The following is a 56,379-nucleotide window of genomic DNA, read 5'->3' on the forward strand; positions in this document are numbered from 1 at the left end:
CTCCGCCGTGGCCCCGCAGCCGGACACCGGCTCCCCAGCCCCCCCGCCGCCCCCGGCCGACCGTTCCGGGGCGACGGCCGGCCCCAGGCTTCCGGGCCAGGCCCCCGCGACTCCCGGCGCGCGCTCCACGGGCGCCGCGCCCCCCGAGGACCCCCGGGCCGCCTTCCCCCACCAGGGGCCGGGGCCCTCGCCGTGGGCGACCTCGCGCCCGTACGCCGCAGGACCGCAGGCACCGCAGGTGTCCGCGGCCCACGACCTGCCCGGCAGCGCCGGACCCTGGGCAGGGGCCCCGCCTGAGGCGGCCACCGAGACGACCACGCCGCTGCGGGCCGTCCCCGCCCGCTCCACCGGCCGCACCGTCGCGGCCGTCACCTGCCTGCTGCTCGGCCTGGGGCTGGTCGCCGGTGCCGCCGCCGGGGCGTGGCTCACCCGGGACCCGGATGCCCGAGCCGTCCGCACGCCCTACACCGAGACCCCGGCGCTCTGGCACAGCACACCCGTCGACACCCTCTTCCCCACCACCCTCGAAGGTGACGGCGCGGGCCCCGGGGGCGCCGACCGGACCTGGACCAGGATCACCGTGGCCCCGGACGCCCCCTGCGCCGCCGCCCTGCAACCCCGCCTCGCCGAGGCCGTGGGGCCCGCCGGATGCCTGCGGGTCCTGCGCGCCACCTACGTCGACGCCACGGCGTCCAGCGTGACCACCGTCGGCCTGGTCTTCATGGACGCCGACACCACCAGGATGACCGCGCTCCACGACCGCTTCACCACGGGCGGCCTGGAACGGCGCCCCGAACTCATACCGGCGACCCTCCCCGCCCCGGGGACCGCCGCAGCCGACTTCGGCGACGCCCAGCGGGCCAGCTGGCACGTCGACGTCCTCACCGAGATCCCCGTGATCGTCTACGCGGTGTCCGGCTTCGCCGACGGCCGTCCCGTCACCGACCCGCGCCCCGCCCGCGAAGCCACGGCCAAGGGCCAGACCAGCGTGGCCGCCCAGGCGGGCCTCGGCCATGACGCGGCCGGTGTCGCGGCCCGCGTCGAGGACGGGCTGCGCCGCGCCGTCACCGAGGCCGTCGACGGACCGCAGGCGACCCCCTCTGCGACGAAGGAGGCCCGCTGATGCGCCCCGCCGCCCGTACGACGGCCGCGCACCCGCCCCGCGCGGCGGCCGGTCCCGCAGCCGCCGCCCCCGCCGCCCGCACAGCCGCCCCCTCCGCCGCTCGTCCAGCGGTCGACCCCGGCCCGCGCCCCCGTGGCGGCCGTGCACGCTCCGGCGCCCTGCGCCGCACACGTGCCGCCCGCACCGTGCTCGCCGCCCTCACCGCCACCGTCTTCGCCGTCCTCCCGGCCGCCCCCGCCCACGCCGACGGCATCCGCGCCCAGCAGTGGGGCGTCGAGGCCCTCAACACCGACCGGGCCTGGCAGACCACCCGCGGGGAAGGCGTGACCGTCGCCGTCCTCGACACCGGCGTCGACGACACCCACCCCGACCTCGCCGGGAACGTCCTCCCCGGCAAGGACCTCATCGGCTTCGGCGCCGAGCGCGGCGACCGCTCGTGGGCCCGCCACGGCACCGCCATGGCCGGCATCATCGCCGCCCACGGCCACGGCTACGCCAACGGGGACGGGGTCGTCGGGGTCGCTCCCGAAGCCAGGATCCTGCCCGTCCGCGTCATCCTCGAAGGCAGCGACAAGGCCCGCTCCCGCGCCCGCCACACCCGCGGCAACGCCCTGGCGGACGGCATCCGCTGGGCCGCCGACGAGGGTGCCGACGTGATCAACCTCTCCCTCGGCGACGACAGCGAGTCCGCCCACCCCGAACCCGCCGAGGACGCGGCCGTCCAGTACGCCCTGTCCAAGGGAGCCGTCGTCGTCGCCTCCGCGGGCAACGGCGGGGAGAAGGGCGACCGCGTGTCGTACCCCGCCGCCTATCCCGGAGTGATCGCCGTCACCGCGGTCGACCGGCACGGCGCCCGCGCCTCCTTCTCCACCCGCCGCTGGTACGCCACCGTGAGCGCCCCCGGCAAGGAAGTGGTCATCGCGGACCCGGACCGCAAGTACTACGAGGGGTGGGGCACCAGCGCCGCCGCCGCCTTCGTCTCCGGAGCCGTCGCCCTCGTACGCTCCGCCCACCCCGACCTCAGTCCCGCGCAGGTCAAGCAGCTCCTCATCGACACGGCCCGCGACCGCCCCGACGGCGGCCGCAGCGACGCCAAGGGGTACGGGATGGTCGACCCGGCCGCAGCGATCGCCGCCGCCTCCGAGGACCGCCCCGCCGACCCCGAGGCGCCCGCCGCCGGTTACCGGGGCCTCTACTTCGGCGCGGGGCCCCGACCGGAGCCCGCCGAGGAGGAGACCGCCGGGGACCTGCTCCCGCTGTCCGTGGGCGGTGTCGGACTGCTGCTCGTCGCCGTCGCCGCCGTCCTCTGGAGCGTCGGCCGCCGCCCCCGCTGACCTCTCGGACACCGCCGTCCCGCGCGCGCTCGGGACGGCGGGCCGCCTCGCCCCCGCCGGGCCGCTGCCGCCCCCTGCCACCCCACCACACGAGCCCCGCCGGACCCTCGTCCGCCGCCGGACCGGCCCGCGCTCCCCGCCCCACCACCGGCGTGCGGGACGCCGGACCGTCCCGGATAGGCTCGGCACGTGGCGCTCAAGAACATCCCGGACCCCGGTTTCTCCGACGACGACGGCTCCGCCGACCCACAGCTCAGCGAGGCCCTCGCGGCCTGGGCCGCGGACCGCACCGTCGAACCCCGCGTGCTGGAGGCCCTCCAGGGGGCCCGGCTGCTCGTCCCCGTCGTCGCCGTCCTCGGTGAGGTCGAGGTGGACGAGAACGGCCTGCGCCGCGAGAAGACCAGCGACATGGCCGTGCCCACGCTCGTCGCCGGGAACCGCCGGGCGCTGCCCGCGTTCACCTCCACCGACGCCCTGACCCGCTGGGACCCGGCCGCCCGTCCCGTCGCCGTACCGCTGCACCAGGCACTTCAGGCGGTCGCCCACGAGAAGGCCGACACGCTCGTGCTCGACATGGCGGGGCCCGTCCCGTTCGAGATCACCGGGCGCGCGCTGCTGGCCCTCGCCGAGGGGCGCACCAGCACCGACCCGCTCGCCGACCCGGCCGTCGCCGAGGCCGTCCGGGCCGTGGTGGCCGCCGAGCCGGCCGTGCTGCGCGCCTGCCTCGTCCGCGGCGGCGGGGCGGACGGCACGCTGGCCCTCGTCCTGGACCCCGGTGTCCCGCCGGCGCCCGCCGCCCGCCGCGTCGCCGAGGCGCTGGCGGCCGACGACACGTTGAGGGCCCGCCTGGTGCGGGGCCTGGACCTGGCACTGCTGCCGTCCGAGGCCGCCGTTCCGGGCGAGCCCGTGTACGTCAGGGACGAGGGACAGAAGGGGGAGTAGGGGGAGGGGATGACCGGGGCGGGCGCGAGCACCGCGCCCGCGGTTCAGCCGTAGACCGGCCCCGTGTACTTCTCGCCCGGCCCCTGCCCCGGCTCGTCCGGCACGATCGACGCCTCGCGGAACGCCAGCTGCAGCGACTTCAGGCCGTCCCGCAGCGGGGCCGCGTGGAACGAGCTGATCTCCGTGGTGCTCGCGTCGAGCAGCCCCGCCAGGGCGTGCACGAGCTTGCGGGCCTCGTCGAGGTCCTTGTACTTGTCGCCGTCCTCGGTGAGCCCCAGCTTCACCGCGGCCGCGCTCATCAGGTTGACCGCGACCGTGACGATCACCTCGACCGCCGGGACCTCCGCGATGTCGCGGGTCATGTCGTGGAAGTCGGGGGAGGCCGGGCTCGGCGTGGCGTCACTCATACCCCCACGATATGCGGTCCCCGCAGGCCGGGCCGCGCCCGCCCGATTGGGCCCGCCCCGGAGAAGCTGCTAGCCTGGAGTGACGACCGGCCGGAACCACTGCGCTCCGGCCCACAAGTGGAGGCTCCGATCTCCCACCTGACCGCCCCGAGGGGCGGCGGGTCACCGGTCAGGCGGCGCCCATCGTTCCGTACGGACGATGGAGTCGCCCGAAGACAGCGCCCCGCGGTTGGCCCGTGGCGGTGTTCCGGTAATCCCAGGAGCCCCGCCTGTGTCCCGTCCGGGGCATTTTTCATGCGCCGGCGCGGTTGGTCTGACGAAACAGACGTTACGCGTCCGTCCGCCAGGCGGTCGCGTGGTGCTACCGAGGAGGATCCATCAGCGCCGAGCCCCGCATCAACGAGCGGATTCGTGTCCCCGAGGTGCGACTTGTCGGTCCCAGCGGCGAGCAGGTCGGGATTGTCCCGCTTGCCAAGGCCCTGGAGCTTGCCCAGGAGTACGACCTGGACCTGGTCGAGGTCGCGGCGAACGCCCGTCCGCCGGTGTGCAAGCTCATGGACTACGGGAAGTTCAAGTACGAGTCGGCCATGAAGGCCCGTGAGGCGCGCAAGAACCAGGCGCACACGGTCATCAAGGAGATGAAGCTCCGGCCGAAGATCGACCCGCACGACTACGACACCAAGAAGGGTCACGTCGTCCGGTTCCTCAAGCAGGGCGACAAGGTCAAGATCACGATCATGTTCCGTGGTCGTGAGCAGTCCCGCCCCGAGCTGGGGTACCGACTGCTCCAGCGGCTCGCCGAGGACGTCCAGGAGCTCGGCTTCGTGGAGTCGAACCCGAAGCAGGACGGCCGCAACATGATCATGGTCCTCGGTCCGCACAAGAAGAAGACCGAGGCGATGGCCGAGGCCCGCGAGGCGCAGGCCGCCCGCAAGGCGGAGCGCCAGGGCCAGTCCGCCCAGGCGGAGCAGCCCGCCGAGGCGGAGCAGCCCGCACAGGCGGAGCAGTCCGCCGAATAGCCGCAAGGCGGCGTCCCGGGCACCCCGCCCAGGACGCGAAACCGATCCACCTGACGCTCCCGCGTGCCGGTCCCCGGACCGGCTGGGAGCGCCACTGACGAGGAGATAACGGCGCTATGCCGAAGAACAAGACGCACAGCGGTGCCAAGAAGCGCTTCAAGATCACCGGCTCCGGCAAGGTGCTCCGTGAGCGTGCCGGCAAGCGCCACCTGCTCGAGCACAAGTCGTCCAAGCTGACGCGCCGCCTCACTGGCAACGCCGAGATGGCCCCGGGTGACAGCGCCAAGATCAAGAAGATGCTGGGCATCTGAGCCCCGCCTCGTCTGATCCCCACCCGCGAAAGCCGGGACCCAATCGTTTCCGGGCCGTGTGAGCACCCCCACGGCCCCGCTACAAGGAGTTAACAAGTGGCACGCGTCAAGCGCGCAGTGAACGCCCACAAGAAGCGCCGTGCGATCCTGGAGCAGGCCAGCGGCTACCGGGGCCAGCGCTCCCGCCTGTACCGCAAGGCCAAGGAGCAGGTCACCCACTCGCTGGTCTACAACTACAACGACCGCAAGAAGCGCAAGGGCGACTTCCGTCAGCTGTGGATCCAGCGCATCAACGCCGCTGCCCGCGCCAACGGCATCACCTACAACCGCTTCATCCAGGGTCTGAAGGCCGCGAACATCGAGGTCGACCGCAAGATCCTGGCCGAGCTCGCGGTCAACGACGCCAACGCGTTCGCCGCCCTCGTCGAGGTCGCCCAGAAGGCCCTCCCGAGCGACGTCAACGCCCCGAAGGCCGCTGCCTGATCCCCCAGGCCACCGTTCCTTCCGACCGGACCCGCAGGCCGCGCGCCTGCGGGTCCGGCGCGTTGTCCCGCACACACCGCGCCGCCCACCGCACGGTGGCACCGCACGACGTGTCCGTACGAGAAGAGAGCCGCCGAGCATCATGGGCACCCCCGAGCTGATCTCCCCGCGTTCCCCGCGCGTCGTCGCCGCGCGGCGGCTCGCCAAGCGCGCCTTCCGGGGCAAGGAGCGGCGCTTCCTCGCCGAGGGCCCGCAGGCCGTCCGGGAGGCCGTCGCCCACCGCGGCCCCGACGGCGCGCCGACGCTGCTCGAACTCTTCACCACCACCGAGGCCGCCGCCCGGTACGCCGACATCGTCGACGCGGCCCGCGCCACCGGCGCCCGCGTCCACCACGCCTCGGACGAGGTCATCGCCGACCTGTCGCAGACCGTCACCCCGCAGGGCCTCATCGGGGTCTGCCGGTTCCTCGACTCGCCGTTCGCCGACATCCTCGCCGCCCGGCCCCGGCTCGTCGCCGTCCTCGCCCACGTGCGCGACCCCGGCAACGCCGGCACCGTGCTCCGCTGCGCCGACGCGGCGGGTGCCGACGCCGTCGTCCTCACCGACGCCTCCGTCGACCTCTACAACCCGAAGTCCGTACGTGCCTCCGTCGGGTCCCTCTTCCACCTGCCCGTCGCCGTGGGTGTGCCCGTCCAGCAAGCCGTGACGGGACTCAAGGACGCCGGTGCACGGGTGCTGGCCGCCGACGGTGCCGGACACGACGACCTGGACGCCGAACTCGATGCGGGCAGCATGGGAGGGCCCACCGCGTGGATCTTCGGCAACGAGGCGTGGGGCCTCCCCGAGGAGACCCGGGCCCTCGCCGACGCGGTCGTCCGCGTCCCGATCCACGGGAAGGCCGAGAGCCTGAACCTCGCGACGGCCGCAGCCGTATGTCTCTACGCATCCGCCCGTGCGCAGCGCGCTGCCGGAGGGTGCCGCTCCGTCACCTCCACCTAGTAGGGTGGCGGGCTCGGGGGCCCGTCGCGCAGCACTGAGGGGTGGGGTACGGGGATGACGCTCGGTACGGGCAGGCACGCGGAGCGCCGGGCCGCTTTAGAGGACGCCGACGCGCCGCACGCGCCCCGCGCCCGGGACGCCGGACCCGGCACGCCGCACTGCGACCCCGACGACCTGCCGGACGGGCTGGTCGTCGCCGACGACCGCGGCCGGATCGTCTGCTTCAACCGCCAGGCGTCCCGTATCACCTCCCTGCCCGGCCCCCGGGCCCTCGGCGCGGCCCTGGAGGAGGCGCTGCCGCTGGAGGACCTGAAGGGCCGCCGCTGGTGGGCGCTCACCGACCCGTACGGCGGCCTCGCCATCCGTACCGGTCAGCCCGAGCGGAACCTGTTGCTGCCGGGCGGCCGGGAGGTCCTCGTGGCCGCCCGCTACGTGCGGGCCCGGCCCCTCGGCCCGGTCAGCCGCGTCGTCGTCACCCTGCGCGGCACGGAGGCCCGGCGCCGCACCGAGCGCAGTCACGCCGAGCTGATCGCCACCGTGGCGCACGAACTCCGCTCCCCGCTCACCTCCGTCAAGGGCTTCACGGCCACGCTGCTGGCCAAGTGGGACCGGTTCACCGACGACCAGAAGCGGCTGATGCTGGAGACCGTCGACGCCGACGCCAACCGGGTCACCCGGCTGATCACCGAACTGCTCGACATCTCCCGCATCGACTCCGGCCGTCTGGAGGTGCGCCGCCAGCCCGTGGACCTCGCCGCCGCCGTCGGCCGCCACATCCAGGGGCACACGGCGCGCGGCCAGTCCCCGGACCGCTTCTTCGTCCGCGTCCGCCGCCCGCTGCCCGACCTGTGGGCCGACCCGGACAAGGTCGACCAGGTCCTCGGCAACCTCCTCGAAAACGCGGTGCGCCACGGCGAGGGAACCGTCACCATCGAGGTGGCCCCCACCGGCCCCGACGACGACGAGAAGGGAACGGCGGTCACCGTGAGCGACGAAGGTCCCGGCATCCCCGAGGAGTCGATGGGTCGCGTCTTCACCCGCTTCTGGCGCGGCAGCACGCGCGGCGGCACCGGCCTCGGCCTGTACATCGTCAAGGGCATCGTCGAGGCGCACGGCGGCACGATCACCGTGGGCCGCGGCCCGTCCGGCGGGGCGGAGTTCCGATTCACCCTGCCCGTGGGGGCGCCGGCGTACGGGACCCAGGGCTTCTGAGCCCCGCCGTACACCGTCCACACTGCGGGACGACCACCGCCCCGCCCCCCACGGGCTCAGCCAGGTCCGCAGCGCCCCGTTAGACTCGACCTTTGGCACCTTTGCGTCCTCGGTCGTCGAGCGGGGGCTTCAGCCAGCCCATTCGGAAGCACGGGAAGAGATGTCGGCACCCAACAAGTCGTACGACCCAGTCGAGGTCGAGGCACTGAAACCGGAAGAGATCGAGCGCATGCGGGACGAGGCGCTCGCCGCGTTCGCCGCCGCAGGCGACCTCGACGCGCTCGCCCAGGCGAAGGTGGCCCACACGGGCGGCACCTCGCCGCTCGCGCTCGCCAACCGTGAGATCGGCGCGCTGCCGCCGCACGCCAAGGCCGAGGCCGGCAAGCGCGTCGGTCAGGCCCGCGGCGCCGTCTCCAAGGCGCTGGCAGCCCGCCAGGCCGAACTGGAGGCGGAGCGGGACGCCCGCGTGCTGGTCGAGGAGGCCGTGGACGTCACCCTCCCCTACGACCGCACCCCGGCCGGCGCACGCCACCCGCTGACCACCCTCATGGAGCGCGTCGCGGACGTCTTCGTCTCGATGGGCTACGAGGTCGCGGAGGGCCCCGAGGTCGAGGCGGAGTGGTTCAACTTCGACGCCCTCAACTTCGTCCCCGACCACCCCGCGCGCCAGATGCAGGACACGTTCTTCGTCCAGGGGCCCGAGGGCACGCGCGGCGACGAGTCCGGCATCGTGCTGCGCACCCACACCTCGCCGGTGCAGGCACGCACCCTCGTGGACCGCGAGCCGCCCGTCTACGTGGTGTGCCCCGGCCGCGTCTACCGCACCGACGAGCTCGACGCCACGCACACCCCGGTCTTCCACCAGATCGAGCTGCTCGCCGTCGACGAGGGCCTCACCATGGCCGACCTCAAGGGCACCCTCGACCACATGGTCCAGGCGCTCTTCGGACCGGACATGAAGACCCGGCTGCGCCCGAACTTCTTCCCCTTCACCGAGCCGTCCGCCGAGATGGACATGCTCTGCTACGTGTGCCGCGGCGCGTCGGTCGGCAACCCGGAGCGGCCCTGCCGCACGTGCGGCAGCGAGGGCTGGATCGAGCTCGGCGGTTGCGGCATGGTCAACCCCAAGGTGCTCGTCGCCTGCGGTGTCGACCCGGAGAAGTACAGCGGCTTCGCCTTCGGGTTCGGCATCGAGCGGATGCTGATGTTCCGCCACAACGTCGAAGACATGCGAGACATGGTCGAGGGTGACGTCCGGTTCACCCGGCCGTTCGGGATGGAGATCTGATGCGGGTCCCGCTTTCGTGGCTGCGGGAGTACGTCGACCTGCCGGCGACGGAGACCGGCCGCGACGTACAGGCCAAACTGGTGTCGGCGGGTCTGGAGGTCGAGACCGTCGAGCAGCTCGGCGCCGGCCTGACCGGCCCCCTCGTCGTGGGCCGGGTGCTCACCATCGAGGAACTCACCGAGTTCAAGAAGCCGATCCGCTTCTGCACCGTCGACGTCGGCCAGGCCAACGGCACCGGCGAACCGCAGGAGATCATCTGCGGCGCCCGCAACTTCGCGGAGGGCGACAAGGTCGTCGTCGCCCTCCCCGGCGCCGTGCTGCCCGGCGACTTCCGCATCGCCGAGCGCAAGACCTACGGCCGGGTCTCCCGCGGCATGATCTGCTCCAGCGACGAGCTGGACATGGGCGACGACGGCACCAAGGGCATCATCGTCCTGCCGCCGGAGCACGAGGTCGGCACCGACGCGACCGTGCTGCTGGAGCTGTACGACGAGGTACTCGACATCGCCGTCACCCCCGACCGCGGCTACTGCCTGTCGGTGCGCGGCGTCGCCCGCGAGACCGCCACCGCGTACGGGCTGCCGCTGCGCGACCCGGCGCTGCTCGACGTGCCCGCGCCCAACTCGTACGGCTACCCGGTCCGGGTCGCCGACCCGGTCGGCTGCTCCCGGTTCACCGCGCGCACCGTCGTCGGCCTCGACCCCGAGGCACGCTCCCCGATCTGGCTGCAGCGCCGCCTCCAGAAGGCCGGCATGCGTCCGATCTCGCTCGCCGTCGACGTCACGAACTACGTGATGCTGGAGCTGGGCCAGCCGCTGCACGCCTACGACCGCAGCCGTCTCGACGGCCCGATCGGGGTGCGCCGCGCCGAGCCCGGCGAGAAGATCACCACCCTCGACGGCACGGCCCGGGTCCTGGACCCGGCCGACCTGGTCATCACCGACAACCGCGGGCCCATCGGCATCGCGGGCGTCATGGGCGGCGCCAACACCGAGATCGCCGACGCCGCCGCCGACCCCGAGACCGGCCAGGTCCAGGGAACCACCGAGGTGGTCGTCGAGGCGGCGCACTTCGACGCCATCTCCATCGCCCGCACGGCCCGCCGCCACAAGCTGTCCTCCGAGGCGTCCCGCCGCTTCGAGCGCGGCGTCGACCCGCAGGCCGCCGCCGCTGCCGCGCAGCGCACCGTCGACCTGCTGGTCCTCCTCGCGGGCGGCACCGCCGAGGCAGGCGTGACCGAGGTCATCGCGCCGAGCGCCCCGCGCACGATCGCCATGCACGCCGACCACCCCGACCGGGTCGCCGGTGTCCACTACGGCCGCGAGACCGTCGTCCGCCGCCTCCAGGAAGTCGGCTGCGACGTCTACGGGCAGGACGAGCTCGTCGTCACCGTCCCGTCGTGGCGGCCCGACCTGAACGAGCCGAACGACCTCGCGGAGGAGGTCATCAGGCTGGAGGGCTACGAGAACCTGCCCTCCACGCTGCCGAAGCCCCCGGCGGGCCGCGGCCTCACCGAGCGCCAGCGCACCCACCGCCGGGTGGGCCGCGCCCTGGCCGGCGCCGGCTACGTCGAGGCGCTGAACTACCCGTTCATCGGCGAACAGGCCCTCGACCAGCTCGACATCCCCGCGGACGACCCGTCCCGCCGTCTCGTCACGCTCGTCAACCCGCTCTCCGACGAGGAGCCGGCGCTGCGCTCCACGCTGCTGCCGGGCCTCCTCGGCGCCCTGCGCCGCAACGACGGCCGCGGCAGCCACGACCTGGCGCTCTTCGAGACCGGCCTGGTCTTCCGCACCCCGGCGGAGCCGGGTGTCGCGGTGCGGCTCACCGTGGAGCGCCGCCCGTCCGACGCGGAGCTCGAGGGCCTGAACGCGGTACTGCCGCAGCAGCCGCGGCACGTCGCCGTCGTCCTCGCCGGGGCGCGCGAACAGGCCGGCTGGTGGGGCAAGGGCCGCCCCGCCGACTGGGCCGACGCGGTCGAGGCCGCCCGGCTCGTGGCCCGCGAGGCCGGCGCCGAGCTGCTCGTCCGCCAGGGCCAGTACGGGCCGTGGCACCCGGGCCGGTGCGCCGAGCTCGCCGTCGTGGCCGACGGTACCGAGCGCGTCGTGGGCCACGCGGGCGAGCTGCACCCGCGCGTCGTCAAGGCGCTCGGCCTGCCGGCCCGCACCTGCGCGATGGAGATGGACCTCGACCTCGTCGAGCGGGCCTCCGCGGGGGCCGTCAAGGCGCCGCGGATCTCCTCCTTCCCGGTCGCCACGCAGGACGTCGCCCTGGTCGTCGACACCGCGGTGCCGGCCGCCGAGGTGGAGCGCGTGCTCCGCGAGGGCGCGGGCGAACTGCTGGAGTCCATCCGCCTGTTCGACACCTTCACCGGTGAGCAGATCGGCGCGGGCAAGAAGTCCCTCGCGTACGCCCTGCGGTTCCGCGCCGCGGACCGCACGCTGACCGTCGAGGAGGCCACGGCCGCACGCGACGCCGCGGTGGCGCTTGCCGCCGAGCGCACCGGCGCGGTACTGCGCGGCGCCTGACGCCCACGACGGAAGGGGCGCGCCCGGAGCCACCGGGCGCGCCCCTTCCGCATACCCCTCCCCCAGGACCCGCCCCGCCTGCGCGGGCGGCCCCCGGGCCTGAGGCCTGCCCCCTCGTGCGCGGGAGCGCTTCGGCCGGTCTCGCCATCGCCCTCGGTACCGGAGGCTTGCCTCCTCGTGCGCGGGAGCGCCCCTCACCGCACGGCCGGCGGCCGGCAGCAACGGGGCGCCTGGGCGACCGCACCCGGTGGCCCTGACCCTCTGACGGACATATCACTCATCCGGGTGAGATGTCCGGTGAATGTTCCCGCGTGTCCCGGGAGGCTCGGCAGAATCGTCCCCGACCGCGACCATGGGGCCTGAAGGAGGGCGGTCCGCATGATCCGTAGAAGGCCCCGGTGGCCCCGGGCGCGCAGACTCGCCCCGCTCGCCCTGCCCATGCTGTGGGGGCTCACCGCCATCGCCTGGAAGCTGACCTGCCCCCTGGCGCAGCGCGTCGACCTCGCCACCCGGGCCGCGACCAGCGCCGTCTTCTTCGCCGTCGGCACCGTGCTGGTCCTCGGCGCCTGTCGCAGCCTTTACCGGGAGCTGAGCCAGCTGCAGGCCGTCGCGCAGGCCGCCCAGCAGGTCCTGCTGCGTCCTCTCCCGCCCTGTCTCGACGGGCTGTCGGTCGCCGCCGCACAGATCGCCGCCGTGCGGGGCGCGTCCGTGGGCGGCGACCTCTACGAGGCGGTGACCACGCCGCACGGGGTGCGGGTCATCATCGGGGACGTGCGCGGCCACGGCCTCTCCGCCCTCGGCGCGGTCGCGGCCGTCCTCGGCAGTTTCCGGGAGGCCGCCCACGAGGAGCCAGGGCTCGGGGGAGTGCTGCGGCGCCTCGACCGGGCGCTGCAGCGGTACGTGGGCGAGCGGGCGGACGAGGGCGGCACCGAGGCGCCCGAGGAGTTCGTGACGGTCCTGCTGCTCGACATCCGCCGCAGCGGCGAACTCCTGGTGCTCAACTGCGGCCACCCGGGGCCCTTCCGGCTCGGCTGCCAGAGCGTGGAGCCGCTGGGGGTCGGTGATCCGCTGCCCCCGCTGGGCGCGTTCCCGCTGCCGGACACCCTGCCCGTGCGGCGCTGCGCTCGCCTGCTGGCGGGCGAATCGCTGTTCCTGTACACCGACGGGGCCGCGGAGGCCCGCGACACCACGGGGAGGTTCTTCCCCCTGGAAGACGTCCTGGCCGCGGCGGTACGGGCGGTGCCGCAGACACCCTCCGCGCTCGTCGAGCACGTGCGCCGTGCGCTCCTCGCCCACGGCGGGGGACGCCTCGAAGACGACGCGGCCCTCGTCGCCGTGAGCAACGACCGGCTGCGTTCCCCGTGCACGCGGGTGCCGGCGCAGTCCACCGAGTCGGGACTGCGCCGCCGACGGCCCGCACCCTCCTCTCGATAGCGGCTGGACCGGACGGTGCGGCCGGTGCCGCCCGTCCCACCTCGGTGTGTCGGGCAGGTCGGTGGGACGGACGGCGCTCCGGCGGGCCGCCGTACTGTACGAGGGGAGCCGGCGACCCTGCCGCCTCCTGAGAGGCCACCAGTCAACCGCGCCCCACCATGCGGCGGTAGCGCGCACGCGGTGCCCGTACGGGTGCTGCCTTCACACCCCGTGCGAAACGCCGGCCTTCCCCGTCCCCCGGGTTGTCCACAGGCCGTTTCCGTCCGCGCCCGCTCCACTACGCTGGGCGCTCCGAGGCACGGCACCGGAGGGCATTCATGCAGCCCAACACCCTGCTCGACGCACTGCTGGACGAGGCGGGCATGTCGCACGCGGGCCTGGCCGCGCGGGTGAACCAGGCCGGCAGGTCCAGGGGTCTTGCCCTGCGGTACGAACACACCGCCGTGGCGCGCTGGTTGAAGGGCCAGCGACCCCGGGGCCAGGTGCCGGACCTGATCTGCGAGGTGCTCGGTGCACGGCTGCGCCGCCCGGTCACACTGGACGACACCGGGTTCGGTGTGGCGGGCGACTGCGCCGTGGCGCACGGCACGCCGCTGGCCGGGTTCGTGGAGCGCGCCACCGCCCTGTGGCGGTCCGACGAGCAGCAGCGTCCGCACCTGCTGGGTGCGCCCGCCGTGACCGGAACTCCGGCCGTCGTGCCCGTCTGGGAGTGGGAGAACCCGCCGGAGGACGCCGACGTGTCCCGGGACGGCCGCACGCGGGTCACCCCGGACGACATGGAGATGCTGCGCGCGGCCCGGGCCCACTACGAGCAGATGTACCGAAAGGCCGGCGGGGTCGCCACGCGCAGCCGGGTCGTCGGGTTCCTCACCCGGGAGGCCGCGCCGCTGCTGCGGGGTGCCTACAACGACGCGCTGGGGCGGCAGTTGCACCGTGCCGCCGGCGGGCTGGTGGCGGTCGCCGGCATCTGCGCGTACGACTCCGACGCACACGGCCTGGCCCAGCGGTACTTCCACCAGGCTCTGCGGTTGGCGAAGGCCAGCGGGGACCGCGGGCTCGGTGCCTACGTGATCGCCCTCCTGGTCAACCAGTCGCTGTTCACGGGGGAGTTCCGGCAGGCCGTGGCGTTCGCGGAGGCCGCGCTGCGGGCGGCGGACCGGCAGATCACCCCTGCCCTCGCCGCCGACCTGCACGCCATGCAGGCGAAGGCGTACGCGCACCTCGGGGACGGCGCCGCGGCCGTGCGCTGCATCCGGCGTGCGGAGGCGGCGGCCGAGCGGATCCGGCCGGGCCGCGAGCCGGACGAGACCGGCTACGTGCAGCCGGGACTCGTCAACGTCCAGGTGGCCGAGGCCCTGCTCAGTCTGGGTGATCTCGCCGGAGCCCGGGAGAACGCCACCGCCGCGGTGCGTACCCCGGCACACGACCGGGGCAGGGTGCACCGGCTGGCCATCCTCAGCCAGATCCAGCTCCGCCAGGGCGAGGCGGACCTGGCCGCGTGCACCGCGGCCGAGATGGCGGAGCGGGCGCGGGGAATGGAATCGCGGCGGCTCCGCGACCGCCTGCGGGAGGTGCGGGAGCGCCTGGCGGCGAGCGGCTGCGGTGAGGCGGGGAGGGCCGCAGAACTCATCGACGCGGCGCTGCGCGTTCCTCTGTGAGAAGCCACCTGCTGCGATATTGCCACCTACAAGCCGGAAGGTGGCAGAACAGTGCAGTGGACGAACATCAGCGAAGAAACGGTGTATGAGAACCGCTGGTTCAAGGTAAACCTGGCGGACGTGGCCCTTCCCGACGGCCGCCGGCTCGACCACTTCCTCATCCGGCTCCGCCCCGTGGCCGTCGCCACCGCCGTCAACGACGCCGACGAGGTCCTGCTGCTCTGGCGGCACCGCTTCATCACGGACACCTGGGGGTGGGAGCTCGCCGCAGGCGTCGTCGAGGACGGCGAGACACCCGAGGCCGCAGCGGCGCGGGAGATGGAGGAGGAGACGGGCTGGCGCCCCGGCCCGCTGCACCACCTGCTCACCGTCGAGCCGTCCAACGGCCTCACCGACGCGCGCCACCACCTCTACTGGACCGAGGAGGCCACCTGCGTCGGTGAGCCCCGGGACGCCTTCGAGTCCACCCGCCGCGCCTGGATACCGCTCAAGCTCGTCCCCGACATGATCGCCCGGGGCGACGTCCCCGCAGCCAACATGGCGGCGGGACTGCTGATGCTGCACCACCTGCGGCTCGGCTGAGCACGACGGAGGGGGGCGGGCCCGCGGCCCGCCCCCCTCCTGCGCCCGCCACCCGACCACGGGACCGGCCGGCCGACCGGCGCCGCGCCCACCGCTCACGCGGGCGGCCCGCGGACCACACGGCCCGCCGCCCGGGCGCGCCGGAGTCCGCGGCCCGTCGGTCACCCGGGGCCGGACGCCGGTTCAGTCGCCCTGTACCGCCCCGTCCGGGCGCGCCGCGCCGTCGCCCCGGGACAGCAGCGGGGCCGTCTTCGGCAGCAGCTGCGCCGTCAGCAGCGTCGACAGCGCCGACGTGTCCCCGCCGCCCGGCCCGTCGGTGCGGACCACCACCGGCTGCGGCGCGTTCGTCGCGAGCTCCGCGCCCACCTCCAGCCGGCGCAGTGCCAACTCGTACTGGAGCACCGCCCGGTTGTCCCGGTACGCCTGCGCCAGCGCCCGCTGCGCCCGCGCCTCGTTCTCCGCGGAGATCAGGCCGCTGCGCCCGCGCGTCTCGATCTCGAAGCGCACCTTCTGCGCGTCGGTCTCCTGCTCCTCCAGCAGCTGCGCCACGGCCTCCCGCGCCCGGTTCAGCGCCGCCTTCACCTCGACGATGCGCGCGTCCCGCACCTTCTTCGCCCGCTCGATGTCCATCTGCAGGCTGTCGATCCGGCGCTTGCGGGTCAGCCCCCACTCCTGGTCGTACGCCGTGCGCTCCTTCGCGACCCGCTCCCGGGTCGCCAGGTGCTGCTGGTACTGGGTGGGCAGCTGGACGTCCGGGATGTTGCAGCCGGTGATCCGCACCCCGTAGCGGGACAGCTGGCGGTTCAGCAGGTCCTGCATGTCCGCGACGTCCGAGCCCCGCAGGTCGTACGCCCGCTCGGTGCGCATCCTGCGGGCCCGCTGCCGGATGGCGTCCTGCACGGCGGCCGACAGCACCAGGTCGAAGTTGCCCGCGCCGATGGTCCGCACGAACAGCAGCGCGTCCGTGATGCGGAACTTCAGGAAGAACTCGATCGACCGCAGCGGCACGTTCTCCTGCGTCGGGCAGGCCATGACGGGCGCCGAGTACGGGATCTCCGTCGCCGTGTCCACCACGAACTCGACCCGCGCCCACGGGTGCCACAGATAGTGGCGCCCGGCCTCCAACGTGCGGGTGTAGGCGCCGTAGTGGGTCAGGATGCCGTGCGTGCCCTGCTCGATCTCCACGATCGACGAACGCCACCACCACAGCCCGCCGACCACCAGCAGCAGCACCCCCACGGTGTACGCGACCGCGGCCAGCGCCCCGTACGCCAGCTCGCCCACCGTCCCGGAGCCGCCGGCCTCCACCGACAGCATCACCCCGCTGAGCAGGGCGAAGACGCCGACCCACAGCGGCAGCATCCACCACAGGCGGCGGCGCGAGCGCGGGATGATGACGGGAACCAGCGTGCCCGCCTCACCGCCCCGCAGCAGCTGCGCGATGTCGCTCCACGGGGCGACGGCCTCCGCGATGACCGACCGGTTGCTCGTGCGTGCCGCGCTCACAGCCCCGCCTCCTCGTCCTGCTCCTGCGCCTCTCCCGACGGGGTGCCGTCCCCGTCCCCGGACTGGGCCCCGCCGCCCGCGGACACCACACCCTCACCCTGCACGGCGGGGACCGTCGGCCGCTCCGCCTCCAGCAGGGCGTGGATCTGCGGGCTGCGCTCCGCGATCCGCTCCGCCACCTTGGCGAGCCGGGCCCGCATGGCCGCCATGTCGTCCGGGGTGAACAGCTCCGCGCCGCGCTCCCCGATCAGCTCGCGGGCCAGCAGCAGGAAGTCCACGCCCGCCGCCTCCGACGGATCGCCGGACCCGCCGATGCGCACGAGCTGCGGCAGGTGGTCCGCCACCTGCTCCAGGGTGTCCAGCACCCGCTGCTGGTAGCGGTACTCCAGGATCTCCGGCGCTTCGGCGGCCGTCATCGCCCGGATGTCCAGCGCCTGCGCCTCCAGCAGCGCCGCGTTCGCCTTCGCCTCGGACTCCGCCTGCACATAGCGCTGGCGGGCGAGTGCCTGCGCCCGGTTGGTCTCCCGCTCCACGGCCGTGTCCATCTGGGCCTGGTAGCTGGCGATGTCCGCCTGGATCGCCGACAGCGTCTCCTGCCGGCTCGCGAGCTCCTTGGCGAGGTCGCCCTCGTCCTGCTCCTTGCGCAGCTGGAGCGCGTACTCGTGGGTGTACGCCTCCTTCGCCACCCGCACCATCTCGGGGGACGCCAGGTCCATCCGGTAGCCCTGGTCCGACGGCTCGGCGTGGATGATGTTGGCGTTGGTCAGCTCCACCGCGGGCTGGAACTGCTGGTTCAGCGCCTCCAGCAGCCGGCCGGTGTCCTCACCGACCATGTCGTAGATCCCGGCGGCCTCCTGCTCGTAGATCAGCGCCCGGATCGTCTCGCTGACGGCGTTGGCGAGCTTCTCCTCGAAGCCGCGCACCGCGCCCAGCGTGTAGACGAACTCGGTCGGGTCGTTGATCCGGAACTGGATGAACAGGTCGATGGACGCCTTCACCCCGCCCTTCGTCGGCGCCTCCCGCACCGGGGCGTTGAAGGGGTACTCCCGGGTGGTGTTGAGGATGTACGACACCCGCTTCCACGGGCTGATGAGGATCACCCGGCCGGGTCCCACGACCTTCTCCAGCTTGCCGAAGCGGGTGATCAGGGCCTGGCAGCCGTCCGGCACCATCACCATGCCCTGCCGCGCCCACACGAAGCACACGGCGAGCACGGCGATCAGCCAGTAGTGCCAGCCGAACAGCGGGTGCCCGAGCACCCCGCCGCCCGTCGCCGCCACGACGGAGCCGCCGACCACGCCGACCACCAGCAGCAGCCCCACGGGCAGCATGCTCAGGAAGGACCGGCCCTTCGGCATCACCATGGGGCAGATGACGTGCGTGGGCTGGCCGTCCGCCCGCTGCTGCTCGCTGCGGTTGAGGGCCTGACCGGCCTCGTCGAGCGGCACGGTCTTCTGCGTCATCATCGTGGCGGTGCTGCCGCCCTGCTCCCGGGCCGCCGGGAAGTCCGCCGGGTCCATACCCTCGTCCTGCGGCTCCTGGCGCTCCCCGGACGGCGACCCGGCGCCGGAGGCAGCCGCCCCCGCGCCGCCGCTCCCGGTCGCGCCGAGGCGCCTGCGCGCCTCCGCCTCCGCGACCGACCGCGGGTCGCCGCCCTCGGCCAGTGCCTGCGCGATCCTGCGTACGTTCTGGGTCCGCGACACCCTGCCCCCTCACCTTGCTCGGTTGTGCTGTTCCCCTGACGGGCTCCTCCACCCTGTCACGTGCGGCGGGCGGGCACACTGCCGGGTGACGGCAGTCTTCCCCTCCCCACGCCGCCGATCGGCGCGGGTGGGGGGCGTCCATCGGGTACGGAAGTGCCCCCGGCGGTCGCCGGGGGCGGCTCGTCCGCCGGGTGACGGGACAGGGCGCGGTGCCCGGGGTGCCCGAGGGCCCGGAACCGCCGGCGGGGGCGTCCGGCGGCGCGGTCCTCGGGGGAGGGGCTGCTCAGGAGTAGGTGTAGAAGCCCGACCCGGTCTTGCGGCCCAGGCGGCCCGCGTCCACCATGCGCTGCAGCAGCGGGGGAGCGGCGTACAGCGGCTCCTTGTACTCGCCGTACATGGAGTCGGCGATGGAGGCGATCGTGTCCAGGCCGATCAGGTCGGACAGCTTCAGCGGGCCCATCGGGTGGGCGCAGCCGAACTCCATGCCGTTGTCGATGTCCTCGCGGCTCGCGATGCCGGACTCGAACATGCGGATGGCGGAGAGGAGGTACGGGACCAGCAGCGCGTTCACGACGAAGCCCGAGCGGTCCTGCGCGCGGATGGCGTGCTTGCCGAGCATCTTCTCGGCGAACACCTGGGCCCGCTCCAGGGTGGTCTCGGACGTCGTCAGCGCCGGGATCAGCTCGACGAGCCGCTGCACGGGCGCCGGGTTGAAGAAGTGGATGCCGATGACCTGGTCGGGCCGGGAGGTCGCCACGGCCAGCTTGACCAGCGGGATGGAGGAGGTGTTCGACGCCAGGATCGCGTCCTGCCGGGTCACCACCTGGTCGAGGACCTGGAAGATCTCCGTCTTGACCTGCTCGTTCTCGACGACCGCCTCGATGACCAGGTCGCGGTCGGCGAACTCGCCGAGGTCGGTCGTGAAGCTCAGGCGGTCGAGGGTGGCGTCCCGCTCCTCGTCGCTGATCTTGCCGCGCTGCGCGGCCTTGACGAGCGAGTTCTGCAGCCGGGTACGGCCGATCTCCAGCGCCTCCCCCGTGGTCTCGGCCACCATGACATCGAGGCCGCTGCGGGCGCACACCTCCGCGATGCCTGCGCCCATCTGACCGCAGCCCACCACTCCGACGCGTGCAATGTCGGCCATTGAGTCCGTCACCTCGTGCCTTTCGCTGAATCCGGCGGTGGCGGGCCCTCGTATGGTTCCGACGCGCCCGCCTCGACCCCCTGACGTTACTCCGTTCGTACGGACCGAGGAGGGGCGGGCGGCAGGGCGCGACACACGCCACATGCCGCAGAGCATCACAAACCCGGCGCGACCCGCGACACTGGCAGACGGCACGACGGCAGCCATGACGGCAGGAACCACGGCAGGGACGGCAACGGCATGACGAACGGGCACAGCACCCACCCGCACTTCAGGCGGCGCGGGCTGATCGCGGGCGCGGCGGGGCTGGCCGCCACCCTCCTGGTCGGCGGTGGCCTGGCGGGCGCGGTCGGAGAGGGGCGGGGCGTGCGGGACGGCGGCGACGGGGACGGCGGGCACCGGCGGGACGGCAAGGGCGGCGGCAAGCGCTCGCACGAGTTCCGCGGCATGTGGCTCGCCACGGTCGCCAACCGGGACTGGCCGTCGCGCCCCGGTCTGTCGGCCACCGCCCAGCGGGACGAGCTGCGGACCCTCCTCGACGAGGCCGTCGCCTGCCGTCTCAACGCGGTGATGCTCCAGGTCCGGCCCTGCGCCGACGCCCTGTGGCCGTCACCGTACGAGCCGTGGGCGGAGTGCCTGACCGGCACCCAGGGCAGGGACCCGGGCTGGGACCCCCTGGGCGCCGCGGTGGCGGAGGCCCACGAGCGGGGACTGGAGCTGCACGCCTGGTTCAACCCGTACCGGGTCGCCATGCACGCCGACCGGTCGCGGCTGGCCGCCGCGCACCCGGTGCGCCGGAACCCGGACTGGGCGGTGCCGTACGGCGGGAAGCTGTACTACAACCCTGGGCTGCCGGAGGTCCGCCGGTTCGTCGAGGACGCGATGCTGGACGCGGTGCGTGCGTACGACATCGACGCCGTCCACTTCGACGACTACTTCTACCCGTATCCGCTGGCCGGGCAGGGCTTCGACGACGACGCGGCGTACGCGGCGCACGGCGGGGGCTTCCCCGACCGGGCGGCCTGGCGGCGGGACAACATCGACCGGCTGGTCCGGGAGATGTCCGAAGGCATCAGGGAGCTCAAGCCGGACGTCCGTTTCGGCATCAGCCCCTTCGGCGTCTGGCGCAACAGGTCGACCGACCCGCGCGGCTCCGACACCCGGGCCCTGCAGACGTACGACGACCTGCACGCCGACACCTACACATGGATCAAGAAGCGCTGGATCGACTACGTCGTGCCGCAGCTGTACTGGCACATCGGCAACGGCGCCGCCGACTACGCCGCCCTCGTCCCCTGGTGGAGCGAGGCCGTCCGCGGCACGGGCGTGCAGCTGTACGTGGGGGAGGCGCTCTACCGCGCCGGCGACCCCGCGCAGGGCGCGGCCTGGCAGGACCCTGCCGAGCTGTCCCGGCACCTCACCCTGGCCCGCGAGCACGAGGAGGTCCTCGGGCATGTCTTCTTCGGCGCCCGCGACGTCGTGAGGGACCGGATCGGAGCGATGGCCCAGGTCGTCGCCGACCACTACGCGGCACCGGTCCGTGCGCCGCGCGGGGGTGCATCCTGAGGCACGTGGGGCACACGGGACCGCCCCTGTGCCCCGGCAGCGCCGCGTCGGGTCCGACGCCCTGCTAGAACTGCCCCTTGTGCCGCACGACGGCGTCGGGGCCCGGGGACATCACGGCCTCGTGCCCGTCGTCATCGAAGCGCACCCGGTAGGGCGGATGGCCGTTCTCGCCGAGCACCTCCACGATCTCGGCCGTGCGGTCGTGTTGACCGACCACCCTGCCGTGCACCAGCAGCCTGTCGCCTTTGGACGCTTCCATCAGGAGTGACCTCCTCGCGCTGGATTCCCCCTTTGGGGGCTATGGGGAGTCTACGTCCCGAAGTGTGCTCCATGTCACCTGAGGGCTGCCGTGCGGGTGCCCCCGCGGGCGGCCCGGACTCAGACGCCCGGCACCGAGCCGCACAGGAAGTCCGCCACGTCCAGCAGCTCCGGTGTCAGCCGGACGCCCGTCATCCGCTCGGCCAGGGCGAACGCGGCCTCGGTCGTGGCGCTCAGGCTCATGCCCTCCCGCTCCAGGTCGAAGCCCACCTCCCGCATCAGCGCGACCGCCGTCTCCGCCTCCGCGCCGCCCCCGGCACACGGGAAGAGCGGCTCGAAGCGCAGTCGCAGCCTCCCGTCCGAGTAGCGGCTGAACTGGTCCACCGCGGTCACGTTGCGGAAGTGCGTGACCAGTTCGGTGCCCCGAGAGAGGGGCGCCGCCATCTCCTCCAGGCTGCCGAGGAAGCCGTTCGGCTCGACCATCACCGTCCAGCCGTCCACCGCGCGCAGCCCCACGAAATGCCGGTCGTCCCCGTGCGCCCGCCACGCCTCCTTCGACGCTGCCACCAGCGCGGATATGCCCGTCACCCGCCCCTCGGGGCGGGCCCGCAGACGCTCCAGCACCTGCTCGGGCGTGACCGCGTGCACGAACGTCACGCAGCACGCCCGGACCAGCTCCGGGCAGTGGTGGTCGAGCCAGCGGTAGTCGGCAGCAGTCGCGTTCATGTCCCGATCGTGTCACCCACCACTGACAGGAAGCCCTTCCCGTGCGAGCGTTCGATCATGAAGGAGACAACTGCTTTCGGACCGTTCGAGATCTCGACCGACCCTGCCCGGCTGGATCGCGAACGCGTCCACCACTGGCTGTCCACCGACGCCTACTGGGCGCTCGGCCGGACCCGCGCCACACAGGACCTGGCCATCGACGGCTCGCTCAACTTCGGCGCCTACGACACCGCGACCGGCAGCATGGCGGCCTACGCCCGGGTCGTCACCGACGGCGCCACGTTCGCCTGGCTCTGCGACGTCTACGTCGCCCCCGAAGCCCGCGGCGGGGGCCTGGGCACCGCCCTCGTCGAGGCGGTCCGCGACCACCTCGCGCCCCGCGGGCTCAAACGGATCGTGCTCGCCACGGAGGACGCCCACGGGCTCTACGAGAAGTTCGGCTTCCGCCCCCTGGAGGCCCCCGACCGCTGGATGGCCCTCGGAGCGCGGTAACGGGGAGCTCCGCCGCACCGGCTAGCCTGACAGCACGATGAACGGTCTGACCACGCCCTGGGGCACGTACGCGCTCACCCGCCACCCCGAGCACCCCCGCGACCCACTGCGCGCCTGGGACGCGGCCGACGCGTACCTGCTGGGCAGGTTCGCCGAGCCGGGCGCCCCCGAGCTCACCGGAACCGTGGCCGTGGCCGGGGACCGCTGGGGCGCCCTCACCACGGCGCTGGCGGGCCGCCGGGCCGGGGCGGCGGGGCCGGGCGGGGCCCCCGCGGCGCGCCTTGTCCAGATCACCGACTCCCACCTGGGCCGGGAGGCCACCCGCGCCAACCTCGCCCGTGCGGGGCTCGCCGACGCCCCCGCCCTCGACCTGCTCACCACCCGCGACACCCCGCCGGACCGCGTCGACGTCCTCCTGGTCCGGGTCCCCAAGAGCCTCGCGCTCCTGGAGGACCAGCTCCACCGGCTCGCGCCCGCCCTCCACGAGGGCAGCACCGTCATCGGCACCGGCATGGTGAAGGAGATCCACACCTCCACCCTGGACCTCTTCGAGCGCCTCGTCGGCCCCACCCGCACCTCCCTCGCCGTCCGCAAGGCCCGGCTCGTCTTCAGCACCCCCGACCCCGCCCTGCCGCGCCCCGCCAACCCGTGGCCCCTCACGTACGCGCTGCCCGAGGACGCCCCCGGCGTCGGCGGCCGGACCGTGGTCACCCACGCGGGCGTCTTCTGCGCCGACCGGCTCGACATCGGCACCCGCCTGTTCCTCCGGCACCTCCCGCAGGGACTCGGCGCGGCCCGGGTGGTGGACCTGGGCTGCGGCAACGGCGTCGTCGGCCTCGCCGTGGCCGTCGCCGACCCGGACGCCGAGGTGGTCTTCACCGACGAGTCGTACCAGGCGGTCGCCTCCGCGGAGGAGACCTTCCGGGCGAGCGCCCCGCCCGCCGCGAAAGCCCGCTTCACCGTCGGCGACGGCATGGCGGAGCTCCCGGACGACTCCGTCGACGTGGTCCTGTGCAACCCGCCGTTCCACAGCCACCAGGCCCTCACCGACGCCACCGCCCGCCGCATGTTCATGGGTGCCCGCAGGGCCCTGAAAGCGGGCGGTGAGCTCCGCGTCGTCGGCAACCGCCACCTCGGCTACCACGTCACCCTCAAGCGCATCTTCGGGAACTGTGACGTGGTCGCCGGCGACCCGAAGTTCGTGGTGCTGCGCGCCGTCAAGAGCCCGCCGGGCAAGCAAGCCCGGGCCGGCACCGCCCCGCCCCGGCGGCAGGGCCGCCCCCGCCGACCCGCAGGGCGCAACCACCCCGGGGCCTGACCGGCGCGTCCCGCGCTGCCGGCCTCGCACACCCGGGCGGGCGCCACGGCGGTGACCGGTGGAGGCCGCCGCCCGCCCCCGGGACGGTACGCCGTGCCGTGAGCGCCGCCGCACCGGCCGTCGTCGGTACCGGCCGGGTCAGTCCCGGGACAGGCGGCTTCCGCAGTACCCGCAGAACCGGATGCCTGGCGTGTCCGGCGCCAGGCGGCCGCAGTCCGGGCACACCCGGTCCAGCAGGCACGCCGCCTCGCCGCCCGCCCGCTCAGGCCCCGGTGCCACGGCGGCTTCGGCCGCTCCCGGTCCGCGGCCGACGGCCATCCCCGGGCGGCGGCGGTGCACCGTGACGTAGTCCATGCCGTGCGGACCCGCGGCCAGGGAGCGGCGTGACCCGCTCGGCAGCCACACCACGCAGCCGCCCTCCAGGGCGGAAGAGCCGTCCGGCAGGTCCAGCCGCCCGTTGCCGTTCACCACGTACACCAGGACGTCGAGGTCCGGCTCGACATGCGACGCCACCTCCGCCCCCGGGGCCAGCCGCACCACGTTCGCGTCCAACTGCCTGCCCCCGGCGGCCAGCTTCCACAGGACGCCGCCCCGTTCGGGTGCCATAGCACGGACCAGCTCCGGCATGCGGGCGAGGACCCCGGGAGCCGACGCGGGGCCGGACGGCGGGGACGGGGACGGGGGCGGTGCCACGGTTCCTCCCGTAGGGGTGCGGGCGAGGGCGGACAGCAGGCGGAAAGCCGGATCCTAGCGGCTCACCGGCGCCCCGCCGTGACCCGCCGTCATGCGCGTCGGCACGTCAGCCGCAGCGACGGCCGGCCCCCGGACGCGAGGCTGCCGCACCACCGCTACCGGACGGGAGGCCGCCGCGCCACCCGGACGGGCGGCTGCCGGTGTGGCTGCGCGGGGGCGGCGGAGCCGCGGCCCGGGTCCGGTTCCCGAGCCCCTCACCGCCCCGGCACCGGCCCGGCGGGGGCCTGCGGCATCGTGGAGGGCGGCGCGGACCGTCCACCCCGAGGGGCCGTGAACCTTTCCGCCGGGACCGCCGACTGTCCCGGTGACACGCGGCACGGCGAAGGAGGTGTGGTGACCGGAGACAGGCGGCGGGACGAGCTGCTGGTGGTGCGCTGCCAGCTCGGTGAGCGGGAGGCACTGCGCGAGCTGGTGCGCGTCTGGCACGCCCCTCTGTGGCGGTACGTGCGGGGCATGACCGGCTCACCGCACCTCGCGGACGATCTGGCCCAGGAGGCGTGGGTCGCCGTGGTGCGGGGCCTGCCGCGGCTGCGGCAGCCGGACCGGTTCGCCCCCTGGCTGTTCACCATCGCCCGGCGCACGGTCACCGACCAGCTGCGGCAGGCGTACCGGACCCCGGAGACGAGCGTGGACGAGGCCCCCGTCGTCGTCGACGGCGACGACCGGATCGGCGGCGTGCTCACCGCGATGGAGAGCGAGGCCGGGCTCGGCGAGCGGCCACCCGCGGAGCGCGAGGTGCTGATCCTCTTTCACCTCCAGGACCTGCCGCTGGACGGCTGCGCCGAGGTGCTCGGCGTCCCGACCGGCACGGTCAAGAGCAGGCTGCACCGGGCGCGCCGCATGCTGCGCAGCGTCCTCACGGACAGGGGGTACGAGGGATGAACGCACCCGACGACACGGCCGCCGGGCGGGTCCCGCCCGAGCTGGAGCGCGTCCTGGCCGCGGAAGTCTCGCTGCGCTCCCGTATGCGGCACGTCGCCGTGGGACTCGCGGGCGGCGCGGGGGCGGCCCTGCTGGCGGTGCTGTGGGCCACCGAGCCCCGCCCGTTGCCCCCGCGCACCCAGGTCGCGTTCGCCGGACTGATCGCCGTCGGGCTCGCCTGGGCGGCCTTCGCGGGATGGGTGCTCGCCAGGCGCCGCCCCCTGTTCGCCCGGGACCGCGTGATCGGAGCCCGCCTCGCTCTCGCCGTGGCCGTGCTGACGTGCGTCGCCGGTACGGTGCTCGCCGCGGCCCGCGCCGGCGCGGCGGAGGCGTCGGCCGCGGGACTGGCCGGTGCCTGCATCGTCGTCGGGGCGGGGGTGGCCCTGCGGCGGGCGCGGTCACGCCGCCGTGCACTCCTGCGCCTGCGGGAGGCCCTGCGGGACGGAACCGACCGACACACGGCCGGCACGCGTCGGCGCCCCGGCACCCACGACAAGGAGGCATGACAGCCGTACCCGGAACCCCAGGCCCCACCGATCTCACGCATCACCGGTGCGCACCCACATCAAGAAGGCAGGACGACATGACCGACATGGACCGCCGCAAGCCCGCTCCCTTCGGCCCGCTGGCCCTCGCCCTCCGCCTGCGCGGCGCCGGCAGACGCACCGTCGTCCTGCTGGCGGTCCTGGCGGGGACGGCCCTGACCGCGGGCCTGGCCCTGCTGCTGACCTGATCCCTCGGCCCGGAGGGACCTTCACCGGCCGTTTCGTGCGACGGCAGCCACAGCTCGCAGGTCACGGTGGCGAAGCCGGCCGCGCGCTCCCGGGCGGCGACGATGGAGGGCCCGGGCGCAGCCGTCACGGCTGCGAGGGGAACCACTCCCTTTGGCTTGAGCCATGCCTCCCGGAAGGGCTTGAGGTCGCGGTGGGGAACACGCAGCCCGTGTCCCTCGACGAAGTGACGAGCCCGCCGGCTCAAGCCTTCGGGCGCCTGAGGAACCAGGGGCACCCGGGGGTCTGCCGTCACGGTTGCCGCCTCTCGTACGGAAAGGCCGGTGCGGCCGGGTGCGGCTGCGGAGCCCTGGACCAACGGACGGGGTCGTCGTCAGGGCCGCCGGTGAGCCAGGAACCGTCGCCCAGGGGCACCAGCTCGTACGGGTCGCTCGCCTCGACGATGAACTCGCCCCTGAGGGTGCCCGTGCGTACGTCGACCAGGTGGTGGCGGAACCACTCCTCCTCATCCTGACTCTCGCCGCCCAGGGTGACGATGGCCGTGTCCTCGGTCAGGTAGCCGCCGCTCCATTCCACGAAGGACTCCTCCGGGTCGTACCCGAAGGCTTCGACAGGGAAGGTGAAGAGCACGTCCCCGTCGGGGTGGTCATGGAAGGCGACGTCCGCCTGCTCGTGGTCCACGGTCATGAACTGGCGTCCGGACGGAGCCAGGTCGATCAGACAGCGGGCCTGCCACGGGTACGTCACGAACTCCGGTTCGCCGCCCGCCCCGACCGTGCCGCGGAGAATGACAGAGCCGTCCTGTCCCTCACCGATGTCGAGGTAGATGCTGATACACGACCCGCTCCAGATCCTGCCGGAGCACCGACGCTACGGCCTCCTCGCCATCCCGCGGCTGGAAGACCGCTGTGGGCTCCAGCCTCCCGAAGACGCCGGTGCCCACGACGTAGGCGTGAATCTCACCGCCGCGGAGACGCGTGATGACCTTCGGTGGCGGCTCGGGGATCATCCGCCGAGGCTAATGCCCGGCTCAGGAAGCTCAAGAGCCGGGGCGGTGTGTGCCCAGGCTGGCGAGGCACGGGCCGGCTGCAACGCTCAAGAGCCATCGAGAGCACGATGTCTCGACAACACAGCGTTACGGAAGCAAGATCCGCCAAGTACTGCGCTCATCCGCCAACTAAGAGCCTGCGCAGATAGGCGGGTGGAGCACCCGGCCAGCGAGGTGGGCACAGGTCTCCGTGATCATGGAGTTGCGACGCTCTGTGATCACTGGGGAGACCTGTGCCCGTCCTTCCAGCATGGCTGACCGACCCTCTGTGGGACCAATTCGCGGCCCTGCTGCCCGAGCGTCCCGCGGTCGATCCGGCCCACCCGCTGGGGTGCCACCGGCCCCGCATCGGCGACCGGATCGTGTTCGACAAGCTACTGCAACTGCTGCGGTTCGGCTGCTCGGACCAGGCGATCGCCGACACCACCTGCTCAGCGACCACCATCCGCAACCGCCGCGATGAGTGGATCTCCCTCGGCGTCTTCGCCCGGCTCAAACAGATCGCGCTGGAGTCCTACGACCGGATCGTCGGGCTGGAGCTCGATCAGATCGCCGTCGACGGCTCGATCACCAAGGCCCCCGGCGGCGGCGAGGTCGCCGGGCGCTCACCGGTCGACCGCGGCAAGCAAGGCCTCAAACGCTCGGGCATGACGGATGGTTATGGAATTCCGCTCGGCAGGGTCCTCGCAGGAGCGAACCGCCACGACTCCCCGCTGCTCGCCCCGACCTTGGACCTGCTGGAGCACCTGGGACCGCTGCCCGACGACATCATCGTGCACCTGGACGCCGGCTACGACTCGGACAAGACGCGCATCGAACTGGCCGCCCGCAACCTGCACGGCCGCATCGCGCACAAGGGCGAGGCAGCGCCGATCCAGGCCAGCGAGCGGTGGCACGTCGAGCGCACGCACGCGTGGCAGAACGCCTTCCAGCGACTTGCCCGTTGCTACGAGCGTCGTGCGACTGTCGCCAACGCCTTCTTCGACCTCGCGGACACCATCATCACCGTTCGTAGCCTGATCCGCCAGGCCTGGACCACCCACCGCTGGGACCACCGCCCCAAACGACGCCCGTGACCACCCGCCCATCTGCCCGGCCTCTTACACGCAGACTGTTCCCGCTGATCAGCAACCCAGGCGTGGATCAGACGCCGCGGGTGTCGTAGGTCTCGCGGTTGGCCAGCACGTCGTCCATGTGCACCTCGGCCCATGCCTTGAGGCCGCGCATCATCTCGTACAGCGACAAGCCGAGATCGGTCAGCTCGTAGGACACCGTGACCGGCACGGTCGGCACCACGGTGCGGGACACCAGGCCGTCGCGCTCCAGGGAGCGCAGCGTCTGGGTGAGCATCTTCTGGCTGACGCCGGCCAAGAGGCGCTGCAGTTCTGAGTAGCGCATCACCCGGGGCCCGCCGGCGCAGTTGGCGCCGGGCTGATGCGCGCTGTCGCTGCCGAGCGCGGCCAGGATCAGCGTGACCCACTTGTTCGAGATCCGGTCGAGCAGCTTGCGGCTGGGGCAGGCCGCCACGAAGGCGTCGTACTCCGCCTTGGCCTGTGCCCTTTGCTGGGCTGCCGTCATCGTCGCCATGGACCACTCCTCTCACCCGTGGGTGCCCTACGCACTTCGAAGTGCCTGCTTCCCCATAAGAAGCTACGCACCAATAGTGATGCAAGGCTCCGCTAGGCACCATCCCCTGGCTCAACACGAAAGGCACACCATGAGCACCCCCTCCGCCTCGCTTCCCGGCGGCACCTGGACCCTGGGCGACCTGACCGTCACCCGGTTCGGCTACGGCGCCATGCAGCTCGCCGGCCCCTGGGTCATGGGTCCGCCCGCCGACCGCGAGGGCGCACTCACCGTTCTCCGCGAGGCCGTCGGCCTCGGCATCACCCACATCGACACCGCCGACGCCTACGGGCCGCACGTCACCAACCAGCTGATCCGCAAAGCGCTGCACCCGTACTCCGACTCGCTGCACATCGTGACCAAGGTCGGCGCAACCCGCGACTTGGAGGGAGGCTGGCCCCCGGCACGCAAGCCTGAAGAGCTGCACCGGGCCATCACTGAGAACCTGGAGAACCTTGGCCTCGACACGCTGGACGTGGTCAACCTTCGGCTCGGCGACGCCCAGGGCCCCGTGCCCGGTTCGCTCGCGGAGGCGTTCGGGGCGCTCGTCGACCTCCAGCGGCAGGGCCTCATCCGGCACCTCGGCGTGAGCAACGCGACGTCGGAACAGGTCGCCGAGGCACGCTCGATCGCGCCGATCGTGTGCGTGCAGAACATGTACAACCTCGCCCACCGCCACGACGACGACCTGATCGACGAGCTCGCAGAGCAGGGTATCGCCTACGTGCCCTTCTTCCCCCTCGGCGGCTTCAGCCCGCTGCAGTCCTCGGCACTCACGGCCGTAGCCGCTCGGTTGGACGCGACGCCCATGTCGGTCGCCCTGGCCTGGCTGCTGCAGCGGTCGCCGAACATCCTGCTGATCCCCGGCACCTCATCGGTGGCACATCTGCGCGAGAACGCCGTCGGCGCGGGACTCCCGCTGTCCAACGACGATCTCGCCGAGCTCAACAAGATCGGCCGCTAACCCTACGGCGCTCACCAGCGGCTGGGGCCGGATCGACCGCGGGACGCTCGGGCAGCAGCGCCGCGAATAGATCCGCAGGTCGGTCAGCTTGCTGGAAGAACGGGCACAAGTCCAGTGAACACAGAGCGTCGCAACTCCATGATCACGAACACCAGTGCTCGCCTCACTGCCTGGACGCCCCACCCGCCTATCTGCGCGAGCTCTGAAACTCTCGGTCGCAAACCACGATCGCGGACCGTTGACTCCTCATTGCATAAAACTGCGATGCTGCGTATAGTCATGCCATCGAATGGGAGGTCCGATGACGGTGCGCGTGGCAGTGGCAGGAGCGAGTGGGTACGCGGGCGGAGAGGTGCTCCGGCTGCTGCTCGCCCACCCCGGTGTCGAGGTCGGCGCGCTCACCGGCAACTCCAACGCCGGGCAGAAGCTGGGCTCGCTCCAGCCGCACCTGGTTCCGCTGGCCGACCGGGTGCTGGAGCCGACCACCGTCGAGGTCCTCGCCGGGCACGACGTGGTCTTCCTCGCCCTGCCGCACGGCCAGTCCGCGGCCGTCGCCGAGCAGCTCGGCGACGATGTCCTGGTCATCGACATGGGCGCCGACTTCCGGCTCCGGGACGCGGTCGCCTGGGAGCGGTTCTACGGTTCCCCGCACGCCGGGACGTGGCCCTACGGCCTCCCCGAGCTGCCGGGTGCCCGCGGCGCGCTGGAGGGGGCCAAGCGCGTCGCGGTGCCCGGGTGCTACCCCACCGCCGTGTCCCTCGCCCTGTTCCCTGCGTACGCGCACGGGCTCGTCGAGCCGGAGGCTGTGATCGTCGCCGCCAGCGGCACCTCCGGCGCGGGCAAGGCCCCGAAGCCGCACCTGCTCGGCTCCGAGGTCATGGGCTCCATGTCCCCGTACGGCGTCGGCGGCGGCCACCGGCACACCCCGGAGATGGCCCAGAACCTGGGCGACGCGGCCGGCGAGCCGGTCACCGTCTCCTTCACGCCGGTCCTCGCCCCCATGCCCCGCGGCATCCTCGCCACGTGCAGCGCGAAGGCGAGGCCGGGCGTCGGTGCGGCGGACGTGCGGGCCGCGTACGAGAAGGCGTACGGCGACGAGGTCTTCGTGCACCTCCTGCCGGAGGGGCAGTGGCCCGCGACCGCCTCGGTGTACGGCTCCAACGCCGTCCACGTGCAGGTCGCGTACGACGGGGCCGCCGGGCGCGTGATCGCGGTCAGCGCCCTCGACAACCTCACCAAGGGCACGGCCGGCGGCGCCGTGCAGAGCATGAACATCGCCCTCGGGCTCCCCGAGGACACGGGACTTTCCGCCGTCGGAGTGGCCCCGTGAGCGACGGGCGCGCAGCCGCCGGCCCGGGGGCGAGGGCGATGGCCGCACCGGCGCTCCCCCTGACAAGGGCTGGGGGTGCCCCCCGCGGGGGCGGAGAAGCGAACGGGCGGGCACGGTGAGCGACGCGCGCGCGGGCACCGGCCCGTGGACGACGAGGACGGCCGCACCGGCACGCTGTGCGGGCGGAGAAGCGAACGGAGAAGAGCAGTGAGCGTCACGGCAGCCAAGGGGTTCACGGCGGCGGGTATCGCCGCCGGGATCAAGGAGAACGGCAACCCGGACCTGGCCCTCGTGGTCAACACCGGTCCGCGCCGCGCCGCCGCGGGCGTCTTCACCTCCAACCGTGTGAAGGCCGCCCCCGTCCAGTGGTCCGAGCAGGTCCTGAAGAGCGGCGAGTTGTCCGCCGTCGTCCTCAACTCCGGCGGCGCCAACGCCTGCACCGGCCCGCAGGGCTTCCAGGACACGCACGCCACCGCGGAGAAGGCCGCCGAGGTGCTGGACATCGGCGCCGGCGAGGTGGCCGTCTGCTCCACCGGCCTGATCGGCGTGCTCCTCCCCATGGACAAGCTGCTCCCCGGCGTGGAGAAGGCCGCCGCCGAACTGTCCGAGCACGGCGGTGAGAAGGCCGCCATCGCCATCAAGACCACCGACACCGTCCACAAGACGGCCGTCGCCACCCGGGACGGCTGGACCGTCGGCGGCATGGCGAAGGGCGCCGGCATGCTCGCCCCCGGCCTCGCCACCATGCTGGTCGTCCTCACCACCGACGCCGACGTCGCCGCGCCCGACCTCGACAGGGCGCTGCGCGGCGCCACCCGCGTCACCTTCGACCGGGTGGACTCCGACGGCTGCATGTCCACCAACGACACGGTGCTGCTGCTCGCCTCCGGCGCCTCCGGCACCGCTCCCGCGTACGACGACTTCGCCGAGGCGGTCCGCGAGGTGTGCGACGACCTCGGCCGCCAGCTGATCGGCGACGCCGAGGGCGCCAGCAAGGAGATCAAGGTCGAGGTGGTCAACGCCGCGAGCGAGGACGACGCCGTCGAGGTCGGCCGGTCCATCGCCCGCAACAACCTCCTGAAGTGCGCCATCCACGGCGAGGACCCCAACTGGGGCCGGGTGCTCTCCGCGATCGGCACCACCTCCGCCGCCTTCGAGCCCGACCGGCTGAACGTCGCCATCAACGGCGTCTGGGTCTGCCGGAACGGCTCGGTCGGTGAGGACCGCGACCTCGTCGACATGCGCTACCGCGAGGTGCGCATCACCGCCGACCTCGCCGCGGGGGACGCCTCCGCCGTCATCTGGACCAACGACCTGACCGCCGACTACGTCCACGAGAACAGCGCCTACTCGTCATGACCCACACCACGCGGAAGCACACCGCGCTCCCCAAGGCGCAGATCCTCATCGAGGCGCTGCCCTGGCTCACCCGCCACCACGGCAAGACCGTCGTCATCAAGTTCGGCGGCAACGCCATGATCGACGACGAGCTGAAGGCCGCCTTCGCGCAGGACGTCGTCTTCCTGCGGCACGCCGGCCTCAGGCCCGTGGTCGTCCACGGCGGCGGCCCGCAGATCAGCGCCGCCCTCGACCGGCACGGCATCGTCAGCGAGTTCAAGGCGGGCCTCCGGGTCACCACCGAGGACGCGATGGACGTCGTGCGGATGGTCCTCGCGGGGCAGGTGCAGCGCGAACTCGTCGGTCTGCTGAACCAGCACGGCCCGCTGGCCGTCGGCATCACCGGTGAGGACGCCCACACGATCACCGCCACCCGGCACCGGCCGCGCATCGACGGCGAGCACGTCGACATCGGCCGGGTCGGCGAGATCACCGCGCTCGACACCGGCGCGATCGAGGCGCTCCTCGCGGACGGCCGCATCCCGGTCGTCTCGTCGATCGCCCGCTCCCAGGACGACGGTCACGTCTACAACGTGAACGCCGACACGGCGGCCGCGGCGCTCGCCGCGGCGCTGGGCGCCGAGACACTCATGGTCCTCACCGACGTCGAGGGCCTCTACGAGGACTGGCCGAACAGCGACGAGGTCATCAGCCGCCTCACCGCCACCGAACTCGAAAAGCTCCTCCCCGAGCTGTCCAGCGGCATGGTGCCCAAGATGGAGGGCTGCCTGCACGCCGTGCGCAACGGCGTCCACACCGCCCGCGTCATCGACGGCCGCGTCCAGCACTCCATCCTGCTGGAGATCTTCACCGACGAGGGCATCGGCACGATGGTCGTGCCCGACACCGAAGGGGGCACCCCGTGAGCGCGAACGAGGAACTCACCCGGCGCTGGCGGTCCGCCATGACGGACAACTACGGCACACCCCGCTTGCCCCTGGTCCGCGGTGCCGGAACGTACGTGTGGGACGCCGAAGGCAAGCGGTACCTGGACTTCGTCGGCGGCATCGCCGTGAACGCCCTGGGTCACGCCCATCCCGCGGTGGTGCAGGCGGTCTCCGAGCAGATCGCGTCCCTCTCCCACGTCTCCAACCTGTTCGTCGCCGAGCCCCCCGTCGCCCTCGCCGAGCGGCTCCTGCAGCTCGCGGGCCGCCCCGGCCGGGTCTTCTTCTGCAACTCGGGCGCCGAAGCCAACGAGGCCGCCTTCAAGCTCGGCCGGCTGACGGGCCGCACGCACATGGTCGCCACCACCGGCGGCTTCCACGGCCGCACGATGGGCGCGCTGGCCCTGACCGGGCAGCCCGCCAAGCAGCAGCCGTTCCTGCCGCTGCCCGGGGACGTCACCCACGTCCCGTACGGGGACGCCGAGGCCGTGCGCGCCGCCGTCACCACCGACACCGCCTTCGTCATCGTCGAACCCGTCCAGGGCGAGAACGGCGTGGTCGTGCCGCACTCCGAGGGCTACCTGCGGGCCGTCAGGGACATCACCAGGGCCACCGGCACCCTCCTCGTGCTCGACGAGGTCCAGACCGGCGTCGGCCGCTGCGGCCACTGGTTCGCACACCAGGCCGAAGGGGTCGAGCCGGACGTCGTCACCCTCGCCAAGGGCCTGGGCGGCGGCCTCCCGCTCGGCGCGCTCCTCGCCTTCGGGGAGGCGGCCGAGCTGCTGAAGCCCGGCCACCACGGCACCACCTTCGGCGGCAACCCCGTGGCGTGCGCCGCCGGACTGGCCGTCCTGGACACCCTGGCCGCGGACGGCGCCCTCGACCGGGTCAAGCGTCTCGGCGAGCGGCTCCGTGAGGGCGTCGAGGCGCTCGGCCACCCTCTGGTCTCCCACGTCCGCGGCGCCGGACTGCTGCTGGGTATCGTGCTCACGGAGCCGCTCGCCGCCCAGGTGCAGCAGGCGGCTCAGGACGCCGGCCTCCTGGTGAACGCACCGGCCCCCGACGTCGTCCGGATCATGCCCCCGCTGATCATCGGTGACGACGACGTGGACGCCTTCCTCCAGGCACTGCCGGGCGCCCTGGACCACGCCCACGGGGAGACACGAGCCGGAGAATGACACAGCGATGACCGAGGCGCACGACAACGGGCAGGGCGGGTCCAACGGGCAGGGCGGACCTGCCGTGCCCCACACCCGCACGGCACGCCACCGCCGGATCGTGGACATCCTCAACCGGCAGCCGGTGCGCTCGCAGAGCCAGCTGGCGAAGCTCCTCGCGGACGACGGACTGAGCGTCACCCAGGCGACGCTCTCCCGCGACCTCGACGAGCTCGGCGCGGTGAAGATCCGCAACACCGGCGGCGAACTCATCTACGCGGTGCCCAGCGAGGGCGGTTTCCGCACCCCGCAGGCACCGCTCGGGGAGTCCGCCAAGGAGGAGCGCATGCGGCGCCTCTCCGGTGAACTCCTCATCTCCGCCGAGGCGTCGGCGAACCTGGTGGTCCTGCGCACGCCGCCGGGCGCCGCCCAGTTCCTGGCCTCGGCCATCGACCAGGCCGAGCTGCACGCGATCCTCGGCACGATCGCCGGCGACGACACCCTGCTGCTCATCTCCCGCGAGCCCGAAGGAGGCCAGGCCCTGGCCGACCACCTCCTGCGCCTCGCCGAACGGGACCGCTGAGGCACCCCCTGGGGGGAGCCGCAGGAGCGGCGCGGTGACGCGGAAGGGGCGTCAGGCGGCGGCGTGACGCGGACGGGGCGGGCTGCCCACGGGTCGTGGTGCCGTGCCTGCCGCCTCGTCACCGGGCCGGGCTCACCGCCCGTCGCCGCGTCGGCCGCTGTGCCCGCCGTCCCGTCACCGCGCCTGCCGCGTCGTGCCGATCCGGATGAGGGGGCGCGCGTCCTTCCGTACCCACCGCAGGATCCGCACCATCGCCTCCCGGGACACCGACACGCAGCCCGCCGTCGCACCCTTGCCGTGGACGTGCAGGAAGATGCCGGCCCCCCGCCCCCGCACCGGGCGGTCGTAGTTGAAGGCGACGACCAGACCGTAGGCGTACTGCTGCGCGTAGGTGACGAGGTGTTCGGCCTCGTCCGCCCGGCAGTCGGCGGGCAGCGGCTCCGCCCAGCGGTTGTACGACGCAGACGCGTTGTCCTGGCACCACCACGAGTCCTCGCGCACCCGGCGGTACGGGTAGGACGTGCCGCGCGGGGGCGGCTCGATGCCGAAGGCGTACGGGAGCCCGTACACGCCGGCCGGCGTCGTCGACGTGCCCTGCTCGCGCTGCTCGCCCGCCACCAGGCCGCCCGCACCGAACCGGGCCGGGGCCGAGCCGACGCGGACCCACCGGCCCCGCCCGCCGCGCCGCTCCCACCAGCTCACCGTGCCGCTGGTCGCCCCGGCGTGCGGGGCCTCGGCGGTGATCAGTTGCCCGCCCGGGGGCGCGGCGTGGGCGGGGGAGAGGGCCGCGGCGGGAAGGAGGAGCAGGGCTGTGGTGGCGAGGGCGAGGCGGCGCATGCGCCCGACCGTATGCGCCGCGGCGCCTCAGCGCGCCCCGGGCAGGTCCGTCCGGGGCGGCACCGGCAGCGGTAGCGCCGGCAGCCCGTCCAGGCTGCGGCCCACGTGCTCCTTCTTCTCGCAGTACGCCCGGAACTCCTCGTCGGTCTTGCGCCCGAAGTGCTCGGCGTGCTGGGTGCGTTCCTCCCGGTAGTCGAGGAACGGCACGGCGAAGCCGCAGGTGTCGCTGATCCGGTGGGCGCGGACCACCACGATCGCCCGGGCGCTGGGGCCGTCGGCCTCCCCGAAGTGCCGGACGAGGCCGGGCCAGCGCGGGTCGTCGCGGAAGACCGGCTCCCCGGTGCCGTGCACGCGCAGGATCTTCGGCGGGCCGTCGAAGGCGCACCACATCAGGGTGATCCGGCCGTTGCCCTCCTCCCGCAGGTGGGCGATGGTCTCGGCGCCGCTGCCGCCGAAGTCGAGGTACGCGACGGTCCGCCCGTCCAGGACGGCGAGGGTGCCCTTGCGGCCCTTGGGGGAGAGGTTGACGTGCCCGTCGCCCGAGAGCGGGGCGGTCGCCGTGAAGAACACGGGCTGCTGCTCGATGAACGTCCGTATCCGGCCGTCGATGGTGTCGTATTGCTGTCCCATGCCGTTGATTCTGCTGGCCGCGGGATGCGCGGCGCACAGGTTTCCGCCTGTCGGACGTGGGCCCGGCGACCCGGGCACGCGTTGACAAAGCATACGGACCTCTGCATAGTTATGCCTACTGGCGGTGTACCGAAGGAGACCCCGTGACCGAGCGCTCCGCTCTCGCCCACCCGGGCTGTCGGGCCGCCTGCACCGCGGTGGCGGACACCGCCGTCCCGGGTCCGCCGGCCGGGGGTACCGCGCGGCGCGGCCGGGGGCCCACGGCCACGACCGGTCGCGCGCCCGCTCCCGGTCGCCCGGCACGCACCTGACTCCGCACCACCCATCCGAGCCTCCGCCTCCCCGCCCCCTTCCGCGGTGGGGAGGCGGCCGCACCTCCAGAGGAGCTTCCCGCAGTGAGCAGCAACAACGGTGACGTCCGGCTCTGGGGCGGCCGGTTCGCCGACGGCCCGGCCGACGCGCTGGCGAAACTCTCCGCCTCCGTCCACTTCGACTGGCGGCTCGCGCCGTACGACATCGCCGGCTCCCGCGCCCACGCCCGCGTGCTGCACAAGGCGGGGCTCCTCACCGAGGACGAACTGACCGGCATGCTGGCCGGGCTCGACGCGCTGGAGGCCGACGTGGCGTCCGGCGCCTTCGCCGGCACGGTCGCGGACGAGGACGTGCACACCGCCCTGGAGCGGGGCCTGCTGGAGCGCCTGGGCGCCGACCTGGGCGGCAAGCTGCGCGCCGGCCGGTCCCGCAACGACCAGGTCGCGACGCTCTTCCGTATGTACCTGCGGGACCACGCCCGCATCCTCGGCGGACTGCTCGCCGACCTCCAGGACGCCCTCGTCGGGCTCGCGGAGGCGCACCCCGACGTCGCCATGCCGGGCCGCACCCACCTCCAGCACGCCCAGCCGGTGCTCTTCGCCCACCACGTGCTCGCCCACGTCCAGTCGCTGTCCCGGGACGCCGAGCGGCTGCGCCAGTGGGACAAGCGCACCGCGGTCTCCCCGTACGGCTCCGGCGCCCTGGCCGGGTCCTCGCTCGGGCTCGACCCGGAGGCGGTCGCCCAGGACCTGGGCTTCGAGAACGGCAGCGCGGGCAACTCCATCGACGGCACGGCGTCCCGCGACTTCGTCGCCGAGTTCGCCTTCATCACCGCGATGATCGGCGTGAACCTGTCGCGGATCGCCGAGGAGGTCATCATCTGGAACACGAAGGAGTTCTCCTTCGTGACCCTCCACGACGCCTTCTCGACCGGCTCCTCGATCATGCCGCAGAAGAAGAACCCGGACATCGCGGAGCTCGCCCGCGGCAAGTCGGGCCGGCTGATCGGCAACCTCACCGGCCTGCTCGCCACCCTGAAGGCGCTCCCGCTCGCGTACAACCGCGACCTCCAGGAGGACAAGGAGCCGGTCTTCGACTCCTGCGACCAGCTGGAGGTCCTGCTGCCCGCCTTCACCGGCATGATGGCGACCCTCACGGTGAACCGCGCACGCATGGAGGAACTGGCCCCCGCCGGCTTCTCTCTGGCCACCGACATCGCCGAGTGGCTGGTCAAGCAGGGTGTGCCGTTCCGCGTCGCGCACGAGGTCGCCGGCGAGTGCGTCAAGGAGTGCGAGGCGCAGGGCATCGAACTGGACCAGCTCAGCGACGAGCAGTTGGCCAAGATCTCCGAACACCTGACGCCCGAGGTGCGCACCGTCCTCAACGTGCCCGGCGCCCTCGCCGCGCGCAGCGGCCGCGGCGGCACGGCCCCCTCCGCCGTCGCCGTGCAGCTCGCCGAGGTCAAGGCCGACCTGGTGATCCAGCGGGCCTGGGCCGACGCCCGGAAGAAGTAGCGCCTCCCGCGCGGACGAAGGCGGTGGTGCCCGAGGTGCAGCAGCACCTCGGGCACCACCGCCTTCCCGGTGCCGCCACCCGGCCGCCCCCGGTCGTCCCGCTGCGCCGGTCCCCCTCGGCCGGCTCCCTGCCCTCGCGTGCGAACCGGCGGGTCCGTGGCTCGGCGCCGGCCCCGAGCGGGCCCGCCGCTCACCCGCGCACGGGCGGACCCAGGAGGACCCCGCCTGTACGGGGCGGGTTCCCCCGCCCCCTCGCGCGCTCGAGCGGCCCGTACGTCCGAGGCGGAGGTTCCCGCTCCGCGCCGGCTCCCCCCGCGCGCGCTCGGGCATGCCCCCCGGGCACGGCCCGGATGCGGCCTCATGCGCCTCCCGCGCGGAAGCCCCCGGTCCCTACAGCTCCGCCGCCCACGCGTGCAGCGCGTCGAAGTCCTGGCGCACCAGCCCTCTTCGGGGATCGACGTACATGAGCAGCGCACCGGCCAGGTGCCGCTGCTCGACGTACTCCCTGTCGTACGACGTGATGTCGTCGTCCACCCAGGCGAAGGGCCGCCCGGCCGCGTACTCCAGCAGGTACTGCGTCTTCCAGAAGGTGCCTGCGGGCGCCCGCCCGTGCATCGTCGGCCAGTCGACGAACGGCAGCTCGGGCAACCCGAGCCGCGGGCCTATCCACGTGTTGGCCTCGCCCTTCCACGTGGTCGCCCACACCAGTTCGTACGCCTCAGCCAGGGCCCGCAGCTCCGTGCCGTGCTCCGGGCTCAGCCACACCCGCAGCGGCCGTCCGGCGCTCCAGCCCTCCGGTCGCATGCGATGCGTCCCGTACCCCGCGGGACGGCGCTGCGCCTGCGCCGCGTAGGGGTTCAGGGGTCCGTCGACGTCCAGCAGCAGCAAGGGTCTCTCCGGCATGCCACATGATCCTTTCCGGCCCGGCAGTGAGTCGAACAGTTTTCGCGTGAGACACGCATGTCTCATTCGGGGTATCGTTGTCTCATGAGTGTTGACCGTGACCGGGTGCTCCGCACCGCCGCCGCCCTGCTCTCCCGCAAGTCGACCGCCACCATGGACGAGGTCGCGCGCGCCGCGGGCATCGGGCGCGCCACCCTGCACCGGCACTTCGCCGGGCGGGACGCCCTGGTCAGGGCGCTGGAGGAGCTCGGCATCCAGGAGTTCGAAGCGGCGCTGGACGCGGCCGCGCTGGACGAGGGGAGCGCCGAGGACGCGCTGCGGCGGCTGGTCACCGGGGTGGAGCCCGTCGCCGGACTGCTGTCGTTCCTCGTCACCGAGAACCAGCTCTTCGAGGGCGACCAGGTGAACGAGGGCTGGGGGCGGCTCGACGCGCGCGTCTCCGCGCTGTTCCGGCGCGGCCAGGAGCGCGGTGAGTTCCGGATCGACCTCACGCCCGCCTGGCTCACCGAGGCGCTCTACGGCCTCGTCGGCACCTGCGCCTGGGCCGTGCAGGACGGCCGGGTCGCCGCCAAGGACTTCCAGTACATGATCGTCGAGCTGCTGCTCGGCGGAGCACGACGCAGGAGTGTGGACCAGTGACCGGCACCGAAACCGTACAGCAGGCCAGGGGCGGCGAGGAGACCGCCCGTCGGCCCGGGCGGTGGCTCGCGCTCGCCGTCCTCGTCTTCGCCGTCCTCCTCGTCGCCGTCGACGCTACCGTCCTCGGCCTCGCCACCCCGTTCCTCAGCGAGGACCTCAAGCCGTCGGGCACCCAGCTGCTGTGGATCGGCGACGTCTACTCCTTCGTGATCGCCGGTCTGCTCGTCTCCATGGGAAGCCTGGGCGACCGGATCGGGCGCAAGAAGCTGCTCCTGGTCGGCGCCACCGCGTTCGGCGCGGTGTCCGTGCTGAACGCGTACGCCACCAGCCCCGAGATGATGATCGTCGCCCGGGCGCTGCTCGGCGTCGCGGGCGCGACCCTCATGCCCTCGACCCTGGCCCTCATCCGCAACCTCTTCCACGACCCGCGCGAGCGCAGCCTCGCCATCGGCATCTGGGGTGCCACGGCGTCGGCGGGCGCCGCCGTCGGCCCGGTCGTCGGCGGCGCCCTCCTGGAGCACTTCTGGTGGGGCTCGGTGTTCCTCATCAACCTGCCGGTGATGGCCGTCCTCGTCGTGGTCGGCTTCCGGCTGATCCCCGAGTCGAAGAACCCCGCGCCCGGCCCCTGGGACCTGCCGAGCGTCGCCGGCTCCCTCGTCGGCATGATCGGCGTCGTCTACGCGGTGAAGGAGACGGCCGCGCACGGCCTCCACCTGGACGCCGCGGCGGCCGCGGCCGTCGGCGCGGCGGGGCTGACCTGGTTCGTCCGCAGGCAGTTGAGGCTCGACGCACCGCTGCTGGACATGCGGCTCTTCCAGAACCGCGGCTTCTCCGCCGCCGTCCTCGCCGACCTGCTGACGATCCTGGGCCTCGCGGGACTGATCTTCTTCCTGTCCCAGTTCCTGCAGCTAGTCCAGGGCCGCAGCCCCCTGCAGGCGGGCCTCGCGGAGCTGCCCGCCGCGCTCGGCGCGATCGGCGCCGGTCTCGTCGCGGGCCTCGTGGCGCGGCGGTTCTCCGTACGGTCCGCCGTGGCCGGCGGTCTCGCCGCGGTCGGCCTCGCGCTGGCCGCCCTGACGGCCCTGGGCCGCGAGACGGGCTACCCCCTGCTCGGCGCCTCGCTGCTCGTCGTGGGCGTCGGCGCGGGGCTCGCCTTCACCGTGACCGCCGACGTCATCCTGTCCAGCGTCCCCAAGGAGCAGGCCGGCGCCGCCTCCGCCGTGTCGGAGACCGCCTACGAGCTGGGTGCGGCACTCGGCATCGCCGTGCTGGGCTCCATCGTGACCGGCGTCTACCGCGGCTTCCCCACCCCACACGGAGTGCCCGAGCCGGTCGCGGCGGCGGCGCACGAGTCGCTGGGCGGCGCGGTGGAGGCGGCCGCCGCCCTGCCGGAACGTTCCGCCGAGGCGCTGGTGACGGCCGCCCAGGACGCCTTCGTGTCGGGCCTGCACATCGCGGCCGGCGTGGGCGCCGCCGTCCTGCTGGCCACGGCCGCGGCGGCCTGGTTCCTGCTGCGCGGCCAGCGACTGGAGGACGGGGCCGCCGAGCACCCCTGACCCGGGGCGACCCGTTGGCGCCCCTCACGGGGCCGTCCCCCTCGCCGGCCGACCCGTGTACGCCCCCGGCCGGCCCCCACGGCGGGCCGCCGGCGCTCCGGCCGAGGCGGAGAGCGTTCCTCCCGGGGCCGGCCGTCCGCCGCGCGGGGACGCACCCGGCGCTTCCCGGCCGGACCGTACGCGCGGAGAGGGCCGCACCCCCACGGGGTGCGGCCCTCTCCGCACCACGGCGGCCGTGCGGCTACGCGGCCTTCGCCTTGGTCGCGTACATGTCCACGTACTCCTGCCCGGACAACTGCATGACCTCGGTCATCACGGAGTCCGTCACCGCCCGCAGCACGTAGCGGTCGCGGTCCATGCCGTCGTAGCGGGAGAACTCCATCGGCTCGCCGAAGCGCACCGTCACCCGGCCCGGGCGCGGCAGCCCCGCGCCGCCCGGCTGCAGCTTGTCCGTACCGATGAGCGCGAACGGCACCACGGGCGCCCCCGTCATCAGCGTCAGGCGGGCGATGCCCGTGCGGCCGCGGTAGAGGCGGCCGTCGGGGGAGCGGGTGCCCTCCGGGTAGATGCCGAAGACGCGGCCCTCCTCCAGGATCCTGCGGCCCGTGTGCAGCGCGGCCACCGCCGCCCCGGCGCCGTCCCGGTCCACCGGGATCATGCCGACGCCGGTGAAGAACCACGCCATGAGGCGTCCCTTGATGCCCTTGCCCGTGACGTACTCGTCCTTGCCGATGAAGCACACCTGGCGGTCCACGACGAGCGGGAGGATCATCGAGTCGATGAAGGTGAGGTGGTTGCCCGCCAGGATCACCGGCCCCGACGCGGGGATGTTCTCGGCGCCCTCGACCTGTGGCCGGAACATCAGTCGCATGACCGGGCCGAGCACTGCCTTGATGAGCGCGAAGCGGGACAACGAGTCCTCCGGTGTTCCGGTTGTGGTCTTGGGTCCGTGCAGGTGAGGACGATACTCGCGAGTCATGTCCGCGCGCACGTCGGGTTCATCGAGTCGATACGCAGTGTTGACCTGTGTTTTCCACGCGTTCGTCCAGGGTCTCCCGTACGGAAGGCGTAGCCGCCTAGCATCGGCCGCGCTCAGCCGATCGACAGCCGAACAGCGGAACGGGCGGTGCGCCGACCAGGTGAACCGGCGTGCCGCCGCCGACACGCTCACGCAGGGAGCCTTCATGACAACGGGTGCGCGCAGGAGTTGGGGCCGCCGGAACGTCCTCGGAGCAGCGGTGCTGGGGACGGCCGCGCTCTCGGCGGGCGGGGTGGCGGCCGGTACGGCGGCCGCGGCCGCCCGCACCGACGGGTCCGCGAACGCCGCCGGACGCGGAGCCTCCGCCGGACGGCACCCGGCCTACCGGAGGCTGCCCGTCCCCACGGTCATCGCCCACCGCGGCGCCAGCGGCTACCGCCCGGAGCACACCCTGGGCTCCTACCAGCTGGCCCTCGACACGGGCGCCCACGTCATCGAGCAGGACCTCGTGCCCACGAAGGACGGCCACCTGGTGTGCCGCCACGAGAACGACATCACGGGCACCACGGACGTCGCGGACCACCCGGAGTTCGCCTCCCGCCGCACGACCAAGACCGTCGACGGGCAGTCCCTCACCGGCTGGTTCACGGAGGACTTCACGCTCGCCGAGCTGAAGACGCTCCGCGCAAAGGAGCGCATCCCGGGCACGCGCCCGGACAACACCCTGTACGACGGGCGGTGGACCGTGCCGACGTTCGACGAGGTGCTGCGCTGGGCCGAGAAGGAGGGCCGCCGCCGGGGCCGTCCGGTGTGGCTGCACGTCGAGACCAAGCACCCCACCTACTTCCGCGGGCTCGGCCTCGGCCTGGAGGAGCGCCTGGCCCGGCTGCTGCGCCGGTACGGCCGCCACCGCGCCGACTCCCCGACGTTCCTGCAGTCGTTCGAGCCCAGCAGCATGGAGCGCATGGCGCGGCTGGTCCGCACGCCCCGCGTGGTGCTGCTCTGGACGCCCGACGACCGCCCCTGGGACTTCGTGGAGGCCGGCGACCCGCGCACCGTCGCCGACCTCGTCACGCCCGAGGGCCTGGACTGGATCGCCTCGTACGCCCAGGGCATCGGCCCCCTCCTCGACCTGGTCGTGCCCCGCAACGCCGACGGCGGGCTGGGGGAACCCACGACCCTCGTCCGCGACGCCCACGCCCGGGGGCTGGTCCTCCACCCGTACACCCTGCGCAACGAGAACCGCTTCCTGCCCGCCGACTTCCGGCGCGGCACGGACCCGGACGCGTACGGCGACGTCTTCGGCGCCTACCAGGCGTACTTCGCCACCGGCATCGACGGCATCTTCACCGACCAGCCCGACACCGCGCTGCTCGCCGCCGCCGACCACCGGGACCGCCGCGGATAGCGCATGACACGCACCGGGACCGCGCGCACCTCAGGTGACGCGGCCCCGGACGGCCACCCGCCCGCGCCAGGGGCCGCCCGCGGGCACCCGGCAGGCAGCGCTCGGGCGCGCACGCGTCCGCGGCTTGCTGCGCCCGGTCCGCGCCGGGTGCCTCCCGTGAGTCTCAGGCGCGGGCGACCCCGACGTTTCTGCGTCCGCGCCGCCGCACGGCCCGCTGCGCCCCGGTCCGCGGCCGGTGTCGCCCGTGGGCGCCGGGCGCGGGCGCTCTGACGCGTCCGCGTCCGCCCGCGCGGCGCGCTGGACCCAGTCTGCGCCGGTTGTCGGGGCGGGTCACCGGGCGCGGGAACTTGGCATGTCCGCGTCCACCCGCGCTGCGCGCTGCGCTCTGTCTCCCGCGCGCCTGCCTCCGGCTCCCACGCCTGCCGCACGCCCGCCCCCGACTCTCGCGCCCCGTCGGCCTCCCGCGCCCGCGGGTCCCGGCGCGGCTCCTCCGGGGGCGCACGGTCCGGCCGCCGCCGGAACCCCCGACGGACCCACGGCCCGGCCACTGCGGGAGCCCCGGCGGGCTCACGGTCCCGCTGCCGCTGCCCCTGCCGCCGACTGACCGGCGGTGGCCGTCAGCCGCGCGCCCCCTGGCAGTCCCATCGGGGGATTGGCGGCGCACGCGGCAACCGTCCGCACCCCGCAGCGTGTCGTGCCCGGCATGACCTCCCGCGAACCAGCAGACAACCGGTCGGCCGCCCCCGAACTCACCGGACTGGTCGGGGCCCTCGCTCCACTGCTCACCGCCGAGTCCGACGCCGAGGCCCCGGCCGCGGGCGTCGACTCCCACGACCTCCAGCAGGCCGTCTGGCTGCGTCTGCTGGAGTGCCACGCGGGCCCGGGACTGCCCGACCGGCCCGCCGACTGGCTGCGCCGCGCCGTGCGCGCGGAAGCACGCCGGGCCCGCCGCACCGCCGTACGGGAACTGCCGTACGGCCCCGAGGGCGAACCGCTGCCCGACGACCGCCACCAGCCCGGGCACGCCCCCGGCCCCGAATGCGCCGCACTCGCCGCCGAGCGGCAGCGGGCCCTGCGCACCGCGGTGCGCCGCTCACCCGTCGCATGCCGACGACTGCTGGCTGTGATGTTGTCGCCGAACGACCTCACGTACCGAGAGATCGCAGGGAGGTTGGGTATCTCACAGGGGAGTTTAGGGCCGATGCGTTCCCGTTGCCTGGGATGCCTGCGCAGAATGCTCGCGGCAGAGGTTGCCGCACCGGACGAGGGGGACAGGTGCGCGCGACCGACAGGGCGAATCAGGTGAGCCGGAGGCATGCACCCATGGGCATGAGCGTGACCATCACAGCGGCGAGCGCGCAGGACGTCGAGCAGATCCTCAAGCTGCAGTACCTCTGCTACCAGAGCGAAGCCGAACTGTACGGCGACTACACCATCGAGCCGCTGACGCAGACCCTCGACGAGCTGAGGGCCGAACTCCGGCGCGGCCACGCCCTCGTCGCCCGCCTCGGGAACGAGGTCGTCGCCTCCGTGCGCGGCGAGGTCGACGACGCCGGCACGGCCCGGATCGCCAAGCTCATCGTGCACCCACGGATGCGCCGGCACGGCCTCGGCGGACGGCTGCTCGACGCCATCGAGCAGCACTTCGCCACCGCCCCCGCCGACGGCGCCGTCGCCAAGCGCTTCCGGCTCTTCACCGGCCACCGCAGCGAGGGCAACCTGAACCTGTACCGCAAGAAGGGCTACGAGGCCGTGTCCAGGGAACAGACCGGGCCGCGGCTCACCCTCGTCACCCTGGAGAAGGCCGCCTAGCCGTCTTGTCCCGACGCGCGCGCACGCCGCCCGGCGGTGCCGGGCGGCAGGGCCCGGGCCGCGACCGGTCCGCGCCGCGCGCCGGTCAGGCCGCGGCGCCCGCCGCAGCGGCGCGCGACCTGCGCAGCCACCACATGCCCGTGACGGGCAGCAGCACCGGGATGAACACGTACCCGTAACCGAACTCCGACCACACCGTCGTGTCGGGGAAGGCGTGCGGGTCGAGCAGGGTCCACGTCCCCACCGTCAGCACCCCCGCCAACTCGGCGGCGCAGCACACCAGCGCCGCCCTGCGGGCCGTCTCGCCGCCCCGCACCAGGGTGTACGTGATGAAGACGTACACCACCGCCGCGACGGCCGAGAGGCTGTACGCCAGCGGGGCGCGGCCGAAGTCGACCGCGATCTGGTACACCGACCGCGACACGGCACCGACCGACATCACCCCGTACAGCCACACCAGCAGCATGCCCGGGCCCTTCACCAGGGACGTGCCCGCCATCAGCCCTCCCACCAGATGTCGTGGAGGCGCACCTCCAGCACCGCCAGGACCACCGCTCCGGCGGCGGCCGTCGCCGAGCCCCAGCGGCTGCGTTCCACCAGCGACATGAAGCCCGCCGCGGGGACCGCGAAGAACGCGCCCAGCAGATACGCCACGAAGATCGCCGTGCCCTCCTCGGGCTCGCCGCCGCCGGCGAGCCGCACCACACCGACCACCAGCTGGGCCAGCGCCAGCACCGTCACCACGGCCATGCCGATGAAGTGCCAGTCCTTCGTCGGCTGGTCCCGGTAGGCGGCGAAGCCGCACCACGCGGCCAGCAGGAGCGCGGCCACGGACACCGCGACCGTGAGGGCTGTGAGCATGGACTCGAGAGTATTACGCCCCGGGAAAGCAGCGGCGCCGACCCCGGCCGACGCCTCAGCCGGCCCCCTCCACCCCTCTCCCCGCCTGATCTCCGCCTCACCTGGCCCTCACCACCCCGGGCCCGCCTCACCCGGCCGGCCTCCGGGCCCCCGCCGCCGGGCGCCGGCGGCAGCCGTGCGGGCGTCCCCACGGCGTCCGGCCGGCTCCGCCGGAAGGCCGGCCGCGCACGTGGTCTTGACCACAGCGTCCGGCCGGCCGAACACCCGCGGAGCGACCCTGCCGTGTCCCCGTCACCGCAGGCCAGAGCAGGGAAGGAGGCGCCGGTCCGGCTCACCCCCGGAAGGGGCGAGCCGTCCGTATCGTGCCCCTCGACCGTCCGATATGCGGACAGCCGTGATCGGTGCGCAGCGGCCTCTGCTTGAATGGCAGCCATGACCACGACGAGCAGCCGCACCCTTGCGACCGAGGCGATGATGACGCCCGGTGCTCGTTGTATGCGTCGAATGTGCGCCTTCTGAGGGCCCCCGACCGAGCCTCGCGCCCCCGAAGCGAGACCGACCGCGACACCCGAGCCCGTGTCCGCGCGGAAGACCGCCGGACCGCGCCCGCCCCGCGCACCAGCCTGCCACGGCAGCCCCGCGCCGCGCGTCGGACCCCGAACCGGATCGACGAATGCCCCGTGCCCGGCGGACACCGCGCCGTGCACTCGACAGTGACGGAAACACCCCTGTGATCACCACCAAGGGCCTGACCAAGGTCTACGAGTCGCGCGGCCGCCAGGTCACCGCTCTGGACGGCGTCGACCTGCACGTCCGCGAGGGCGAGGTGTTCGGCGTCCTCGGCCAGAGCGGCGCCGGCAAGTCCTCCCTCATCCGCTGCGTCAACCTCCTGGAGCGCCCGACCTCCGGCACCGTGACGGTCGACGGCACCGACCTCACCGCCCTCGCCGGGCGGGGCCGCCGCGCCGGGCGGGAGCTGCGCCGGGCCCGCAGCCGCATCGGCATGGTCTTCCAGCACTTCAACCTGCTGTCCTCACGCACCGTCCAGGACAACGTGGAACTGCCCCTGGAGATCCTCGGCGTGTCCGGCGCCGACCGCGCCCGCCGCGCCCTCGAACTCCTCGACCTCGTCGGCCTCGCCGACAAGGCCCGGGCCTACCCCGGCCAGCTGTCCGGCGGCCAGAAGCAGCGCGTCGGCATCGCCCGCGCCCTCGCGGGCAGCCCCAAGGTGCTCCTCTCCGACGAGGCCACCAGCGCCCTCGACCCGGAGACCACCCGATCCATCCTCCAGCTGCTGCGCGACCTCAACCGGCAGCTCGGCCTCACCGTGCTGCTCATCACGCACGAGATGGACGTCGTCAAGACCGTCTGCGACTCCGCGGCCCTCATGAAGCGGGGCCGCGTCGTCGAGTCCGGTACGGTCGCCGAGCTCCTCGCGACCCCGGGCTCCGAACTCGCCCGCGAACTGTTCCCCGTCAGCGGCGCGGCCACCGGGCCCGACCGCACGGTCCTCGACGTCACCTTCCACGGCGAGACGGCCACCCGGCCCGTCATCTCGCAGCTCGCCCGCACCTACAACGTCGACATCTCGATCCTCGGCGCCGCCATGGACACCGTCGGCGGCAAGCAGATCGGCCGCATGCGCATCGAACTGCCCGGGCGCTACGAGGACAACGTCGTCCCCGTCGGCTTCCTGCGCGAACAGGGTCTCCAAGTCGACCCCGTCGACTCGCCGGCCTCCGACGCCACCGCGATCGTCACCTCCGCCCTGGCCGAGGAAGGTGCCCGATGACCTGGTCCGAGATGCAGCCCCTGCTCGTACAGGGCACCCTCGACACCCTCTACATGGTCCTGTGGGCCACCGTCGTCTCCGTCCTCGGCGGACTGCCCCTCGGCCTCCTCCTCGTCCTCACGGACAAGGGCGGACTGCTGCAGAACACCGTCGTCAACAAGTCCGTCGGCGTCATCGTGAACATCGGCCGCTCGCTGCCGTTCATCATCCTGCTGATCGCGCTGATCCCCTTCACGAGCTTCGTCGTCGGCACCTTCATCGGACCGACCGCGATGATCGTGCCCCTGGCCGTCGGTGCCATCCCCTTCTTCGCGCGGCTCGTCGAGACCGCCGTGCGCGAGGTCGACCACGGGCTGGTGGAAGCCGTCCAGTCCATGGGCGGCTCCGTCCCCACCATCGTCCGCAAGGTCCTGCTGCCGCAGGCCCTGCCGTCCCTCGTCTCCGCCGTCACCACCACGGTCATCGTGCTCATCGGCTACTCCGCGATGGCCGGCGCGGTCGGCGGCGAGGGCCTCGGCTCCAAGGCGGTCACCTACGGCTACCAGCGTTTCGACACCACCTTCATGCTCGTCACCGTCGTGATCCTGGTCGCCGTCGTCAGCGCCGTCCAACTCCTCGGGGACGGTGCCGTACGGCTCCTGGCCCGTCGCGGCCGCACCTCGTCATGAACCCGGCCGCCGTCTTCCCGCAGGCCGCCGCACCCCGGCCCCGGTGCGCCGCCACCGGGTCCGGCGCGCGCCCGGCCCCGGTGCGCCGCTGACGCCCGGCGCACCCGTCGGCCCGGTGCGCCGCCGAACGCGGCGCACCCCACGAACCGGCGCGCCCCCGCACCCCGGGCGGCGCGACCACGGAAAGCCCGCACTCCTTGTCCGGGCGGACTTCACACCAGAAAGAGGCACTCTTCGTGCGCAGCAACACCAAGACCATCGCCGCCTTCGCCGGCATCACCGTCCTCGCCCTCGGCCTGACCGCCTGCGGCACCGCATCCGATCCGTCCTCCGCCAAGGACGGCTCCGGCAAGGCCGACGCGGCCAAGCCGCTCGTCGTCGCCGCGTCCCCGACGCCGCACGCCGACATCCTCACCTACGTCAAGGACAACCTCGCCCAGAAGGCCGGGCTCACGCTGGAGATCAAGGAGTTCACCGACTACGTCCTGCCGAACACCGCAACGGACCAGGGACAGGTCGACGCCAACTACTTCCAGCACAAGCCGTACCTGGACGACTTCAACCAGAAGAACGGCACCGACATCGTCCCCGTCGCCGACGTCCACCTCGAACCGCTCGGCCTCTACTCCGGCAAGCTGAAGGCGCTCAAGGACCTGAAGGCCGGCCAGACCGTCGCCGTCCCCAACGACACGACCAACGGCGGCCGTGCCCTCAAGCTCCTCGCCGACAACGGCCTCATCACCCTGAAGGACGGCGTCGGCGCCGGCGCCACCCTCGCCGACATCACCGACAAGAAGGGCCTGGAGTTCAAGGAGCTGGAGGCCGCCACCGTGCCCCGCGCCCTGAACGAGGTCGACGCCGCCGTCATCAACGGCAACTACGCCATCGAGGCCGACCTCAACCCGGCGAAGGACGCCCTAGCCCTGGAGAACGCCGACGGCAACCCGTACGCCAACTTCCTCGCCGTGAAGAAGGGCAACGAGGACGACCCGCGGATCAAGAAGCTCGCCGAGCTCCTCACCTCCCCCGAGGTGAAGAAGTACATCGAGGACACCTACGAAGGCTCCGTCATCCCGGCCGACGGCCAGGCCGGTTGACCGAACTGAAGGGCCGTCACGTCACGGCGGCCCCGCGGAGGGCCCCGCACACCACCCGGTGCGCGGGGCCCGTCCCGTCTCACCATGCACGGCGGCCCGCTGATGCTGCATGCTGTCCGTCCACGACCATTACCAACGGTCGTCACCCGTCCACGGAACAGTCCTCGGCCACCGGCATGGAGCTGCACATGACCCCCACCTTTCCGGACATCTCCATCAGCACGGAACGGTTGGTGCTGCGCCCCTACGACGCCGACGACATCCCCGCCCACACCGAGATGATGAACGACGAACTCGTCACCGCCTGGACGTCCGCCCCCCACCCGTACACCGCCTCCCACGCCGAGCAGTGGGTGCGCAGGATCGCTCCTGCGGAACGCGCCTCGGGCCGCGGCCTCGTCCTCGCCGTCACCGAGTTCCTCACCCAGCGCCTCGTCGGCACCGTCCACCTCCGCCAGGTCGACTGGCGGACCCGCTCCGCCACCGTCGCCTACGTCACCGCCCCCTGGGCCCGCGGCGAGGGCTACGCCACCGAATCCCTCCACGGACTCGCCCGGTGGCTGTTCGAGGAGCAGCGTTTCGAACGCCTGGAGCTGCGCACCGCCGCCGACAACACCGCTTCCCAGCAGGTCGCCCAGAAACTGGGCTGCATCAGCGAAGGCGTCCTGCGCAACGCCGGGATAGCGCGCGCCCAGGCCCCGGACGGCCGCTGGACGGAGACCCGGACCGACCTGATCGTCTGGAGCCTGCTCCCCGAGGACCTGGAAGGCTCCACGGGCCCCGGCCGGCTCAGCCCCTCCTCCCACCTGCCGACCGGAACCGACTGGCGGTGACGGCGCCGGCGCGCCCCCGACCTGCCGGGCCGCCCCGTTCCGGGTACCCTCGCCCCTGCCACGACCTGCAACGACAGCCCCAGGGAGACGACGACCATGGCCGACCGGGTCACGGTGATCGGATGGGACGGCTCGCCCCTCACCGCGGCCGCGCAGTCCGCCCTCTCGGCCGCCACCCTGGTCGCGGGGGCCGCCCACCACCTCGTCCTCCCGGAGGTCCCCTCCGGCGCCGAGCGCGTCCGCCTCGGCAGCGTCGACCTCGCCGCCCGCCGCATCGCCGCCCACCGCGGCACCGCCGTCGTCCTCGCCGACGGCGACCCCGGTTTCTTCGGCGTGGTCCGCACCCTGCGCGACCCCCGCCACGGCCTGGAGGTCGAGGTCGTCCCCGCCGTCTCCTCCGTCGCCGCCGCCTTCGCCCGCGCCGGCATGCCCTGGGACGACGCCCGGATCGTCGCCGCCCACACCCGCACGCTGCGCCGTGCCGTGAACGTCTGCCGCGCCCACCCCAAGGTGGCGGTCCTCACCTCGCCTGGCGCCGGGCCCGCGGAACTCGCGCTCCTCCTCGACGGCGTGCACCGCACCTTCGTCATCTGCGAGGCCCTCGGCACCACACGCGAACAGGTCTCCGTCCTCACCTCGGACAAGGTCGCCGACCTCACCTGGCGCGACCCGAACGTCGTCCTCGTCATCGGCGGACACCCCACCGGCGCGGCCGCGGACCGCAGCGGGGGCTGGCTCATGGGCGGCCCCCCGCACGACCCCGTGCGCGGCTGGGCCCTGCCTCCCGAGGAGTACGCGGACACCCCCTCACCCGGCGGCGGCAAGCCCCCCGGCACCGCCGCCGACCACGTCCCGACGGACGCCGGCGGAGGGACCGAACTCCGGGCCGCCCAGCTGGCCCGGCTCGGCCCCCGCACCGGCGACCTCGTCTGGGACATCGGCTGCGGTGACGGCGCCTTCGCCGTGGAGGCGGCCCGCTTCGGCGCGGCCGTCATCGCCGTCGACGCCGACCCCGCCGCCTGCGCGCGCACCGACGCCGCCGCCCGCCGCCTCGGCGTCCAGCTCCAGACCGTGCACGGACGCGCCCCGCACGTCCTGGAGCGGCTGCCGGAACCCGACGTCGTACGGATCGGGGGCGGGGGAGCGGCCGTCACGGCCGCGTGCGCCGACCGGCGGCCCGAGCGCATCGTCGCCCACGCCGCCACCCGCGACCAGGCGGAGGCCGTCGCGACCGCCCTCACCGACGGCGGGTACACCGTCGAGTGCGCCCTCCTCCAGTCCGTGCACCTCGACCCGGGCGCGTGGTCGGAACGCCACCGCGCGGTCGCCTTCCTCATCGCCGGCCACCGGGCCTGAGCCCCCGCGCGCCGCAAACCCGCCCCGTGACCCCGCCGCTACGGAAGGGCAGGTAGGCTGGCCGACCGTTCCACCGCAGCCGGGCATCGGGCGGTTCTCCTCCAGCTCACCTGGGGAGCCTCAGTCAATATCCGGAGAAGGGCCCCTTTTTGGGGCACCATGGGGGACAACGCGACCGGGGGGTGCGCGACGTGGCGCAGTCCACAGCCGATCGTGGCGCGGGTCCGCTGCCACGGCGGCCGAACACGGCGAGAATGCTGCACGTCCGCGTGTCGTTCGTGCCGCGCGGCGCGCCCGCTCGTTACGTGTTGACGGGCGGAACCTTGAAGGAGCACAACCGATGGGCGAGGGGTACGCATGACTGACACCGGCCAGGTCCCGGCCGAAGGACTGCCGGAGAACGACGGTCTGGTGGAGCAGCCGGGTATGCCCGCTCCGGGTGCGTACGCCTTCCTCGATCCCGCCGCGGGCACCGCGGACGACGACGACCTGCTGCTGATGCCGGGTTCCCAGGGCGCTTGGACGGAGCCGCAGCCCGGCGTGGCCCCGGCCCCGCCGGTGGCCGTCCCGATGCCGCACGCCGCCGCCGAGGGCACACCCGCCGAACAGGCCGCCGCTGCCGCCCAGGACCCGTTCCCCGCCCCCGCCGAGGCGGCCGTTCCGCCGCAGGGGCAGGCCCCTGGTGAGGCGCCCGTCCCGCACGCGGCCCCCGCGCCGCCGTTCCCCACGTCGCAGTCGGGGGCGCCCTCCGGTGCGTACGACCTGAGCGACGCCCACGAGACCGGGGCCCACGAGGCGGGCGGGCGCGACTCGGGCTCCGTCGACCTCGGCGCCGTCCGCATGCCCCCGCCCGCCCCGGCCACCGCCGCCGTGCCGCCGCAGCCCCGCCGCCCGCTGCACATGGGCCCGCCCATGCCGGAGGCGACGGGAGGCGTGGTGCGCTCCCTCGCCGACCGCGGGCCCGCCACGATGCCGCAGGTCCAGACGCAGCAGCAGGCCGCGACGCAGACCCAGGCGCACGTCCAGGTCCAGGCCCAGGCGCACCCCCCGATGCACGCCCCGTTCCCCGACCCGGCGCCCCTGCAGGGCCAGCCACCGGCCACTGCCGTGCCGGACCCGGCGCCGGCCGGTCAGGTCCAGGCGGCGAGCGGTCCCGAGTACCTTGACGCTCCGGAGCCCGCCCCCCTGCCCCAGCCGCAGTTCGCGGACATCCCGCCGCAGGGCGCGGAGCCCTGGTCGCAGGCACCGGCGCACCCGGAGTCACAGCAGTCCCCGTACCCCCACGGTGCAGTCGCAGCCGCGGCAGAAACGGTCGTCCCGGACGCCACGGGACAGTTCGTGCCCGTCGACGGTTCCTTCCCGGTGCCCGCGCACTTGGCCTCCGCCCCGGCAGTCGCGCCCGACCCGGACGCAGCACAGCCGCAGGGACTCCAGGAGCAGGCGCCCGTCCCGGCGCAGCCGACGGCCCCCGAGGACTCCGCGCAGTACGGGACCGCAGCACAGGAGCCCGCGGACTTCCACGTGGTCGCCGCAGCGCCGCCGGAGCCCGCCGAGGCGTCCGTACCCGAACCGGCCCCCGAGCAGCAGGCGGCCCCGCAGCCCGGGCCCGTCGACGCCGAGGCCGCCGAGCCACAGGCCGCACCGGCAGCCCCCGACGCGGAGGCTGTGGAGCCTCAGCCCGTCCCGGCCGCCGGCCCGGTCCCGCCGCCGCAGGCCGCACCGCAGGGCGAGGCCCTGGCGGAGCCGCAGGCCGCGGAACCGGCCGCGGAGCAGCCCGCGCCCGCCGTACCGGCCCCCCACGGCGCCGCCGCGCCCGACGACGGCCCCGACTCCGCGGCCCCCGGGCCCGTCGCCGCCCGGACCCCTGCCGAGGCACCGGCGGCGACCGGGACTCCGGCCGAGCAGGTGCAGGCGGCCGCCGGGACACCGGAACCGACGCCTGCCGAGCCGGTCGAGGCCCTCGCCCAAGCCCCCGTACCGGCAGAGGCCGCTGTACCGGACGCTCCGGTACCGGCAGAGGCGCCCGCACCGGAGGCCCCCGTCTCCGGGGACGCCCCCGCGCAGGCCGCTGCCGCACCCGTCGAGGACCCCGCCCACGGCCACCCGGCGACCGAGGAGGCCCCGCAGCCCGCCCCCGCGGCCCCGGCCGTGGACCCGACGGCACCCGCCCACGCCGGGGAGCCCGTCACCGCCGAGACCGCTGGCGCCGCGCCGACGGCCGAGGGCGCGAACGACGCGCAGAGCACGGAGGAGCCGGCGGCTGCCGCTCCCGCCTCCGCCGGAGCGCCGCAGGACGCCCCCACCGCACCCCCCGCCCCGGCCTACGCCGACGCGGAGCGGGAGGCCGTCCTGCGCGTGATGCGGGAGCGCCGCGACATCCGCAACGGCTTCCGCAGCGACCCCATCCCCCACGAGGTCCTCCTCCGCGTCCTGGAAGCGGCCCACACGGCGCCGTCCGTCGGGCACTCGCAGCCGTGGGACTTCGTCGTCATCCGGTCCGCCGAGACCCGGCGCACGATGCACGAACTGGCCCAGCGGCAGCGCGAGGCGTACGCCAGGTCGCTCCCCAAGGGCCGGGCCAAGCAGTTCAAGGAACTCAAGATCGAGGCCATCCTCGACACGCCCGTCAACATCGTCGTCACCGCGGACCCGACCCGGGGCGGCCGGCACACCCTCGGCCGCCACACGCAGCCGCAGATGGCCCCGTACTCCTCGGCGCTCGCCGTCGAGAACCTCTGGCTCGCCGCCCGTGCCGAGGGCCTGGGCGTGGGATGGGTGAGCTTCTTCGACGAGCGCGAGATGGTCCGCGCGCTGGGCCTCCCCGACCACCTCGAAGTGGTCGCCTACCTCTGCGTGGGATACGTCGACGCGTTCCCGGACGAGCCGGAGCTGATGCAGGCGGGCTGGTCCAAGCGCCGCCCGCTGTCGTGGGTCGTGCACGAGGAGACGTACGGCCGCCGCGCGCTGCCCGGAGAGGAACCGCACGACCTCCTCCAGGAGACCGTGGCGAACATCCGCCCCCTGGACGCCAAGGCCCTCGGCGAGGCGTGGGAGCGGCAGAAGCGGATGACCAAGCCGGCGGGCGCGCTGGGCATGCTGGAGATCATCTCCGCGCAGCTCGCGGGCCTGTCCCGGACCTGCCCGCCGCCCGTCCCCGAGCCCGCGGCCGTGGCCATCTTCGCGGGCGACCACGGCGTGCACGCCCAAGGTGTCACCGCCTGGCCGCAGGAGGTCACGGGCCAGATGGTCGCCAACTTCCTCGGTGGCGGCGCGGTCTGCAACGCCTTCGCCAACCAGGTCGGCGCGGAGGTCTGCGTCGTCGACGTCGGCGTGGCCGCCGACCTCCCGGCGACCCCTGGACTCCTCCCGCGCAAGGTGCGGCCCGGCACCGCCGACTTCACGACCGGACCGGCCCTCACCCGCGAGGAGGTCCTCTCCGCGATCGAGGTCGGCATCGAGACGGCCCGCGACCTCGTGGCCGCCGGCAACAAGGCCGTGCTGACCGGTGAGATGGGCATCGCGAACACCACTGCCTCCGCGGCCCTGATCTCCGTCTACACCGGCGCCGACCCGGTGGAGGTGACCGGCCGCGGCACCGGCATCAACGACGAGATGCACGCCCGGAAGGTGGACGTCGTCCGCCGTGCCCTGGACCTGCACCAGCCGGACCCGGCCGACCCGATCGGGGTCCTCGCGGCGGTCGGCGGTCTGGAGCACGCGGCACTGGTCGGCTTCATCCTGGGCGGGGCGTCCCTG

Annotated in this window: 52 protein-coding genes and 1 pseudogene (1 of these 53 only partly in view); 38 read left to right on the forward strand and 15 right to left on the reverse strand. The window is 73.7% G+C overall.

Annotated elements, in window-relative coordinates; translation table 11 throughout:
- The first annotated feature begins 238 nt into the window (after positions 1 to 238).
- From BJP40_RS09370 to BJP40_RS09380, 3 genes are all read left to right on the forward strand, one after another.
- The gene (locus BJP40_RS09370; protein WP_226962705.1) at positions 239 to 1,123 is read left to right on the forward strand and encodes a hypothetical protein; all 885 of its coding nucleotides are present in this window, start codon (positions 239 to 241) and stop codon (positions 1,121 to 1,123) included.
- Positions 1,123 to 2,457 carry a type VII secretion-associated serine protease mycosin gene (mycP, locus tag BJP40_RS09375; protein WP_079171048.1) on the forward strand — a complete coding sequence of 445 codons (1,335 nt, stop codon included), beginning with the start codon at positions 1,123 to 1,125 and terminating at the stop codon, positions 2,455 to 2,457. Before BJP40_RS09370 ends, mycP begins: the two co-directional genes overlap by 1 nt.
- A 189-nt stretch (positions 2,458 to 2,646) precedes the next feature.
- Positions 2,647 to 3,399: an SseB family protein gene (locus tag BJP40_RS09380; RefSeq protein WP_071279987.1), complete on the forward strand. Its 753-nt coding sequence runs from the start codon at positions 2,647 to 2,649 to the stop codon at positions 3,397 to 3,399.
- Between the two features lie 44 nt (positions 3,400 to 3,443).
- Here the strand turns inward: BJP40_RS09380 and BJP40_RS09385 are convergent, their stop codons facing one another.
- On the reverse strand, positions 3,444 to 3,806 hold the full coding sequence (locus tag BJP40_RS09385) for a DUF1844 domain-containing protein (protein ID WP_071279988.1): 363 nt from the start codon (positions 3,804 to 3,806) through the stop codon (positions 3,444 to 3,446).
- Between the two features lie 377 nt (positions 3,807 to 4,183).
- Here BJP40_RS09385 and infC point away from each other — a divergent pair, with 377 nt between their 5' ends.
- From infC to BJP40_RS09435, 10 genes are all read left to right on the forward strand, one after another.
- Positions 4,184 to 4,825: a translation initiation factor IF-3 gene (gene infC / locus BJP40_RS09390; protein ID WP_079169161.1), complete on the forward strand. Its 642-nt coding sequence runs from the start codon at positions 4,184 to 4,186 to the stop codon at positions 4,823 to 4,825.
- Between the two features lie 116 nt (positions 4,826 to 4,941).
- On the forward strand, positions 4,942 to 5,136 hold the full coding sequence (rpmI, locus tag BJP40_RS09395; protein ID WP_010476245.1) for a 50S ribosomal protein L35: 195 nt from the start codon (positions 4,942 to 4,944) through the stop codon (positions 5,134 to 5,136).
- Positions 5,137 to 5,232: 96 nt separating this feature from the next.
- Complete coding sequence (rplT, locus tag BJP40_RS09400) at positions 5,233 to 5,619, forward strand: 50S ribosomal protein L20 (protein WP_071267962.1); 387 nt, start codon at positions 5,233 to 5,235, stop codon at positions 5,617 to 5,619.
- 142 nt (positions 5,620 to 5,761) lie between these two features.
- Positions 5,762 to 6,619: an RNA methyltransferase gene (locus BJP40_RS09405; protein ID WP_071279989.1), complete on the forward strand. Its 858-nt coding sequence runs from the start codon at positions 5,762 to 5,764 to the stop codon at positions 6,617 to 6,619.
- Positions 6,620 to 6,673: 54 nt separating this feature from the next.
- Positions 6,674 to 7,831, forward strand: coding sequence for an ATP-binding protein (locus BJP40_RS09410; RefSeq protein WP_071279990.1), 1,158 nt, complete (start codon positions 6,674 to 6,676; stop codon positions 7,829 to 7,831).
- A gap of 160 nt (positions 7,832 to 7,991) precedes the next feature.
- The gene (gene pheS / locus BJP40_RS09415) at positions 7,992 to 9,119 is read left to right on the forward strand and encodes a phenylalanine--tRNA ligase subunit alpha (RefSeq protein ID WP_071267968.1); all 1,128 of its coding nucleotides are present in this window, start codon (positions 7,992 to 7,994) and stop codon (positions 9,117 to 9,119) included.
- On the forward strand, positions 9,119 to 11,647 hold the full coding sequence (gene pheT, locus BJP40_RS09420; protein ID WP_071279991.1) for a phenylalanine--tRNA ligase subunit beta: 2,529 nt from the start codon (positions 9,119 to 9,121) through the stop codon (positions 11,645 to 11,647). The genes pheS and pheT overlap by 1 nt, the downstream gene beginning before the upstream one ends.
- Before the next feature lie 378 nt (positions 11,648 to 12,025).
- On the forward strand, positions 12,026 to 13,081 hold the full coding sequence (locus BJP40_RS09425) for a PP2C family protein-serine/threonine phosphatase (protein WP_071279992.1): 1,056 nt from the start codon (positions 12,026 to 12,028) through the stop codon (positions 13,079 to 13,081).
- Between the two features lie 317 nt (positions 13,082 to 13,398).
- A complete protein-coding gene (locus tag BJP40_RS09430) occupies positions 13,399 to 14,739 on the forward strand; it encodes a transcriptional regulator (protein ID WP_071279993.1) in 1,341 nt (446 codons plus the stop codon).
- Between the two features lie 51 nt (positions 14,740 to 14,790).
- Positions 14,791 to 15,321, forward strand: coding sequence for an NUDIX hydrolase (locus BJP40_RS09435; protein ID WP_071279994.1), 531 nt, complete (start codon positions 14,791 to 14,793; stop codon positions 15,319 to 15,321).
- Between the two features lie 183 nt (positions 15,322 to 15,504).
- Here the strand turns inward: BJP40_RS09435 and BJP40_RS09440 are convergent, their stop codons facing one another.
- The 3 genes from BJP40_RS09440 to BJP40_RS09450 all read right to left on the reverse strand — a co-directional run bounded on the left by BJP40_RS09440 (position 15,505) and on the right by BJP40_RS09450 (position 19,674).
- On the reverse strand, positions 15,505 to 16,827 hold the full coding sequence (locus tag BJP40_RS09440; RefSeq protein WP_071279995.1) for an SPFH domain-containing protein: 1,323 nt from the start codon (positions 16,825 to 16,827) through the stop codon (positions 15,505 to 15,507).
- On the reverse strand, positions 16,824 to 18,530 hold the full coding sequence (locus tag BJP40_RS09445; RefSeq protein WP_079171049.1) for an SPFH domain-containing protein: 1,707 nt from the start codon (positions 18,528 to 18,530) through the stop codon (positions 16,824 to 16,826). Before BJP40_RS09445 ends, BJP40_RS09440 begins: the two co-directional genes overlap by 4 nt.
- A 283-nt stretch (positions 18,531 to 18,813) precedes the next feature.
- Entirely contained in the window at positions 18,814 to 19,674 is an 861-nt protein-coding gene (locus tag BJP40_RS09450) for a 3-hydroxybutyryl-CoA dehydrogenase (protein WP_071265792.1), read from the reverse strand.
- Between the two features lie 240 nt (positions 19,675 to 19,914).
- On the opposite strand from BJP40_RS09450, the gene BJP40_RS09455 reads away from it, so the two are divergent.
- On the forward strand, positions 19,915 to 21,240 hold the full coding sequence (locus BJP40_RS09455) for a glycoside hydrolase family 10 protein (RefSeq protein ID WP_107416746.1): 1,326 nt from the start codon (positions 19,915 to 19,917) through the stop codon (positions 21,238 to 21,240).
- A gap of 64 nt (positions 21,241 to 21,304) precedes the next feature.
- On the opposite strand, the gene BJP40_RS09460 is transcribed toward BJP40_RS09455, so the two are convergent.
- Positions 21,305 to 21,499: a DUF1918 domain-containing protein gene (locus BJP40_RS09460; RefSeq protein ID WP_071265794.1), complete on the reverse strand. Its 195-nt coding sequence runs from the start codon at positions 21,497 to 21,499 to the stop codon at positions 21,305 to 21,307.
- A gap of 119 nt (positions 21,500 to 21,618) precedes the next feature.
- Positions 21,619 to 22,224 (reverse strand): DUF6461 domain-containing protein, encoded by a 606-nt coding sequence (locus tag BJP40_RS09465; RefSeq protein ID WP_071265796.1) that lies wholly within the window; start codon positions 22,222 to 22,224, stop codon positions 21,619 to 21,621.
- Between the two features lie 57 nt (positions 22,225 to 22,281).
- Here BJP40_RS09465 and BJP40_RS09470 point away from each other — a divergent pair, with 57 nt between their 5' ends.
- Together BJP40_RS09470 and BJP40_RS09475 are read left to right on the forward strand one after the other, a co-directional pair.
- Positions 22,282 to 22,716 carry a GNAT family N-acetyltransferase gene (locus tag BJP40_RS09470; RefSeq protein WP_071265798.1) on the forward strand — a complete coding sequence of 145 codons (435 nt, stop codon included), beginning with the start codon at positions 22,282 to 22,284 and terminating at the stop codon, positions 22,714 to 22,716.
- 37 nt (positions 22,717 to 22,753) lie between these two features.
- The gene (locus BJP40_RS09475; RefSeq protein ID WP_071279996.1) at positions 22,754 to 24,034 is read left to right on the forward strand and encodes a methyltransferase; all 1,281 of its coding nucleotides are present in this window, start codon (positions 22,754 to 22,756) and stop codon (positions 24,032 to 24,034) included.
- A gap of 138 nt (positions 24,035 to 24,172) precedes the next feature.
- Here BJP40_RS09475 and BJP40_RS09480 read toward each other — a convergent pair whose 3' ends face one another.
- Positions 24,173 to 24,640: a cupin domain-containing protein gene (locus BJP40_RS09480; protein ID WP_254792893.1), complete on the reverse strand. Its 468-nt coding sequence runs from the start codon at positions 24,638 to 24,640 to the stop codon at positions 24,173 to 24,175.
- Between the two features lie 480 nt (positions 24,641 to 25,120).
- Here BJP40_RS09480 and BJP40_RS09485 point away from each other — a divergent pair, with 480 nt between their 5' ends.
- The 3 genes from BJP40_RS09485 to BJP40_RS34135 all read left to right on the forward strand — a co-directional run bounded on the left by BJP40_RS09485 (position 25,121) and on the right by BJP40_RS34135 (position 26,441).
- Positions 25,121 to 25,669, forward strand: coding sequence for an RNA polymerase sigma factor (locus BJP40_RS09485; RefSeq protein ID WP_071279997.1), 549 nt, complete (start codon positions 25,121 to 25,123; stop codon positions 25,667 to 25,669).
- Positions 25,666 to 26,214 carry a transmembrane transport protein gene (locus BJP40_RS09490; protein ID WP_177204345.1) on the forward strand — a complete coding sequence of 183 codons (549 nt, stop codon included), beginning with the start codon at positions 25,666 to 25,668 and terminating at the stop codon, positions 26,212 to 26,214. The genes BJP40_RS09485 and BJP40_RS09490 overlap by 4 nt, the downstream gene beginning before the upstream one ends.
- Positions 26,215 to 26,291: 77 nt before the next feature.
- Positions 26,292 to 26,441 (forward strand): hypothetical protein, encoded by a 150-nt coding sequence (locus tag BJP40_RS34135; protein WP_175500003.1) that lies wholly within the window; start codon positions 26,292 to 26,294, stop codon positions 26,439 to 26,441.
- A gap of 289 nt (positions 26,442 to 26,730) precedes the next feature.
- Here BJP40_RS34135 and BJP40_RS09495 read toward each other — a convergent pair.
- A pseudogene (locus BJP40_RS09495) lies at positions 26,731 to 27,448 on the reverse strand (hypothetical protein).
- A 272-nt stretch (positions 27,449 to 27,720) separates the two neighbouring features.
- Here BJP40_RS09495 and BJP40_RS09500 point away from each other — a divergent pair.
- Complete coding sequence (locus BJP40_RS09500) at positions 27,721 to 28,563, forward strand: IS5 family transposase (RefSeq protein ID WP_071279998.1); 843 nt, start codon at positions 27,721 to 27,723, stop codon at positions 28,561 to 28,563.
- Between the two features lie 67 nt (positions 28,564 to 28,630).
- On the opposite strand, the gene BJP40_RS09505 is transcribed toward BJP40_RS09500, so the two are convergent.
- Positions 28,631 to 29,074: a helix-turn-helix domain-containing protein gene (locus tag BJP40_RS09505; protein ID WP_071279999.1), complete on the reverse strand. Its 444-nt coding sequence runs from the start codon at positions 29,072 to 29,074 to the stop codon at positions 28,631 to 28,633.
- 130 nt (positions 29,075 to 29,204) lie between these two features.
- Between BJP40_RS09505 and BJP40_RS09510 the strand changes: the two genes are divergently transcribed.
- The 6 genes from BJP40_RS09510 (at position 29,205) to BJP40_RS09535 (ending at position 35,429) form a co-directional block, all read left to right on the forward strand.
- Positions 29,205 to 30,077: an aldo/keto reductase family oxidoreductase gene (locus BJP40_RS09510; protein WP_071280000.1), complete on the forward strand. Its 873-nt coding sequence runs from the start codon at positions 29,205 to 29,207 to the stop codon at positions 30,075 to 30,077.
- A gap of 301 nt (positions 30,078 to 30,378) precedes the next feature.
- A complete protein-coding gene (argC, locus tag BJP40_RS09515; RefSeq protein WP_071271129.1) occupies positions 30,379 to 31,407 on the forward strand; it encodes an N-acetyl-gamma-glutamyl-phosphate reductase in 1,029 nt (342 codons plus the stop codon).
- Positions 31,408 to 31,614: 207 nt separating this feature from the next.
- Complete coding sequence (gene argJ, locus BJP40_RS09520; protein ID WP_071271132.1) at positions 31,615 to 32,766, forward strand: bifunctional glutamate N-acetyltransferase/amino-acid acetyltransferase ArgJ; 1,152 nt, start codon at positions 31,615 to 31,617, stop codon at positions 32,764 to 32,766.
- Entirely contained in the window at positions 32,763 to 33,671 is a 909-nt protein-coding gene (argB, locus tag BJP40_RS09525) for an acetylglutamate kinase (protein WP_071271135.1), read from the forward strand. Before argJ ends, argB begins: the two co-directional genes overlap by 4 nt.
- Entirely contained in the window at positions 33,668 to 34,867 is a 1,200-nt protein-coding gene (locus BJP40_RS09530; RefSeq protein WP_079169452.1) for an acetylornithine transaminase, read from the forward strand. The genes argB and BJP40_RS09530 overlap by 4 nt, the downstream gene beginning before the upstream one ends.
- A gap of 7 nt (positions 34,868 to 34,874) precedes the next feature.
- Positions 34,875 to 35,429, forward strand: a complete 555-nt coding sequence (locus BJP40_RS09535; RefSeq protein ID WP_071271138.1) for an arginine repressor — start codon at positions 34,875 to 34,877, stop codon at positions 35,427 to 35,429.
- A gap of 174 nt (positions 35,430 to 35,603) precedes the next feature.
- Here BJP40_RS09535 and BJP40_RS09540 read toward each other — a convergent pair whose 3' ends face one another.
- Positions 35,604 to 36,266 carry a L,D-transpeptidase gene (locus tag BJP40_RS09540; protein ID WP_071280001.1) on the reverse strand — a complete coding sequence of 221 codons (663 nt, stop codon included), beginning with the start codon at positions 36,264 to 36,266 and terminating at the stop codon, positions 35,604 to 35,606.
- A gap of 27 nt (positions 36,267 to 36,293) precedes the next feature.
- Entirely contained in the window at positions 36,294 to 36,896 is a 603-nt protein-coding gene (locus BJP40_RS09545) for a pyridoxamine 5'-phosphate oxidase family protein (protein ID WP_071271167.1), read from the reverse strand.
- A gap of 395 nt (positions 36,897 to 37,291) precedes the next feature.
- On the opposite strand from BJP40_RS09545, the gene argH reads away from it, so the two are divergent.
- Positions 37,292 to 38,722, forward strand: a complete 1,431-nt coding sequence (argH, locus tag BJP40_RS09550) for an argininosuccinate lyase (protein WP_071280002.1) — start codon at positions 37,292 to 37,294, stop codon at positions 38,720 to 38,722.
- A gap of 390 nt (positions 38,723 to 39,112) precedes the next feature.
- On the opposite strand, the gene BJP40_RS09555 is transcribed toward argH, so the two are convergent.
- Positions 39,113 to 39,625 (reverse strand): HAD domain-containing protein, encoded by a 513-nt coding sequence (locus tag BJP40_RS09555; RefSeq protein WP_071280003.1) that lies wholly within the window; start codon positions 39,623 to 39,625, stop codon positions 39,113 to 39,115.
- Positions 39,626 to 39,709: 84 nt separating this feature from the next.
- Here BJP40_RS09555 and BJP40_RS09560 point away from each other — a divergent pair, with 84 nt between their 5' ends.
- The gene (locus BJP40_RS09560; protein ID WP_071280004.1) at positions 39,710 to 40,264 is read left to right on the forward strand and encodes a TetR/AcrR family transcriptional regulator; all 555 of its coding nucleotides are present in this window, start codon (positions 39,710 to 39,712) and stop codon (positions 40,262 to 40,264) included.
- On the forward strand, positions 40,261 to 41,817 hold the full coding sequence (locus BJP40_RS09565) for an MFS transporter (RefSeq protein ID WP_071280005.1): 1,557 nt from the start codon (positions 40,261 to 40,263) through the stop codon (positions 41,815 to 41,817). The genes BJP40_RS09560 and BJP40_RS09565 overlap by 4 nt, the downstream gene beginning before the upstream one ends.
- Positions 41,818 to 42,058: 241 nt before the next feature.
- On the opposite strand, the gene BJP40_RS09570 is transcribed toward BJP40_RS09565, so the two are convergent.
- Positions 42,059 to 42,796: a 1-acyl-sn-glycerol-3-phosphate acyltransferase gene (locus BJP40_RS09570; RefSeq protein WP_079169372.1), complete on the reverse strand. Its 738-nt coding sequence runs from the start codon at positions 42,794 to 42,796 to the stop codon at positions 42,059 to 42,061.
- 205 nt (positions 42,797 to 43,001) lie between these two features.
- On the opposite strand from BJP40_RS09570, the gene BJP40_RS09575 reads away from it, so the two are divergent.
- From BJP40_RS09575 to BJP40_RS09585, 3 genes are all read left to right on the forward strand, one after another.
- Complete coding sequence (locus BJP40_RS09575) at positions 43,002 to 44,204, forward strand: glycerophosphodiester phosphodiesterase (protein ID WP_071280027.1); 1,203 nt, start codon at positions 43,002 to 43,004, stop codon at positions 44,202 to 44,204.
- Positions 44,205 to 44,907: 703 nt separating this feature from the next.
- Complete coding sequence (locus tag BJP40_RS09580) at positions 44,908 to 45,510, forward strand: sigma-70 family RNA polymerase sigma factor (protein ID WP_071280006.1); 603 nt, start codon at positions 44,908 to 44,910, stop codon at positions 45,508 to 45,510.
- 17 nt (positions 45,511 to 45,527) lie between these two features.
- Entirely contained in the window at positions 45,528 to 46,016 is a 489-nt protein-coding gene (locus tag BJP40_RS09585) for a GNAT family N-acetyltransferase (protein ID WP_071280007.1), read from the forward strand.
- 85 nt (positions 46,017 to 46,101) lie between these two features.
- On the opposite strand, the gene BJP40_RS09590 is transcribed toward BJP40_RS09585, so the two are convergent.
- Positions 46,102 to 46,515 carry a hypothetical protein gene (locus BJP40_RS09590; protein WP_071269657.1) on the reverse strand — a complete coding sequence of 138 codons (414 nt, stop codon included), beginning with the start codon at positions 46,513 to 46,515 and terminating at the stop codon, positions 46,102 to 46,104.
- Entirely contained in the window at positions 46,515 to 46,877 is a 363-nt protein-coding gene (locus BJP40_RS09595; RefSeq protein ID WP_071269654.1) for a hypothetical protein, read from the reverse strand. The genes BJP40_RS09590 and BJP40_RS09595 overlap by 1 nt, the downstream gene beginning before the upstream one ends.
- Positions 46,878 to 47,607: 730 nt before the next feature.
- Here BJP40_RS09595 and BJP40_RS09600 point away from each other — a divergent pair.
- The 6 genes from BJP40_RS09600 to cobT form a co-directional block, all read left to right on the forward strand.
- A complete protein-coding gene (locus BJP40_RS09600) occupies positions 47,608 to 48,669 on the forward strand; it encodes a methionine ABC transporter ATP-binding protein (protein WP_071280008.1) in 1,062 nt (353 codons plus the stop codon).
- Positions 48,666 to 49,337 carry a methionine ABC transporter permease gene (locus BJP40_RS09605; RefSeq protein ID WP_071280009.1) on the forward strand — a complete coding sequence of 224 codons (672 nt, stop codon included), beginning with the start codon at positions 48,666 to 48,668 and terminating at the stop codon, positions 49,335 to 49,337. Before BJP40_RS09600 ends, BJP40_RS09605 begins: the two co-directional genes overlap by 4 nt.
- 236 nt (positions 49,338 to 49,573) lie before the next feature.
- Entirely contained in the window at positions 49,574 to 50,434 is an 861-nt protein-coding gene (locus BJP40_RS09610; RefSeq protein ID WP_071280010.1) for a MetQ/NlpA family ABC transporter substrate-binding protein, read from the forward strand.
- Between the two features lie 188 nt (positions 50,435 to 50,622).
- On the forward strand, positions 50,623 to 51,267 hold the full coding sequence (locus BJP40_RS09615) for a GNAT family N-acetyltransferase (protein ID WP_226962710.1): 645 nt from the start codon (positions 50,623 to 50,625) through the stop codon (positions 51,265 to 51,267).
- 96 nt (positions 51,268 to 51,363) lie between these two features.
- Positions 51,364 to 52,623 (forward strand): precorrin-6y C5,15-methyltransferase (decarboxylating) subunit CbiE, encoded by a 1,260-nt coding sequence (cbiE, locus tag BJP40_RS09620; RefSeq protein ID WP_071280012.1) that lies wholly within the window; start codon positions 51,364 to 51,366, stop codon positions 52,621 to 52,623.
- A gap of 357 nt (positions 52,624 to 52,980) precedes the next feature.
- A protein-coding gene (cobT, locus tag BJP40_RS09625; RefSeq protein ID WP_071280013.1) for a nicotinate-nucleotide--dimethylbenzimidazole phosphoribosyltransferase crosses the window boundary here: on the forward strand, positions 52,981 to 56,379 show its 5' portion. It continues 282 nt past the right edge of the window; 3,399 of the gene's 3,681 nt are visible here — the first part of the coding sequence; the start codon lies at positions 52,981 to 52,983; its stop codon lies beyond the right edge, outside the window.

It is taken from the genome of Streptomyces sp. CC53 (assembly GCF_001865245.1).
Taxonomy (GTDB): domain Bacteria; phylum Actinomycetota; class Actinomycetes; order Streptomycetales; family Streptomycetaceae; genus Streptomyces.

Excerpts from the sequence above, each read along its gene's own strand:
- mycP (WP_079171048.1), top strand. The coding sequence starts at position 1,123 with ATGCGCCCCGCCGCCCGTACGACGGCCGCGCACCCGCCCCGCGCGGCG.
- BJP40_RS09385 (WP_071279988.1), bottom strand. The coding sequence starts at position 3,806 with ATGAGTGACGCCACGCCGAGCCCGGCCTCCCCCGACTTCCACGACATG.
- rpmI (WP_010476245.1), top strand. The coding sequence starts at position 4,942 with ATGCCGAAGAACAAGACGCACAGCGGTGCCAAGAAGCGCTTCAAGATC.
- BJP40_RS09405 (WP_071279989.1), top strand. The coding sequence starts at position 5,762 with ATGGGCACCCCCGAGCTGATCTCCCCGCGTTCCCCGCGCGTCGTCGCC.
- BJP40_RS09410 (WP_071279990.1), top strand. The coding sequence starts at position 6,674 with ATGACGCTCGGTACGGGCAGGCACGCGGAGCGCCGGGCCGCTTTAGAG.
- pheS (WP_071267968.1), top strand. The coding sequence starts at position 7,992 with ATGTCGGCACCCAACAAGTCGTACGACCCAGTCGAGGTCGAGGCACTG.
- pheT (WP_071279991.1), top strand. The coding sequence starts at position 9,119 with ATGCGGGTCCCGCTTTCGTGGCTGCGGGAGTACGTCGACCTGCCGGCG.
- BJP40_RS09425 (WP_071279992.1), top strand. The coding sequence starts at position 12,026 with ATGATCCGTAGAAGGCCCCGGTGGCCCCGGGCGCGCAGACTCGCCCCG.
- BJP40_RS09430 (WP_071279993.1), top strand. The coding sequence starts at position 13,399 with ATGCAGCCCAACACCCTGCTCGACGCACTGCTGGACGAGGCGGGCATG.
- BJP40_RS09450 (WP_071265792.1), bottom strand. The coding sequence starts at position 19,674 with ATGGCCGACATTGCACGCGTCGGAGTGGTGGGCTGCGGTCAGATGGGC.
- BJP40_RS09455 (WP_107416746.1), top strand. The coding sequence starts at position 19,915 with ATGACGAACGGGCACAGCACCCACCCGCACTTCAGGCGGCGCGGGCTG.
- BJP40_RS09460 (WP_071265794.1), bottom strand. The coding sequence starts at position 21,499 with ATGGAAGCGTCCAAAGGCGACAGGCTGCTGGTGCACGGCAGGGTGGTC.
- BJP40_RS09465 (WP_071265796.1), bottom strand. The coding sequence starts at position 22,224 with ATGAACGCGACTGCTGCCGACTACCGCTGGCTCGACCACCACTGCCCG.
- BJP40_RS09470 (WP_071265798.1), top strand. The coding sequence starts at position 22,282 with ATGAAGGAGACAACTGCTTTCGGACCGTTCGAGATCTCGACCGACCCT.
- BJP40_RS09475 (WP_071279996.1), top strand. The coding sequence starts at position 22,754 with ATGAACGGTCTGACCACGCCCTGGGGCACGTACGCGCTCACCCGCCAC.
- BJP40_RS09480 (WP_254792893.1), bottom strand. The coding sequence starts at position 24,640 with ATGGCACCCGAACGGGGCGGCGTCCTGTGGAAGCTGGCCGCCGGGGGC.
- BJP40_RS09490 (WP_177204345.1), top strand. The coding sequence starts at position 25,666 with ATGAACGCACCCGACGACACGGCCGCCGGGCGGGTCCCGCCCGAGCTG.
- BJP40_RS34135 (WP_175500003.1), top strand. The coding sequence starts at position 26,292 with ATGACCGACATGGACCGCCGCAAGCCCGCTCCCTTCGGCCCGCTGGCC.
- BJP40_RS09505 (WP_071279999.1), bottom strand. The coding sequence starts at position 29,074 with ATGGCGACGATGACGGCAGCCCAGCAAAGGGCACAGGCCAAGGCGGAG.
- BJP40_RS09510 (WP_071280000.1), top strand. The coding sequence starts at position 29,205 with ATGAGCACCCCCTCCGCCTCGCTTCCCGGCGGCACCTGGACCCTGGGC.
- argC (WP_071271129.1), top strand. The coding sequence starts at position 30,379 with ATGACGGTGCGCGTGGCAGTGGCAGGAGCGAGTGGGTACGCGGGCGGA.
- argB (WP_071271135.1), top strand. The coding sequence starts at position 32,763 with ATGACCCACACCACGCGGAAGCACACCGCGCTCCCCAAGGCGCAGATC.
- BJP40_RS09535 (WP_071271138.1), top strand. The coding sequence starts at position 34,875 with ATGACCGAGGCGCACGACAACGGGCAGGGCGGGTCCAACGGGCAGGGC.
- BJP40_RS09540 (WP_071280001.1), bottom strand. The coding sequence starts at position 36,266 with ATGCGCCGCCTCGCCCTCGCCACCACAGCCCTGCTCCTCCTTCCCGCC.
- BJP40_RS09545 (WP_071271167.1), bottom strand. The coding sequence starts at position 36,896 with ATGGGACAGCAATACGACACCATCGACGGCCGGATACGGACGTTCATC.
- BJP40_RS09555 (WP_071280003.1), bottom strand. The coding sequence starts at position 39,625 with ATGCCGGAGAGACCCTTGCTGCTGCTGGACGTCGACGGACCCCTGAAC.
- BJP40_RS09560 (WP_071280004.1), top strand. The coding sequence starts at position 39,710 with ATGAGTGTTGACCGTGACCGGGTGCTCCGCACCGCCGCCGCCCTGCTC.
- BJP40_RS09570 (WP_079169372.1), bottom strand. The coding sequence starts at position 42,796 with ATGACTCGCGAGTATCGTCCTCACCTGCACGGACCCAAGACCACAACC.
- BJP40_RS09575 (WP_071280027.1), top strand. The coding sequence starts at position 43,002 with ATGACAACGGGTGCGCGCAGGAGTTGGGGCCGCCGGAACGTCCTCGGA.
- BJP40_RS09580 (WP_071280006.1), top strand. The coding sequence starts at position 44,908 with ATGACCTCCCGCGAACCAGCAGACAACCGGTCGGCCGCCCCCGAACTC.
- BJP40_RS09585 (WP_071280007.1), top strand. The coding sequence starts at position 45,528 with ATGGGCATGAGCGTGACCATCACAGCGGCGAGCGCGCAGGACGTCGAG.
- BJP40_RS09590 (WP_071269657.1), bottom strand. The coding sequence starts at position 46,515 with ATGGCGGGCACGTCCCTGGTGAAGGGCCCGGGCATGCTGCTGGTGTGG.
- BJP40_RS09595 (WP_071269654.1), bottom strand. The coding sequence starts at position 46,877 with ATGCTCACAGCCCTCACGGTCGCGGTGTCCGTGGCCGCGCTCCTGCTG.
- BJP40_RS09605 (WP_071280009.1), top strand. The coding sequence starts at position 48,666 with ATGACCTGGTCCGAGATGCAGCCCCTGCTCGTACAGGGCACCCTCGAC.
- BJP40_RS09615 (WP_226962710.1), top strand. The coding sequence starts at position 50,623 with ATGACCCCCACCTTTCCGGACATCTCCATCAGCACGGAACGGTTGGTG.
- cbiE (WP_071280012.1), top strand. The coding sequence starts at position 51,364 with ATGGCCGACCGGGTCACGGTGATCGGATGGGACGGCTCGCCCCTCACC.